This is a genomic window from Kaistia granuli DSM 23481, from assembly GCF_000380505.1.
Taxonomy (GTDB): Bacteria; Pseudomonadota; Alphaproteobacteria; order Rhizobiales; family Kaistiaceae; genus Kaistia; species Kaistia granuli.
In genome coordinates this window covers 625,975-674,902 of record NZ_AQYH01000010.1, presented here as the reverse complement: position 1 = coordinate 674,902, position 48,928 = coordinate 625,975, and the positions used below count along the sequence as shown (strand labels likewise).

Below are 48,928 nucleotides of genomic sequence, written 5' to 3'. Positions count from 1 at the left end.
GTTTCCTTGGCGACGTCGATGCCGAGGATGCGCGGCACCGTCTCGACGGCTGGGCTGGGTGATGGCATGGTTTGTCCTGGCTTCGGATTGTCTGCGGGCTCGCGGGAACGCGGCCCCATCAAGTCAACAAGCAAGCGAAGCCGGTCCACCGCCGGACCCAGATGACGACGGGCAGGCGCCCGATCCCGGGACGGTCTCGGCCATGGACGCGGGTTTCGGGATGGCCGTTTCGAAACCCGCAACCGGCCCAAACCATCTAGCAAATTCCAAACAGACAATCCCGGACGCAGCGAAGCGGAGATCCGGGATCCAAATTTCCGCCGCGCGAGGCGGTAGGCGCCTGACGCGGCGGATGCATGGATCCCTGCTTTCGACGATGGGGGTTGTGTCGTCGTCCTGCACTTCGACCCGCCCCCCGACGCCCCGTCCCTCTCCCGCTTGCGGGAGAAGGTTGGATGAGGGCCTGACCGCTCAGCCGTGCGCCGGCTTCGCGCCGGATTTCACCAGCTTGTAGACGATCGAATCGAGCAGCGCCTCGAACGACGCGTCGACGACGTTTTCCGAGACGCCGATCGTCAGCCAGCTGTCGCCGGTACCGTCGCGGGTCTCGATCAGGACGCGGGTGACGGCCTCGGTGCCGCCATTCAGGATGCGAACCTTGTAGTCGATCAGCTCGAGATCCGAGATCGCTTCCTGATAGACGCCGAGATCCTTGCGCAGCGCCCGGTCGAGCGCGTTGACCGGGCCGTTGCCCTCCTCGATCGTCAGGAGCCGTTCGCCACCGACGATCAGCTTCACAACGGCCTCGGAGACCGAGATCTGCTTGCCAACGGCATTGAAGCGCCGTTCGACGGTGACGTGAAAGCTCTCGACGGTGAAGAAGTCAGGCACATTGCCGAGCGTGCGGCGCGCCAGCAGTTCGAACGACGCGTCGGCGCCCTCATAGGAATAGCCGACTGCCTCGCGCTCCTTGACCTCGGAAAGCAGCACATCGAGCCGGCGATCGCCCTTGTCGACGGTGATGCCGAGGCGCGCGAGTTCGGCCAGCAGATTCGAGCGGCCGGCCTGGTCCGAGACCAGCACGCGGCGATGATTGCCGACCAGCTCGGGCTTCACATGCTCATAGGTGCTCGGGTCCTTGACGATGGCCGAGGCGTGGATGCCGGCCTTGGTCGCGAAAGCCGAGGCGCCGACATAGGGCGCCTGCCGGTTTGGCGCACGGTTGACGATTTCGTCGAAGCGGTGCGACAGCGCAGTCAGCCCCTTCAGCGCCTCCGGTGTGACGCCGATCTCGAAACGATCGGCGTAAGCGGGCTTCAGCATCAGGGTCGGAATGAGCGACGTCAGGTTGGCATTGCCGCAGCGCTCGCCGATGCCGTTCAGAGTGCCTTGGATCTGGCGGGCGCCGCCGCGGATGGCGGCGAGCGAATTGGCGACGGCCTGTTCGGTATCGTTATGCGCATGAACGCCGAGATGATCGCCGGGGATCACCTTGGCGACCTCGCGGACGATCGCCTCGACCTCCTCCGGCAGGGTGCCGCCATTGGTCTCGCACAGCACGATCCAGCGCGCACCGGCCTCATAGGCCGTGCGGGCGCAGGCGAGCGCATAGATCGGATTCGCCTTGTAGCCGTCGAAGAAGTGCTCGCAATCGACGAGCGCCTCCTTGCCGGCACCGACGGCCGCCTCGACCGATTGGCGGATGCCCTCGAGGTTCTCTTCCTCGGTGGCGCCGAGCGCGACCTTGACCTGGTAGTCCCAGCTCTTGGCGACAAAGCAGATCGCGTCCGAGGCGGAGGCCAGCAGCGTGTTGACGCCGGGATCGTTGGAGAGGCTGACCCCTGCCCGCTTGGTCATGCCGAAGGCGGTGAACTTCGCCCGGCTCGTGCGCTTCTCGGTGAAGAAGCGGGTATCGGTCGGGTTGGCGCCGGGATAGCCGCCCTCGACATAGTCGACGCCGAGCGCGTCGAGCATGCCGGCGATCAGGACCTTGTCCTCGACCGAGAAGTCGACGCCGTTCGTTTGCGCGCCGTCACGCAGGGTCGTGTCGAAGAGATAAAGGCGCTCTTTCGTCATTCTGAGCCTTCTTCCGGTACGGCCTTGCGATCCCAGGTCGTCCAGAATTCGCCGGTGACCTCGTCCTTGCCATCGATGATGACCAGGCCCATGGCGTCGAGCTGCTTGCGGATGGTGTCGGCCTTGGCGAAGTCCTTGGCCTCGCGCGCGGCGATACGGTCGGCGATGAGCTGTTCGATCAGGGCTTCGTCGAGCGGAATGTTGGTCATGGTGGTGTCTTTCCGTTGGACGGCGCGGCGGTTATCGCGCGCCGGATTGCAGGTCGAGGCGGGACGTCATCGCCGTGAATTCGGGAATGACGGCAGAGCGTGAGGCGACCACGGCGCGCGGGGCACGGCCACAAGCAGCGCCGGGAAGCAAGGATGCATCGACGATGACACCCTCGCTCGTCATCCCGGCGAAGGCCGGGATCCATTCAGCGGGAGCTTTGGACGTTGAAGCCCGAACCACGCCAGCCGAAACCCCGGCGAACTCAGCCGTATGGATCCCGGCCTTCGCCGGGATGACGGAGAGTGTGGTGGCGAAGGGAGCGCGCGATACGGTCACCGCTTCACCTCCCAGGTCGTGACGATCTCGCCGGTCGACGGGTCCTTGGCGTCCTTCAGCAGGATGCCCATGCCGTCGAGTTCGGCGCGGATGCGGTCGGCCTCGGCAAAATTCTTGGCGCGGCGCGCCTCGAGACGAGCGGCGATCTGCGGCTTGGCGATCGCGTCGAGTTCCCGCAAATGCAGCTCATAGGAACCCGGCCCATCCGAGACCGCATAGCCATAGGAATAGATCTCGACCGAGGCCTCGCCGTTCCAGAGGCCGAGGAAGCGCATCGACCGCGACAGCTTGGTCGCCGCCTCGGCGTCGCCCTTCTGCCGCGCCCAGGACGCCATCAGCGCCTTGGCCTCGGAAAAATTCAGATCGTCGGCGAGCTTCTCGACCAGTTCGGCCGGTGGCTCGTCGCTCTCGCTTTCATCGGCACCGCTGACGAAATCGATCCAATCGGCAAGCTGCTTGCGCGCCTCGACGAGACGCTCCGCGGTGAAGTCGATCGGCTGGCGATAATGCGTCGTCAGCATAGCGAAGCGCAGCACGGAACCGTGCCAGACATTCGCACCGAAATCGCCCGTCTCCAGCAGCTCGCGGATGGTGACGAAGTTGCCGAGGCTCTTCGACATCTTCTCGCCCTCGACCTGCAGGAAGCCGTTGTGCATCCAGATATTGGCCATGCGCGGCGCGTCGAAGGCGCAGCACGACTGCGCGATCTCATTCTCGTGGTGCGGGAAGACCAGATCGATGCCGCCGCCATGGATATCTAAGGTGTTCTTCAGCGGATCGTCGCAGTTGAGCCCACCGCCGAACGGCTCCAGCAGCTTCGCCATCGACATGGCCGAGCACTCGATGTGCCAGCCCGGACGACCGCGCCCGTCAATGCCGGCCGGCGACGGCCAGCCGGGCTCGTTCTCGGCCGAAGGCTTCCAGAGCACGAAGTCCATCGGCTCCTTCTTGTAAGGGGCAACGTCCACGCGGGCGCCAGCCAGCATCTCGTCGAGCGAGCGGCGGGCGAGCGCGCCATAGCGCGGCAGCTTGCCGTTCAGCCGGTCCATGGCGGAGGGCGAGAACAGGACATGGCCTTCCGCGACATAGGCGACGCCACGCTGGACGAGGCGCTCGATCATCGCCTTCATGCCGTCAATATGCTCGGTGGCGCGGGGCTGCTCGGTCGGCGGCAGGCAACCGAGTGCTGCCACATCCGCCTGGAACTGCGCGTCGGTCTTCTCCGTGACGAGGCGGATCGCCTCGTTCAGCGGCAGATCGGGATAGTCGACGGCGGCGCGCGCGTTGATCTTGTCGTCGACGTCCGTGATGTTGCGGACATAGGTGACGTGATCCGGGCCATAGACATGGCGCAGCAGCCGGAACAGCACGTCGAAGACGATAACCGGGCGCGCGTTGCCGATATGGGCGAAGTCATAGACGGTCGGTCCGCAGACATACATGCGGACATGCGGCTTGCCGGTCGCTGAATCCCGGGCGAGCGGGTTCAGTTCGTCCTTGTCCTTCGTCAGCGTATTGTAGAGGCGCAGCGTCATTGAACGATCCCGATGAACAAAAGCCCGCCGGCCGGGGCGTTCGTCTCTATCGGAATGGAACAGAGGAACGGCCTCAGCCAGCGTGCGCTAGCCGGTAATAATCCCGCAGCAGGTAATGCCGTTGAAACGCGGAAAAGCCGTCATGCCAGCGTGATGCAGGAATTCGGACGGAGCGTCAAGGCGGTACGCTGCGAACCCGGTCGGCACGCGCGGAATTGCGTTCGCGCCGTGGCAATCCACAATCCTGCCGCCAACGTCACCAAAGTCCTAAGATCGAGACGATTTTAATCAATTTGCAAGAATTCCGAACGATATCTGAACACAGGTTTCAGGTCGGGTTCAGCTGTGGGGGCGCAGGATCCAGCCATCGATTTGGGCCTTTTGGAGTACCGCGTCATGGCCACTCGTTCGTTCTTCGCCGTCACCCTCTTCGCCACGCTGGTCGGCATCGGCCTCGCCGAGCTGGTGCAGCGCCCGTCGCATTCCGAGATACGCGACGCGCGCAGCTCGGCGATCAGCATGTGCATGACCAAGGGCATCGCCTGCGGCGCCGCGCGTTCGGGCTTCGCGGCCTTCTGACCATTCACTGGCTCGCCTCGCCGGCCCGGATCGGCTACGTACGGATCGCGGCAGCGAGGACTGCCGTTCATCCGTATCGTTCGCAGGCAAGACAATGACCGAAAAAAGCCCGGTGGGCGCCGATCTCGACGAGAGCGCGCTCTTCTATCACCGCTTCCCGCAGCCGGGTAAGCTCGAGATCCGGGCGACGAAGCCGCTTGGCAATCAGCGCGATCTGGCCCTTGCCTATTCCCCTGGTGTCGCCGCCCCCTGCCTCGCCATCGAGGCGGATCCCGCCAAGGCGTTCGATTACACCTCGCGCGGCAACCTCGTCGCCGTGATCTCGAACGGCACCGCCGTGCTCGGGCTCGGCGCGATCGGTGCGCTGGCCTCGAAGCCGGTGATGGAAGGCAAGGCCGTCCTCTTCAAGAAATTCGCCGGCATCGACGTGTTCGACATCGAGGTCGAAGAGCGCGACATCGACCGGTTCGTCGATGTCGTCGCGGCCCTCGAGCCGACCTTCGGCGGTATCAACCTCGAAGACATCAAGGCGCCGGAATGCTTCGAAATCGAGCGCAAGCTGCGCGAGCGGATGCAGATCCCGGTTTTCCATGACGACCAGCACGGCACGGCGATCATCGTCGGCGCCGCCGTCATCAACGGGCTGAAGCTCAAGGACAAGCCGATCTCGGAAGCGAAGATCGTCTGTTCGGGAGCCGGCGCCGCGGCGCTCGCCTGCCTCAACCAGATGGTCGCGCTCGGCGCCAAGCTGGAGAACATCTGGGTCGCCGACATCGAGGGCGTCGTCTATGAGGGCCGCGAAGCCCTGATGGACCAGTGGAAGTCCGTCTTCGCGCAGAAGACCGACAAGCGGAAGCTCGCCGAGATCATCGACGGCGCCGACGTCTTCCTCGGCCTCTCGGCCGCCGGCGTCCTGAAGCCGGACATGGTCGCCCGCATGGCCGAGCGCCCGCTGATCCTGGCACTGGCCAATCCGAAGCCGGAGATCATGCCGGACGACGCGCGCGCTGTGCGCCCGGACGTCATGATCTGCACGGGCCGTTCGGATTTCCCCAATCAGGTCAATAACGTTCTTTGCTTTCCTCATATCTTCCGCGGCGCCCTCGATGTTGGCGCCACGACGATCAACGAGGAGATGAAGCAGGCGGCCGTGCATGCGATCGCGGCACTCGCCCAGGAAGAACCTTCCGATGTCGTCGCGCAGGCCTATGGCGGCGTGCAGCTCTCCTTCGGGCCGGACTACCTGATCCCGTCGCCCTTCGATCAGCGCCTGATCCTTCGGATCGCGCCGGCCGTGGCGAAGGCTGCGATGGAGACCGGCGTCGCCACCCGGCCGATCGCCGATTTCGACGCCTATATGGACCGGCTGACCCGCTTCGTCTTCAAGTCCGGCCTGCTGATGAAGCCGATGGTCGCGGCCGCGAAGACTGACGTGAAGCGCGTCATCTACGCCGACGGTGAAGACGAGCGCGTGCTGAGGGCAGCCCAGGTGGCGCTCGAGGACGGACTGGCGCAGCCGATCCTGATCGGCCGCCCGTCGGTCATCGAAACCCGCGTCAAGCGCTTCGGCCTGCGCTTCAAGCCGGGCATCGACTGCGAAATCATCAATCCCGAGGACGACAAGCGCTATCGCGACTATGTCGATCTCTATTTCGACAAGATGGGCCGCCACGGCATCACGCCGGAGGCGGCGCGCACGATCGTCCGCACAAACTCGACCGTCATCGGCGCGCTGGCACTGATCCGCAACGACGCCGATGCGCTGCTCTGTGGCCTGGAGGGCCAGTTCCGCACCAACTTCCGCGTCATCCGCGATGTGATCGGGCTGCGTCCCGAGAGCCACGCCTATTCGGCCATGAGCCTGCTGATCAGCTCGGGAGCGACGACGTTCCTGACCGACACTTATGTCAACGAGAACCCGACGGCGGAAGAGATCGCGGAAGTGACCCGGCTCGCCGCCGACCACATCCGCCGTTTCGGCATCACGCCGAAGGCGGCGCTGTTGTCGCATTCGAATTTCGGCTCGCGCGACAACGCCTCGAGCGCCAAGATGCGGCGAGCCACGGAGATCCTGTGGGAGACGGCGCCTGACCTGGAAGTCGACGGCGAAATGCATGGCGACTCGGCGCTGTCCGAGACACTGCGCGCCCGCGTCATGCCGAAGTCGAAGCTGACCGGCGAGGCCAATCTGCTGGTGTTCCCGAACCTCGACGCCGCCAACATCACGATGAACGTCGTCAAGGTGATGACCGACGCGCTGCATGTCGGGCCGATCCTGCTCGGCGCCGCCAAGCCGGCGCATATCCTGACGCCGTCGGTGACCTCGCGCGGCATCGTCAACATGACGGCGCTGGCGGCGGTCGAAGCCCAGAACGCCTGATCAAGCAGGCCGGACCACCTTGCGGTTGTCCGGCCGACGCAGCAACATGGGATTCCGGATGGCCGGGCCGCAAGGCGCCGGCCATTTCCTTCGAGCCCGAGACCCGTCGCCATGACCAGCCAAGCGGACGACACCGTCGACCTGTATCTGAGCGACATCCATAATTTCTTCCAGACGCCGGAAGTCGACCCGTTCCTCGGGGAGAACATTGAAGCGTCGGGCATCGAACAGCTGATCGACACGATGAACGCCCGCCCGAGCGGCCAACCCATCCGGAAGATCGCGATCCACCTGCCCAAGGCGCAGATCGTCGCCGATCAGACGCCGGTCGTCCGCACGGCGATCATCAACTACTGCAACGCCCAGATTCGCCTGGCCGCGCAGAAGAAGCGCGAGATCTGGCTGGAGGGGCGCAAGGCGCTGCGCATCGGCCTGGTGTTCTGGGCGATCTGCCTGGCGCTGTCGCTGCTGTTCGAAGAGGTGATCTTCACCCGCCACGCCGTCGGCCGCCTGTTTGGCGAGGGCTTCATCATTGCAGGCTGGGTCGGCCTGTGGCGCCCGGCCGAGCTGCTGCTCTACGACTGGCGCCCCTATTCGCGCGAGATGAAGCGCTATGAGGAAATCAAGGCGATGGACGTCGCCATCGTGCCGGGCACGCAGAACGGCACCCAGATCACGGTTCCGACCTGAGGCGACAGCAGGCGACACGGTCGCTCGTCGCTATTCCGGAGGCGAGGTCGATGTCCAGCTGGTCGAAAAGATCAGTGGCGACAGGCTGAGTTCACCAACCAGCCGCTCCAGCAACCGATCCTCCTGCCGTGTGCTGTAGAGGACGGCTTCGACCTCGACACTGCCGCTATCGGCGATCGTGCGGCTTTCAAGGCCGTGCAGGCGCAACTTCTGAACCGTCATCGCCTCCAACAGCTTGGCCCGGGTCCAGGCCTCGTCGCCGGAGGCGCATTTCAGTTTGACCACGTAGTAGCGCTCGTCCATTTCCTGTTCCGGCGCATAGCGTTCGACAAACCGGCCGATCCGCGGCAACGCCATGTTGATGAAGATAACGAACGCCGTTGTCTCGACCGCCTCGATCACGAAGCCATAACCGGCCAGTGTGCCGACGGCACCTGTCGCCCAGATCGTCGCGGCGCCGCGTAGACCACGCACGCTGAGACCGTCCCGCATGATCAGGCCGGCACCGAGGAAGCCGATGCCGCTGACGACCTGCGCGCCCATGCGGATATCCGTTGCACCGTCAAACAGGACGGCCAGCGAGGTAAAGGCGGCGGCGCCAAGCGCCACGAGGGCGTGCGTCGTCAGGCCGGTGTGGCGCTGCAACCAATGCCGCTCAAGTCCGATCAACATGCCGCAGAAGAGCGCGACAACCAGATGCAGGGAAATCGACAATAGTCTTGGTGGACCTCTCTTGTTGGCAGGACAGCGGCGATCGCGCGAGCTCCGGGACGAGAGCCCGCGCGACGCGCTGTCGGCCACGAACAAGCGCTAGAAGGCGCGCGCTCAGGGGCGCGGCGTCGTGGCCAGGACGGGGAAGATGACGTGTGACGGGTGCCGGGACAGGCCACGGCAGGGTCGGACGTTGGAGTGTCCGGGCGCCGGGATGGAAAATCCGGACGCAAAAAAGCCCGGCGCGAAGCCGGGCTCTTCGATTTCAAGCCTGCGCTGAAAGCTCAGACGGCCGCGAGATTCGAGGCCTTCGTCTTGCCGCGATCGCTGATGACGTCGAAGGAAACCTTCTGGCCTTCATTGAGCGAACGCATGCCGGCTGCTTCAAGAGCGGTCACATGCACGAAGACGTCCGGACCACCGGCGTCAGGCGCAATGAAGCCGAAGCCGCGCGTGGAATCGAAGAACTTAACGGTGCCAATATCGGCCATTTAGAAAACTACCTTAGTCATTCACGCCAGCACCATGCCAGCGCGCCTTCGAGGCGAACAAGATCGGGAACACAGCCGACAGCCCATCAAGGGCGCGGCGACATTCACCGATCCGGTTCGCAAACCCAACCGGAGCATCTGATCGTTTGTCACGGGATCAGGGAAAAAAGAAACGGAGTACATCCGTCCGCTTCGTTCATGAACGACGGCTGCATCGACAAATGCGCCTATCGAACTCCCGCTCGGTTCGGCTGGGATGAACGATATATAGACGACCCGGGCAGGAATTGCAAACTTTCAATTAAGTCTTTTTTGGACACTCGCGCGGCGCCCAATCGATATGGCAAAATCACGACTACAATGATCCGCTTCGCGCGCCCGGAATTATTATGACTCGTGACAGGGTTTTCTGATACGTTTCAGCAATGTCACATACATTTAAAGTCGGACAGCGCGTCACCATGGACCGGAGCAAGATCTTCAGCTCCGCCCCCGGAACCTATGTCATTGTCGCAGCCCTGCCGGAGTCGGGCGGACGGCTGCAATACCGGATCAAGAGCGAACTCGAAAAGCACGAGCGCGTCGCCGAACAGAGCCAGCTGCATCTGATGCTGGAGCAAGCCTGACGGTCCGCTGAAGCCATCTTCCGTCCCGCGCCGTCTTCAATCACCTGTTCCGTCCGGCAGCGCGGCGGCTTCGCTGAAACCTTGCCATTCGGCCCGGCGCGCCATTCGCCGCGCTGAGGATCGCGCGACAGCGGCAGGTGGCCACTGGCCGGCCCGTCGCGACCCGCACCCACGCCGACATCGCCATCTCGCACACAGCCGCCAGAACCTTTCAGGCGCTCCTGGGCCGACGGCGATCGTCTACGCGCACTGCTTGCAGGAAGACGGCAGCCGCGCCTTGGGCCGGAGACCCGCCCTGCCCGCTTGAGCTAGCGCCTGCCCCCCAACAAAAAGCCCCGCCGAAATGGCGGGGCTTTCGTGTCACGCAGAGCCTGCGAACAAATCAGAACTTGTAGTTCAGGCCGAGCTTCACCGAGTTGAACGAGGTGTCGAACTCGCGATTGTTAATCGGGTTCGTCGACGCGATGTTGGGATCCACAAGGGTCACATCATTTGTGCCGAGGTCGGTGTAGAGATACTCTGCCTTTACCGTCACATTGTTGGTAATGGCGTACTCAACGCCGGCGCCGACCGTCCAACCCCAGGCCGTATCGGACTTGGAAGTCTCGAATGCGCCGAAGCTGCTGCAACCGCGAGGCGGCAGCGGAGAACGGGCACCATCGCAGCCGAGCTTGTGATCAACATTCGCCCATGCGAGACCACCGGTCAGGTAAGGCAGGAAACGGTCGGCGGAATAGCCGACGCGGGCGCGAACCGTGCCGAACCAGTCGATCTTGTCTTCGCCGTAGTAGGGGTCGTACTGCGTGGCGCCACCCCACTCCTTGCCGATATTGCCGGCAGCAACATCCGCCTCGAGGCCGAGCACGACATTGTTCTGGAGCTGCCAGTTATAGCCGATCTGCGCACCGCCGAAGCCACCGGTCAGGGTCTGGCCAGAGGCGTTCGGGTTGTGCGTGTCCTGCGTATGGCCCCAGCCGTAGCCTCCATGAACACCAACATAGAAGCCGGTCCAGTTGAACACTTCGGCCGGTGCTGCAACCGGGGCAGGTTCATAGGTCAGGTCGGCGGCCAGCGCGGTCGAGCCGCTGAGGACGAGAGCGAGGGCTGCGAGGCGAAGTTTCATCGGGGGGGCTCCATAAATAGGCATCTGATTATATTTGTATCACAGCCAAACCATTTTGGGCCATGGCAGAACGGCAACACCACCCGGTAGAAGGCGACGAATTCATGCAACCAATTGTTAAGCACGCGATGAGGCGGAAGATCCGGAAAATTCTGGAAGAAAATACTTCAAGAATTCCAATCAGTTCCGTGGCGTTTGGGCAGAGCCTCCCCCGATTGACGTCCTGACGTTACCAAGGATTTTCACGCCACAACCATCCGCTCGCAAGAATTAGGAAAAGACGGGTCGCCAATGTTTGGGACACCAGGGACATTTCGCAACCTGGCACACCAGCACGACTTCCCCGCCCATGTCCGTCCGGACGATGGCAACACTAGAATCAATGCTGAGGATTTCCATGCGCTGCACTGCGCACCAGGCGGCGGCAGATCGTTCAGTCGGGAGCGGCGTGGGCTTGCCGCCATCTGACGGATGAGACCATCGAACCCGGCCCATGGCTGTCGCGGACGCCGCGACCGGGATCAGCGATTGACGGCAGAGTAGATAGGAGCGCGACGACAGCGGCGCGTTGTTAGACAGGCAAAGATGGAGCACGAATACCCCCTCGATGCCCCGCCTGCGACAATTGCCAGCTAAGTCTATGACATCAAAGGAAATGGTGGGCGGTACTGGGATTGAACCAGTGACCCTTCGCGTGTGAAGCGAATGCTCTCCCGCTGAGCTAACCGCCCTTTCAACCGAAGCAAGCTGCTCCGGGAAGGTGGCCGGATATAGATTGCCGCGGCCGTTGAAGTCAAGCCGGGCCGACGGGATATGACCACGGGATTGTGAATTGCCGCCATGTGCCCTATCCGTCAGATAGGACGCTCCCCTTACGAAATGCCCTTTCATGCCAAGTGACACCGTACTCGGCGCAAGCGCTTCCCCGGCCGCTCCGCCTGCCCCCGCCTATCGCATCACCGCCCTCATCGTCGCCAGCGCCTTGTTCATGGAGCAACTGGATTCGACCATACTGGCGACGGCGCTGCCGACGATGGCGCGGAGCTTCGGCGTCTCGCCGCTCGACATGAGCATCACGCTGACCGGCTATCTGCTCAGCCTGGCCGTATTCATCCCCGCCAGCGGCTGGCTCGCCGACCGCTTCGGCGCGCGCAACGTGTTCTGCGCCGCGATCGCCATCTTCATGGCCGGGTCGCTGATGTGCGCGCAGGCGCCTTCCCTGCCCTTCCTGGTGGTCGCGCGCATCCTCCAGGGGCTGGGCGGCGCCATGATGGTGCCGGTCGGCCGGCTGGTGATCCTGAAGACGGTGTCGCGCGCCGATTTCGTCTCGGCCATGGCCTGGGTGATGGTCCCCGCCCTGATCGGCCCGGTGATCGGCCCGCTGGTCGGCGGCCTGATCGTCACCTATCTGGACTGGCGCTGGATCTTCTATGTCAACCTGCCGCTCGGCCTTGTCGGCATCCTGCTCGCCAGCCGCTATATCGAGAATGTCCGCGAGGAGGCCCGGCGACCGTTCGACACGCTCGGCCTGCTCTATTCCAGCGTTTCGCTCGGTTCGCTGCTGTTCGCCTTCGAGACCGGCGGACGCGGCGAGGCGTCGCCGCTGACCGCCGGGGGGCTTCTGGTCGTCGGCCTCGTCTCCGGCGCCCTGTACATCCGCCATGCCCGCCGCCACGCGGCGCCGATCCTCGATCTGACGTTGATGCGGCTCGAAACCTTCCGCCTGTCGGTGCTCGCCGGCAGCCTGGCGCGAATTTCCGCCGGTGCAATGCCGTTCCTGCTGCCGATGATGATGCAGCTCGGCTTCGGCATGTCCGCCGTCCATAGCGGGCTCGTCACCTTCATCTCCGCCGCCGGCGCCATGGCGATGAAGGCATCCGCCGCGCCGATCCTGCGCCGGTTCGGCTTCCGCAACACGCTGATCTGGAACAGCGTCGCCACCAGCGGCTTCCTGGCGATCTACGCGGCCTTCCGGCCCGATTGGCCGATCCCGGTCATCTATGCGCTGCTTTTGATCGGCGGCTTCTCGCAGGCGCTGCAGTTCACCGCCTACAACACCATCGCCTATGCCGAGGTAGAGCGCGAACGCATGAGCGCCGCCACCAGCTTCTACACCACGCTGCAGCAGATGATGCTGTCGCTCGGCATCTGTGTCTCGGCCAGCGTGCTGCATCTGTCGGTCGCCTTTTCCGGCCGCGACACGCCGATCATGCCCGATTTCTCGGCAGCCTTCCTGACCGTCACCAGCATCGCTCTGCTCGCCGCCTTCGTCTGCGCCCGGCTGCCGCGAACCGCCGGCGACGACCTCGCCGGCCGCGAGACGGCGTCGAAGCCGGCCGGATAGGCCAGAGGACGCGACGGCCATCGCCTGCGACAGTCGCGTCAATCGGGGGATATTGCACGATCGGAGATGCACGATAGAGTGTGCCGGTCTACGATCCAAAGCGCTTTGGGCGAATGCCGGGTCACGGGCCGGTCGCATTCGGCCGACACAGAACACATCCACACCCGTGCCGCGCGGGACAAGCCTTCTGCGGCCAGGAAACGTCTAGGGAGACCATGGTCATGACGATCCGCGTTGTTGTCTGGGGCGAAAACGTCCACGAGCAGGAGAATGAAGTCGTCCGGAAGATCTATCCGGAAGGCATGCACACCACGATCGCCAAGGGCCTTTCCGAAGATCCGGTGCTGAAGGTTTCGACGGCAACGCTGCAGGAGCCCGAGCATGGGCTGACCGAAGAGCGCCTGGCCGAGACGGACGTCCTGTTCTGGTGGGGCCACAAGGCGCATGGCGAAGTTTCCGACGCCGTGGTCGAGCGGGTCGCCAAGCGCGTCTGGGAAGGCATGGGCCTGATCGTCCTGCATTCGGGCCACTTCTCGAAGATCTTCAAGCGCCTGATGGGCACCCCCTGCTCGCTCAAGTGGCGCGAGGCCGGCGAGCTTGAGCGCGTCTGGGTGATCAACCGCAACCACCAGATCGCCCAGGGCCTGTCCGACTATTTCGAGATCGAGCAGACCGAGATGTATGGCGAGCCCTTCACCGTTCCGGAGCCGGACGAGACCGTGTTCGTCACCTGGTATGAAGGCGGCGAAGTGTTCCGCTCGGGCCTGACCTGGCGTCGCGGCGGCGGCAAGGTGTTCTATTTCTCGCCCGGCCACGAGACCTATCCGATCTACTACAACACGGACGTCAAGCAGGTGCTGAAGAACGCCGCCAAGTGGGCCTACAACCCCGCTCCGGCCTGGGCCGGCATCGAGAAGGCGCCGAACACCCCCGCCGACAAGGCGCCGAACGGCCCGCTGACGATCAAGGGCGAAACCCTGCACAAGCGCGGCGAAGAAGGTTTCCGCTAGGCCCGACGGCTGACGCAACCGGCCCCGCCGGTTCATTTCGACAAGGCGGCCCGCGGATCATTCTGCGGGTCCGCGCCTCCCCCAAGAAGCCCTCCACTCCCCGGGACCTGCTCCCGTCATCCAAGAGCGATCATCATGGTCAAGCTTCTCATCCTCGGGACTGGCAACATGGCCAACAGCCATGCGACCGCCTTCAAGGCCGTTCCGGGTGCCACCCTCGTCGCCGCCGTCGAGATCGATCCGGAGCGCCGCGCCGCCTTCGGTAAGCAGCACGGCATCACCAACCTGTTCGCCAGCCTCGACGAAGCCGTCGCCTGGGGCCAGTTCGACGCCGCCGCCAATGTCACGCCCGACGCCGTCCACTATGCGACGACGATGCAGCTCCTCGCCGCCGGCAAGCATGTGTTCTGCGAGAAGCCGCTGGCGACCAGCTACCCGCTCGCCCTCGAAATGGCCGAGACGGCCGAGGCGAAGGGCGTCATCAACATGGTCAACCTGACCTATCGCAATTCGCCGGCCCTGCAGAAGGCGCGCGAACTGGTCAGCGCCGGCAAGATCGGCGCCATTCGTCATGTCGAGGCGTCCTATCTGCAGAGCTGGCTGGTCGGCAAGCAGTGGGGCGACTGGCGCACCGAATCGCGCTGGCTCTGGCGCCTGTCGGAAGAGCATGGCTCGAAGGGCGTGCTCGGCGATGTCGGCGTGCACATCGTCGATTTCGCCTCCTTCGGCGCCGACAGCTCGATCCAGTCGGTCGACAGCCGCCTGAAGACCTTCCACAAGGCGCCGAACGACCAGATCGACGAGTACAAGCTCGATGCCAACGACTCGGTCGTGATGATGACGGAATTCGCCAATGGCGCGCTTGGCGTCATCACGGCGACCCGCTTCGCCACCGGCCATGCCAACGACCTGTCGCTGACGCTCTACGGCACCGAAGGCGCACTCGAGGTCAAGACCGACGGCAAGGCCTCGTCGCTCAGGATCTGCGCCGGCGCCGACATCGACACGCAGGCCTGGAAGAAGGTCGAGTGCCCGCCGGTACCGACGACCTATGAGCGCTTCGTCAAGGCATGCCAGTCCGGCGTCAACGGCGACCCGAGCTTCCGCCGCGCCGCCGAGGTGCAGCGCATCCTCGACCTCTGCTTCGACCAGGACGTCGCCCGCGGCAAGAAGATCGGCTGATCCCGACACCACTTCCGACAAGAAACCTCGGCCCGGCACGTCCGGGCCGAGTGCGTTTTGGCGCCTCGCTATTCCTGCGGGCGGCGTGATCGCTCGGCCAGCAAGGCTTGGATGACGGGCTGTTTTACGCCCGTCATGGGATGGGCCTACCTTAAGTGGCGGGCCCGGTATCGGTTGGCATTTAGGTTGCGCTCACTCAAGCCGTGTGGAAAGGTCCCGCCGCATTACGCAGCGCAGACTCGTATGAAGAGGTATGTCTATGTTTCGCTCGGCTGGGATCGGTCTCGTATTGGCTTCGGTTGCATTGACGAGCGGAGCCTTCGCTCAGGCGCAAGACAGTAAGCAACCGGTTACCACGGACAACTTCGTCCGCGCGGAGACGGACAACTACCTTGCGATGAACGCGAAGGTAGTCGGCGCGCTGGGCAAGTTCCACCACTCCCGCGAGCCGGCTTCGATCGACAACCAGACCGTCATCCGTATGAATCGGGATACGCTCTATTCGTTCGCAGTGTTCGATCTCGCCGGCGGCCCCGTGACGCTGACCCTGCCGGATTCAGGCGAGCGCTACATGTCGATGATGATCGTCGACCAGGACCACTACGTGCCGATCGTCGCCCACGGGAAGGAAACCGTGACGCTCACCCAGGACACGTTCGGCACGCGGTATGCCTTTGCGGCTATCCGGACCCTTGTCGATCCCAACGACCCCAAGGATGTCGAGGCGGTCCACAGGCTTCAGGATGCGATCGAGATCACCCAGAAGGCCCCCGGAAAGCTCGAGCTGCCGGACTGGAACCAGGACAACCTCACCGACATCCGCAATGGGCTGCTCACGCTGGCCAAGTACCAGACGTCGTTTCGCGGCGCATTCGGAACCCGCGAACAGGTCGATCCCGTCCAGCACCTGATCGGCACGGCCGCCGGCTGGGGTGGCCTTCCTGACAGCGAGGCCAACTACCAGAGCTTCACGCCCGCGAAGAACGACGGCAAGACGATCTACACCATCAACGTCCCGAAGGATGTTCCGGTGCAGGCCTTCTGGTCCGTCAGCGTCTACAACGAGCAGGGCTTCTTCGAGAAGAACGACCACAACGCCTATTCGGTCAACGACATCACCGCGGAGAAGAACGCGGACGGTTCGGTGACGATCCAGTTTGGCGGCTGTGACGGCAAGATCGCGAACTGCCTGCCTGTGGTCGAGGGCTGGAACTATACGGCGCGGCTCTATCGCCCGGAGCAGCCCATACTGAGCGGCGAGTGGACTTTCCCCGCGGCGATTCCCCTGGACTAAGCCTCGGCGCCCAGACCGTCGGCGGGGAGGCCATTGCCCTCCCCGTCGCAATAGGCCGATGGGGAGCATAGGACGCTCCCCTTTGCCACCTCGATCGCCCGCCTTCCGACTTGCTGCAATGCCGGCCACGCGACCGGAGGCTACCGGCTTGCCGTCGGGCAAGATCCCGGCTCTGTCGTTTCATGATGACGATCAGAGACTTGGCGGGAATGCTTCAAAGTATTCCGCCCGCATGATTTCCCCGCTACCCCGGTTGATGACACACCAGACTCTGTTGCCCCGTCGCCACAATCGGCGGACGTGTGCGCCTTGCCGTCCCGTGCACTCTTGGCACTCGAAGGCAACGCGTCTATAAACGCTATCTCTTCAACTCCGAACGTGGGGGGATTTGCATGGCATCGCTGCATATGATCATCGCCCCGGCTGTACCAGCCTCGGGTTTTCCCCGAGCGTAGTTCGGACGTTCCGCGGGTTCTGTTCCGGTCCATAACCGGGGCCCACCGAAACCCGCCACCCCGCTACTCCGTGTATTAGCCGCGAACGTCCGTGCCTCGATTGCGCGTCGCTCGCCGTCATTCCTTTCTTTTTTCCGGGACCGGATCAGCGCCGTCGGCGCGTCCGGATTGGCACCATGACTCGATTCAGATTCCCCCGATTCCGTATCCGATGGCGCGCCGACGCCTTCACGACGGTGCTGGGTTTCACCTTCGCCCATTGGCGGCATCAGCCGCTGCTGATCGCCGGCATCGCCGTGACCGTGCTGGTCTCGACCATGGCCGACGTGCTGCTGCCGCTCTATGCCGGCCGCCTGGTCGACGCGCTGGCGGGCGGCATCACCGACCGCGAGGCTGCCCTTTCGGCGGCGCTTTCGGCGTTCGCGGCCCTGATGGCGCTCGGCGTCGGCATGATGGCGCTGCGCCATGTCGCCTTCCTCGCCATCATCCGGCTGACGCTGAACATGATGACCGACATTGCCGGCGACGCCTTCCATCGCGTGCAGCGCTTCTCGACCAACTGGCACGCCAACGCGTTCGCCGGCTCGACCGTGCGCAAGATCACGCGCGGCATGTGGGCGCTCGACCTGCTGAACGACACGCTGCTGCTCGCGCTGCTGCCGTCGCTCGTCATGCTGGTCGGCACGACGATCCTGCTCGGCTCGTACTGGCCGGTGATGGGCCTGATCGTCGCCGCCGGCTCGGTCCTCTACATCGCCATGACCGTGTCGCTGTCGCTGTTCTACGTCGCACCGGCGGCCAGCCTCGCCAACCAGTGGGACACCAAGCTCGGCGGCTCGCTCGCCGACGCAGTTTCCTGCAATGCCGTCGTCAAGGCGTTCGGCGCCGAGGATCGCGAGGACAGCCGGCTCGCGCGCGTCGTCGCCAAATGGCGCTCGCGCACCTCGCGCACCTGGGTCCGCGGCACCAATAACGGCACGGCGCAGGGCATCCTGCTGGTACTGCTGCGCGGCGCCATCATCGGCACCGTGCTGATGCTGTGGTGGCAGGGTCAGGCGACGCCCGGCGACGTCACCTTCGTGTTGACGGCCTTCTTCCTGCTGCAGGGCTATCTGCGCGATGTCGGCGTGCATATCCGCAACCTGCAGCGCTCGGTCAACGACATGGAGGAGCTGGTAGCCCTGCACGCCCAGCCGCTCGGCATCGAGGACCGGCCGGACGCAATTCCGATGCGCGTCGGCGCTGGCGAGATCCGCTTCGACGACGTCACCTTCCACTATGCCGGCCACGAAAAGCCGCTCTACAAGGATTTTGACGTCACCATCAAGGCGGGCGAGAAGATCGGCCTGGTCGGCCATTCGGGCTCCGGCAAGACGACCTTCGTCAAGCTGATCCAGCGTCTCTACGATGTCACGGACGGCCGCATCGTCATCGACGGGCAGGATATCGCCCATGTCACGCAGTCGTCGCTGCGGGGCGAGATCGCCATCGTGCAGCAGGAGCCGATCCTGTTCCACCGCTCGCTGGCGGACAACATTGCCTATGCGCGGCCCGGCGCGTCGATGTCCGAGATCATCGAGGCGGCGCGGCTCGCCAACGCGCATGATTTCATCGAGCGGCTGCCGCAAGGCTATGCCACGCTGGTCGGTGAACGAGGCGTCAAGCTGTCGGGCGGCGAACGCCAGCGTGTGGCGCTTGCTCGCGCCTTCCTGGCCGACGCACCGATCCTGATCCTGGACGAGGCGACATCGAGCCTTGATTCCGAATCCGAGGCGCTGATCCAGGAGGCGATGGAGCGGCTGATGGAAGGCCGCACGGCGATCGTCATCGCCCACCGGCTGTCGACGGTGCGGGCGCTCGACCGTTTGCTCGTCTTCGACCGCGGCCGAATCGCGGAAGAAGGCACGCACGAGCAGTTGGTCCGCACCGAGGGCGGAATCTATCGCAAGCTGTTCGAACGGCAGGCGATGGATCTGACCCGGGGCCTCGCGGCCTAACACATAAAACCCGAACGGGCCGGCTCGACGCCGGCCCGTCCTTCTTGTCAGGTCTACTCCGGCGCGGCCAATCCGGCGGCGGCCGGTTCTGGCCGCGTCACGATCCAGACGGCGCTGGCGAGCATCGCGGCGGCGACGAGGATGGCGAGCCACAGAGGCGGATGGGCCGAGAGCCAGAACACCGCATAGCCGAGCGTGATACCGCCACAGGCCATCCATTTGGCCCGGCGCGGTATGGCGCCATGGGCACGCCAGTCGCGCAGCACGCCGCCGAATCTCGGATGGGCGAGCATCCACGCCTCAAGGCGTGGCGAGGACCGGCCGAAGCTCCATGCCGCCAGGATCAGGAAGATCGTCGTCGGCATGACCGGCAGGAAGGCGCCGATGATCCCCAGCGCCAGAAACACGAATCCGAGCACGACGAAGCCGGCCCGCCGACTGGCATGGAGGGCCGCGCGGCGGCGCGTGCCGGCCTGCGGGTTCGCCGTCATGAGGGGCCTCCGGCCGCCACTGGATTCAATCTCTCCCCGCCCGTCTTGATGCAGGATACCGGCCGTCCGACGGACCAGTCTGGCGGCCGTAAAGGCAGGATGGAGATAGAGCGCCATCGCGCCGCCGCCAAGGAAAACCTTGGCGCGAGACCGTGGGGCATCGTCGCGCCCGCCGGATGGCTGCATGGATACAACCGATAGGCCGCATTGCGATGCCTGTCGCCGGTCCAAAACGCTTGTCATGGCGCGACCACGGATGGATCATCGACCATCCAGCGACGGCGCCACCCTGCCCCTCCAGCCAACGAGGCCAAGATGACCCGACTGACCGCCAGGGACTTTCATCCCGAACTGCTCGAGCTCTACGATTTCTACGCCCATGGCCGGATCACCAAGCGCGAATTCCTCGACCGCGCGGCGAAATTCGCCGTCGGCGGCATCACGGCGGCAGCGCTGCTGGCCTCGATGAGCCCGAATTACGCGCTGGCCCAGCAGGTACCCTTCACCGATCCGGACATTGTTGCCGAATACGTCACCTATCCCTCGCCCAACGGCCATGGCGAAGTACGCGGCTATCTGGTCCGCCCGGCCAAGGTCGAGGGCAAGCTGCCGGCCGTCGTTGTCGTGCACGAGAACCGCGGCCTCAATCCCTATATCGAGGACGTCGCCCGCCGCCTCGCCAAGGCGGGATTCATTGCCCTCGCGCCGGACGGCCTGAGCTCCAAGGGTGGCTATCCCGGCAATGATGAAAAGGGCCGCGAGCTGCAACAGCAGGTCGATCCGACCAAGCTGATGAACGACTTCTTCGCGGCGGTCGAATACCTGATGAAGAACGATGCAACCACCGGGAAAGTCGGCATTGTCGGCTTCTGCTATGGCGGCGGCGTCGCCAGCGCGGCGGCGGTCGCCTATCCCGAACTCGGTGCCGCCGTTGGCTTCTATGGCCGCCAGCCCAAGGACGAGGACGTGCCGAAGATCAAGGCTCCAATCCTGCTGCATTATGGCGAACTGGACACCCGCATCAATGAAGGCTGGCCGGCTTATGAGGCGGCGCTGAAGGCGAATGGCAAGACCTACGAGGCCTATGTCTATCCCGGCGCCAACCACGGCTTTCACAACGACTCGACCCCGCGCTACGACAAGGCTGCCGCCGATCTTGCCTGGCAGCGAACGATCGACTGGTTCAAGAAATATCTCTCATAGGCGTCCCGCGACGTCGAGGCGCCGCCACGGAGCCAAGCGCCGGAGACCGCCACCTCCGGCGCCAGGTCGCTCGAACGGATACTCTCGCCCATCCAGCAACGCGGCGACGCTACTCTTGCGAAGCGAGAGGAAACGGCGAATAGTCATGATCGTCTACTGCGCCGCAAAGCCGGGATTCAATCGTGGCATTCATTGAACAGCCGGTTGTTGCGCTCTTCCTTTGCCTGGCCCTCGGCTATCTGATCGGCAAGCTCCGCATCGGGCCGATCCAGATCGGCGGGGTATGCGGAACGTTGTTCGTCGCGCTGGCCATCGGCCAGCTCGGGGTGACGATCGACGCCGATCTGAAGAACACCGCCTTCGCCCTGTTCATCTTCGCCCTCGGCTTCACGGCCGGCCCGCAGTTCTTCACCAACATCCGCGGTGGCTGGCGCTACGGCATCCTGTCCTTCGTCGAGGTCGGCGCCGTCCTGCTGCTCCTGGTCGGCGCCATCCTCCTGTTCGGGCTCGATCACGGCACCGCTTCCGGCCTGTTCGCGGGCTCGGCGACCGAATCCGCCGTCCTCGGCACCGCCTCCGACGCCATCGCCCGCCTCGCCATGCCAGCCGCCGAGGTGGCGCGGCTACAGGCCAACATGGCGACCGCCTATAGCGTCACCTACCTCTTCGGCCTCGTCGCGATCGTCGTCTTCACCACGCAGATCGGCCCGCTGCTGCTCGGCGTCGACGTGCGCGAGGCCTCGGCCGAGCTGGCGCGGCAACTGGGTGCCGAGGACGATTCCGACAAGGAGAACGGCGTTCCCGAGATCGTTTCCCGCGCCTTCCTGGCCGGATCGAACGCCGGCAGCAGCGTCGGCGCCTTGGAGAACAGCGTCAACGGCGTCGTCACCATCGGGCGGGTCGGCCGGGACGGCGTGTTCAGCGAACCGACCGCCGAGACCGTGCTGGAGGCCGACGATATCGTCCTGGTGATCGGCCGGCGCCGGGCCGTCATCGCCGTCAGCGAACGCTTCGACCAGGAAGTGCCGATGCCGGCGGGCGAGACGGTCCCGCTGGTCGAGCGCGAGGTCGTCCTGACGCGCCGCGAAGTAAACGGGCGCCGGATCCGCGATCTCCGCCGCATGGCCAGCGCCGAACAGAGACGAGGCGTCTTCATCTCGCATATCCGCCGCCTGGGCCAGTCCGTCCCCTCCCTTCCCGGAACGACGCTCCAGGAGGGCGACGTGCTGACCCTCTATGGCACCGAGGCAGCGATCGCGCGGGCCGCCCCTGCCCTCGGGCACCCGCTGCCCGCGACATCGGCGACCGACTTCATCATGCTGGGACTCGGCATCGTCGTCGGCCTGGGGCTCGGCGAGCTCAGCCTGCGGATCGGGGCACTGAACCTGACGCTTGGAACGGGCGGCGGCGCGCTGGTGTCGGGCCTCGTCTTCGGCTGGCTTCACATGCACCGCCCGCAATATGGCGGGATCCCGCCGCAGGCGGCCCAGTTCATGAAGGATTTCGGTCTCGCGACCTTCATCGCGGCGGTCGGCCTGTCGGTCGGACCGGACGCGTTCGCCCTCTTGAAGCAATACGGCCTGGTGCTGCCGGTGCTGGCGATCCTGGTCTCCGCCGTGCCGGCGCTGATCTCGCTCTATATCGGCCACTATCTCCTGAAGATCGAAGCGCCGATCCTGCTCGGCGCCATCGCCGGCCAGCATTGCAGCACGCCGTCGATCAGCGCCCTGGTCTCGATCGCCGGCAATTCGACGCCGGTGATTGGCTATACCGTCACCTACGCCATCTCGAACGTCCTGCTGCCGCTGATGGGCCCGGTCGTCGTCGGCCTGGTCGGCATGCTGGACTGAAGGCGGCGCACCTCTCCCGGAACGCGCCGCCCTGCCCGTCTTCCAAGGGCGACCGCGAACCGACCTAGTCGCTCGCCCGTGCCAGCTTGGTCCGCGCCGCTGCCTGCTCGGCAGCGCCGAGCTGGGTCGGGCCGAGCTTGAAGGTGATCCCATCCAGCTTGCCGGTGAAGGCGAAGGGCAGCTGGTAGTCGCTGTCCTCGACCCCGCTGCGCGTATCGACGCCGACGTCGAAGGTCTCGTCGATCGTCATCAGGAACGGTGTGGTGTGCGGAACCGTCTGGCGGGCAACCTCCTGCTCGTCGACCTTGAGCACGCCCGTGCCGCCCTTGCCCGCGCCCGGCCCGTCATAGGTGAAGTCGAACACGATGGTGTGCTTGCCCGGCGTCAACGCATCGTTGCCGGCCCAGCGGAAGCGCTGGAGCGCCAGCAGGTTATAGAGGAAGACCGGCTTGCCCTGGACCAGATAGAGCCCATAGCCGCCGAACCGGCCGCCCATCGTCGCCAGCATGCCCTCCGCCCCGCCCTGCGGGATCTCGACCTCGGCCGTGATGGTATAGGACTTGGTCAGGAGATCCGGCGCGGCGCTGGGCGGAATGCCGGAAACGCGCCCGGCATAGGAGAAGCTGTTCCGCCCGGCCGTGGCGCTCGGACGTGGCGCCAGAAGACGCTGCACGATCGAATTGTCGAGCGGAAACACGTTGTATTTCGATGCCTCGACCAGGAACAGGTCCTTCAGCTCCTGCAGCTTCTCGGGGTTTTGCGCGGCGACGTCGTTGTTCTGCGAATAGTCCTCCATGATATTGTAGAGCTCCCAGTCATAGCCATCGATCACGTCCGGCATCTTGGCGAGCCCGAGCAGCCAGGGCGGCTGCGGCGGTTTCGTCGAGGCGATCCAGCCGTCGTGATAGATCGCGCGGTCGCCGAACATCTCGAAATACTGGGTGGTGCGGGCCGACGGCACGCCCTGGCTCGACTTGTCCCAGCTGTAGCTCATGCTTACGCCCTCGATCGGGCGCTGCGCGATGCCGTTGACGGTGACAGGCGCCTGGACTCCCGTCGCCTCCAGGATCGTCGGCACGATGTCGATCATGTGGTGGAACTGGGTCCGGATGCCGCCGGCGTCGCGGATGCGCGCCGGCCATGCCATCGCCATGCCCTGCCGCGTGCCGCCGAAATGCGAGGCGATCTGCTTGGTCCATTTGAACGGCGTGTCGAAGGCCCAGGACCAGGCGACCGACATATGCGGCGTCGTCTGGTCGGAGCCCCAGACATCGTAGAACTTCAGCTGGTCCTGGACCGGAACGTCGATGCCCTGGATCGCGGCGAGATCGAACGGCGTGCCGAGCGTCGAGCCCTCCGCGCTCGTGCCATTGTCACCCTCGATATAGATGATCAGGGTATTGTCCAGCTTGCCCTGGTCCTCGATTTCCTGGATCACCCGGCCGATCTCATGATCGGTATAGGCGACATAGGCGGCGTAGACCTCGGCCTGGCGAGCGAACATCTTCTTGTCGTCGGCGGAAAGCGTATCCCATTTCGGCAGGCTGTCCGGCCAGGGCGTCAGGGCGGTGTTCTCCGGAATGACGCCAAGCCGCTTCTGGTTGGCAAAGATCTCGTCGCGCATGGCGTTCCAGCCCATGTCGAACTTGCCCTTGAACTTGGCGATCCATTCGGGCGTCGGCTGGTGCGGCGCATGCGTGCCGCCGGGAACGAAATAGAGGAAGAACGGTTGGTCCGGCGCCGAGGCGCTGGTCTGCCTCAAATAGTCGATCGCGTTGTCGGCGAGATCGGTCGTCAGATTGTAGCCGGGACGGCCGATCCAAGGGAACACCTGGGTCGTGTTCTGGAACAGATAGGGCGTCCACTGGTTGGTCTCGCCGCCCATGAAGCCATAGAAATAGTCAAAGCCCATGCCGACCGGCCATTGGTCGAACGGACCGGAGAGGCTGTACTGGAAGCTCGGCGTGTTGTGCTCCTTGCCGAACCACGAGGTCTTGTAGCCGTTCTCCTTCAGGATCTCGCCGATCGTCGCGTTCTCCGGGCCGATGACGGAATCATAGCCCGGGAAGCCAGTCGACTGCTCGGTGATGACGCCGAAGCCGACCGAGTGGTGGTTGCGGCCGGTGATCAGCGCCGCCCGCGTCGGCGAGCAGAGCGCGGTCGAATGAAACTGCGTGTAGCGCAGCCCCGCCTGGGCTACCCTATCGAGCGCCGGCGTCGGAATGACGCCGCCGAACGTGCCGGAAACGCCATAGCCGGCATCATCCGTCATGATCAGCAGAATGTTGGGCGCGCCGGCCGGCGGCACCACCCGCGGCGGCCAGAACGGCTTCGAGTTGGCGGCGTCGAGATTGATCACCCCGCCGAAGGGCAGTGGCGGCGGCGGGATCGTGTGGCCGTCGATCGTCTGCGTCGCGCTCGGCGATCCCGGCGTGCCGGTGATCGTCTGCGCCTGCGCGCTCAGGATGCAGAAGCCGGAAGAAAGCATCAGGAAAGACAGAAATCGCCTTGAAATCATGGCGCATCTCCACAAAAATCCGCAGATCTTGCTTGGCATGAACTGCCGGATGAAAAGCAATATGGAATACAGACGAATTGTTATTGGCTATTCGGAGAGAGGCTCGACACGGCGACGCCAAAATACAGAAGACCGGTACAAGCCTCAATTCTTTCGCTGTCACGCCAGCGCACGATTTGGTTACAGTCGGCCTCGCCGCCACGACCCGTGCGCAAGTTCAGACGCCGCCGTCGGAACCACGCATCGGGCCCATGCATTCCAAGATTTCACGAGGCCCCTGCCCGCAGGACGGGAAAGCATTTCGCAATTCGGCCCCGGCCGCGAAAGGACACGCGATGGCGATTGCCAAGAACACGATCTGCGTCTGGTACGAGAAGGACGCCGAGGCGGCGGCCCGCTTCTACGCCGAGACATTTCCAGACAGTTCGGTGGGCGCCATCCATCGCGCCCCCAGCGACTTCCCATCCGGCAAAGCCGGCGACGTCCTGGTGGTTGATTTCACCGTCGCCGGCATCCCCTGCATCGGCCTCAATGGCGGACCGGCGTTCCGGCAGAGCGAAGCCTTCTCGTTCCAGATCGCCACCAACGACCAGGAAGAGACCGATCGCTACTGGAACGCCATTGTCGGCAATGGTGGCCAGGAGAGTGCGTGCGGCTGGTGCAAGGACAAATGGGGCGTGTCCTGGCAGATCACGCCACGCGTGCTGACCGAGGCGATGGCGGCCGGCGGCGAGGAAGCCAGGCGCGCCTTCGAGGCGATGATGGACATGAAGAAGATCGACGTCGCCGCAATCGAGGCGGCAAGAAGGGGGTGAAGTAGCGCTGGAGAGATCTGAAGTAGCACCCAATTGTCTCGGCTACAGTGCCCCGCGACTTTTGATGGTTGCTTGAGGCACGGGTCTGAACGGCTACTCGCCGCTAAAATGAGCGGCCAATGAGCCGTCAGCCCGCCCTGGAGCAACGCGCTTCACTTCACAAATGTCGTTATTCCGATGTGAGCATGAGGTGTGCCGAAAATCTATATTTCTTCTACTCCCGTAGCATTTCGACACCCATCATTCTACCTTGGCGTGCACCAACAATCTAGCTAGACATTCGTGACCAACCGGGGTGATCACGAATGTCCTTTATCTTCAGCGTTCCAGATTTGTCGCTTAAGCCCGTTGAGATCGAGCTGGTGCCTGGCTCTTCCACTTTCTTCGTCGGAGCGAATGGTAGCGGCAAAACGCGCCTAGCAGCACGCGCTGAAAAAGAATTGGGCATGAATGCCCACCGCATTTCCGCTCATCGTTCTTTGCGCCTCAATCCGACCGTTGCGAAAATCAGCCAGGTGAAGGCACAGAATGGATTGCGTTTTGGCTACGCAGACGTGGAACGTGAAGAAGGAATGGGCTATAGAAACAGCAGAAGATGGGGAAACAGCGCTGAGACTAATCTTCTAAATGACTATGATTTTCTTGTGCAATCGCTATTTGCTGAACAATCTAACGTAGCATTACAGACTCACAACTCCATACATGCAGGCACGCTCGAAAAGCCGAAACTGACGCGCTTTCAGAAGCTGACAGCCATCTGGGAAAGAATTCTCCCTCATCGCAGCCTTGAGATCACGGGAGACGACATCAAGATAGCGGCAGCTGGGCAGTCGTCCTACAGCGCGGCCGAAATGAGCGATGGAGAGCGAGCGGTCTTTTACATGCTCGGCCAAGTTCTGGTCGCTGAACCAGATTCAACCTTGATTTTCGACGAACCGGAACTCCATGTCCACCGCGCAATTCTGGGCAAACTTTGGGACGAGGCGGAAGCGGCACGTCCTGATTGCGCCTTTCTTGTGATTACCCACGACCTCGAATTTGCCGCCTCGCGGCCCAGCCAGAAGTTCGTCATCCGTAGTTATCGGGCGCCTGGCTTGTGGGAGATCGAACAGGTTCCCGAAGACAGCGGCTTCAGCGAAGAAGTCGCAACGCTAATCCTCGGCAGCCGCAAACCAATTTTGTTCGTTGAAGGCACCGGTGCCAGCCTCGATCTCGCAATCTACCGAGCCTGTTATCCCGACTGGACGGTGCTACCGCGAGGCCCCTGCGAAAATGTCATTCACGCAGTTGCTACCATGCGGAGGAACGCGAGCCTCACTCGCGTAACATGTGCAGGTCTTGTTGACGCCGATGACTACAGTGATGAGGACAAGAGACTTCTTGCCGAATTCGGGGTCGGCACACTCCCCGTCTCGGAGATAGAGAACCTACTCCTGCATCCGGAAGTCGCTACCGCCATCCTGGAAGAAGAGAAGTTTCAAAACACTGAAATTGAAGCTAAACTCGGAGCGCTTTTGGATGAAGTCCTCATGGAGGTCTCCAGACCCGGCTCAATTGATGAGGTTGTGCTGCGCTACTGCCGCAGACGGATCGATCGCACGTTGAAGAAGATCGACTTCAAGGATGTGAAATCACCCGCAGATCTTGCGGCAATTTATGCTGAACGTACCGAAGCGCTGGACGTCGCAGCAGTTGCCAAGGAGGCGCGCGACCGGATTGATGATGCCATCGGAAGGCGAGACCTGCCGACCTTGCTGGCCAATTTCGACAACAAGGCCCTTCTCGCGCTGGCGGCGAAGCACCTTAAGGGTAACTCTAAAGTGGCGTTCGAAAGCTGGGTGACCCGCACAATGCGCGACCCCAAGCTAGACAAGTTGAAGTCCGCGCTGAGCAGGATTCTGCCCACTATAACGGCCCATTAAGGCGGAGAGGCCCGTCACCGGCGCTTGTTGCCCTTTGGCCCCTTCAGCACCGGTGTCTTGGCGCGGTTCTCGTGCTCCGCCTTGCGCCAGCCAGCGGTCTTGGTGATCGGGTCCGAGGATTAACTCAGCGCCCAGACCGCATCGAAGAATCCCTCGGCGGTTGTCGAATTCCGGGCCGCTCGTTCGGCAGGGGAACGAGAGACCAATTAGCCGAGGCGCGCGAACTCGCTCAGGAGGAACCATGACGCAGTATCTGGTCGCCATTCACCATCCCGACGACTACGACCCTTTCGTCGCCGAAGACGCGGCCATGGACCGCGATATCGATGCGCTCAACGCCGAGATGCAGGCGGCGGGCGCCACGATCTTCGTGGGCGGCCTGAAGCCGGTGGCGAGTGCGAAGTCGCTGCGGGCCAAGGCCAATGGCGAGATCGTCGTCACCGACGGACCCTACACGGAAGCCAAGGAGCACATAGGCGGCTTCTGGGTCTTGGAAGCCGCGAACCTGGACGAGGCGCTGGCCTGGGGCCGCAAGGCCGCGATCGCCTGCCGGGCCCCCGTCGAAGTGCGCCCGTTCCACTGACGCGCTCGGTTCGCCCCTTCAGCGGCGCTTGTTGCCCTTCGGGCCCTTCAGCACCGGCGTCTTGGCGCGGTTCTCGTCCTGCAGCTTGCGCCAGCGATCGAGGCGGTCGGGATCGAGCGTGCCGGCCTTGACCGCCGCCTGCACGGCGCAGCCCGGCTCGTGCTCATGCGTGCAATCGCGAAAACGGCAGTTCGGCGCCAGTTCGGTGATCTCGGCGAACAGCTGGTCGATGCCTTCGGCCGCGTCGCTGACATGCAGCGTCCGCATGCCGGGCGTATCGATCACCCAGCCGCCGCCGGCGATCCGGTGCAGCGAGCGCGAGGTCGTGGTGTGGCGGCCCTTGGCGTCGCTCTCGCGGATGCCGCCGGTCTGTTGCGGTGCGTCCTGATCGGGACCGGCCAGCGTGTTCAAGAGCGTCGACTTGCCGACGCCGGAGGAGCCGATCAGCGCCACCGTCCGCCCTGCCCCGCACCAGGGCGCGAGCTCTGACGCGGCCTCGCCACTGCGCCCGTCCAGCGTGACGCAATCGAGCCCGCGCTGCAGCGTCGCCACCTGCGTCGCATAGCTTTCGGCATCCGCGACCGTATCGGCCTTGGTGAGCAGGATCACCGGATGCGTGCCGGCCTGGTTGGCGAGCGCCAGATAGCGCTCGAGTCGGGCGACGTTGAAATCGGCATTGCAGGAGGTGACGATGAACAGCGTGTCGACATTGGCGGCGGTCAGCTGCGGCTGCGTGCCGCCTTCGACGCGGCGAGACAGCAGCGTCCGCCGCTCCAGCCGGCGGCGCAGCAGATGCGTCTCCGGCTCGACGAGCACCCAGTCGCCGACGGCGTAGTCGCCGGTGTTGGTGTGGACCGGCAGCGTCAGCCGGACGGGTCCATCAACCGAGACGGCGCTCATCCGCGCCCGGTGCACCGTGGCGATCCGCATACGCTCGAGAGCCGCTTCGTCGGGCTCGACCTGCTCGGCGAAGAAATCCGACCAGCCCATGCCGGCAAGCGCCGAGGCGTCGTCGGCGGCGGGATCGATCCCGATCTCGCTCAAGATCGGGCCGGGCGGTAGGGCGTCGCGGTCATCGGCAGCATCCTGGGTAACAGAGGGGTGACGCCAGGCTAACGGAAACCCGGCCGATCTGGCGCTCCGGACACGGGCCACGCACCGCCGCCCGCCTCGGCCTCGCGTTCTATAGGGCCGCGCCGACGGCTCGCGCAAGCGTCGCCGCTCAGGCTTTGCCGCCGTCGCGCGAGGCAAAATAGGCGCTCATCGCCTCGCGGGCGCGGTTGTGATGGCGCGAAAGCGTCGCCACGGCGCGTTCCACGTCGCGGTCCCGGCAGGCCGACAGCAGCTCCCGATGCTCGTCCTGGCCCATGTCGCCGACGGCCGCGAGATGGAAGCGCAGATGTCGGTCGGCCGTCGCAAGATGTTGTTCTGTCAGCGCAATCAGGCGCGGCAAGCCGGCCTGTGCGTAGAGCGTCATATGGAAGCGCCGGTTCAGTTCACCCATGCGGCCGGGGTCGGTCTCCTGGTCGATCTCGGCCAGCAACTCCTCGGCAAGGTCGAAATCCGTCTCGCTCAGATGCGGGATCGAATGGCGGAGTGCCTGCGGCTCCAGCGCCGCGCGGATGGCGTAGTTGTCCATGGCATCCAGCAGCGTGATCTGGACGACGACAGCGCCGCGGTGCGGCTCGAAATCGACGAGGGCCTGCGCCTCAAGTTGGCGCAAAGCCTCACGAATCGGCATCCGGCTCACCTTGAAGGTCGCCGCCAGCTCCTCCTGCCGCAACGGCGTTCCCGGTGCGATCGCCCCGGAAAGGATGGCCTCGCGGAGCGTTGCCTCGACGAATTCGGTCGCCGTGCGAAACCGCGGCGCCGCGGATTGCACCAGCTCCGACAACGCAGCCGTCATGTCCGATTCCTCCAGAGCTGTGCGAGACAAGCACGATCCGCCCTTGCCTGTCGATTGGATCCAATCTAACAATTTGCTCGGTGAATGCAATCGAGGCCCTTGCAATGGATATCCGAGCCGAGGCGCCAGCCGCCCGTTTCGACGCGGCGGACCGGCCGTCGACCCATCCTGTCCGCGCGACCCGCCCCGTCGGGCTGATGCAACCGATCCTGGCCGGCATCATCGCCGCCTTCGTTGGCTTTGCCGGCGTCTTTACGGTTGTACTGCAAGGGTTTACGGCCGTTGGCGCCACCCCTGCGCAAGCTGCCTCCGGCCTGATGGCGATCTGTTTCGCGCAAGGCCTGCTCTCGATCTTCCTCAGCTGGCGCTACCGGATCCCGATCAGCATCGCCTGGTCGACTCCGGGCTCCGTCCTGTTCGCCGCGACCGGCCTGATCCAGGGCGGCTTCCCGGCCGCCGTCGGCGCCTTCGTCCTCGCTGGCGTGTTGATCATCGCGGCCGGGCTGATCAAGCCATTCGGCCGGCTCGTTTCATCCATCCCGCCGGTGCTGGCGAGCGCGATGCTGGCCGGCATCCTGCTCAGCCTCTGCCTCGCCCCCGCCAAGGCCGTCGGCGTGGAGCCGGCGCTCGCGATTCCCGTCGTGCTGGCCTGGGCGATCGTCGGACGGATCAAGCGGATCTGGGCGGTACCGGCGGCGGTCGCCACGGCGGTCGCGCTGATCATCTGGACCGCGCCGGCGGATGGCTGGTCGATCGATCACATCACGCCCGACATCGTTTTCGTTTGGCCGGTATTCACACTGCAGGGCCTGATCTCGCTGGCCATCCCGCTCTTCATCGTCACCATGGCGTCGCAGAACCTCCCCGGTATCGCGGTCATGAAGGCCAATGGCTATGAGCCGCCGGTCGGGCCGGTCTTTGTCGGCACCGGCATCGTCAGCATCCTCGCCGCGCCGTTCGGCGGCCACACGCTCAACTTCGCAGCCCTTACCGCCGCGATGTGCGCCGGTCCCGACGCCCATCCCGATCCCGCACGGCGCTGGGTCGCTTCGGTGTCGGCGGGCGTGTTCTATCTCTTCCTCGGCCTCGCGGCGACGCTCGCGGCAGCACTCATCACCGTGGCGCCGCCGGTGCTGATCCAGGCCGCCACCGGCCTGGCCCTGTTCGGCGCTTTCGCCGGCGCGCTCGCCGGTGCGATCTCGGCGCCCGCGCATCGGGATGCGGCGATGGTGACCTTCGTGACGGCGGCTTCGGGGCTTTCCTTCTTTGGGGTCGGTGCGGCATTCTGGGGGCTCATCGCCGGCGGAGCCTTCATGCTCCTCAACAGAAACAGGAGCCGATGACCGTCGCAGGTGTCATCCTCGCAGGAGGCAATTCCGTCCGGATGGGGCGCGAAAAGGCGTTCGTCGAATTCGGCAGCGTGCCGCTGATCGACCGCGTCGTCGCCCGTTTCCGTGACCAGGTCACATCGCTGGCCATCAACGCCAACGGTGATCCGGCCCGCTTCGCATCGACGGGGCTGCCAGTTCTCGCCGACGACCGGCCGGATACGGGGCCGCTGGCCGGCATATTGGCGGGAATGCGCTGGGCCGCGGCGCTGCCCGCGCGACCGAGCTTCATCGCCACGGTGCCGATCGATACCCCCTTCTTCCCGGTGGATCTCGTGGCCCAGCTCGATGCGGCCCGCGATGGCGAAACCCGGATCGTCATCGCGGCGTCAGGCGATCGGGACCACCCGGTCGTCGGCCTGTGGCCGGTCGACCTCGCCGACACGCTCGATTCTTGGCGCCAGACAGCCAAGAGCCAGGGCGTGCGCGCTTTCCTTGCCAGTTGCGGTTTCGTCGTCGTGAACTTCGAATCCCCAACCGGCGGGCCGGATCCGTTCCTGAACGCCAACACCCGGGCCGAGCTTGACGAAGCGGCGAACTGGCTTTCCGCCACCATCAAGGGCTGAGCGGAGCGCCCGCCCACAGGCAGTTGCAGCCTCCCCGCAAAAGGTGGGAATATATGGCAAGGACGGAACGTCTGCCGATGGCAGGCGCAACCGGACGCACTAGAAAAAGCGTATGTCAGAGGGAATGCAAATGCGTATCGTGAAGCAGGCCGCCATCGCGGCTCTGGCCTTGATGGCTGTCACCGGCGTCGTCCAGGCGAAGGAATGGAAGAACATCCGGGTCGCCGTCGAAGGCGCCTTCCCGCCCTTCAACTTCGTCAGCGCCGACAATCAGATCGGTGGCTTCGACGTCGATATCGCCAAGGCGATCTGCGAGAAGATGAAGGCGGAATGCACCTTCGCCGTCCAGGATTGGGATGGACTGATCCCCGCGCTGCAGGCTGGCAAGTTCGACGCCATCATCTCGTCGATGTCGATCACGCCCGAGCGCAAGAAGGTCATCGACTTCTCTCGTCCCTACTATCAGTCGCCCTCCTCCTTCATCGCGCCGAAGACCGCCGGCATCAAGGACACCTCGCCGGAGAGCCTGAAGGGCAAGACGATCGGCGCGCAGTCCTCGACCGTCCAGGCGGCCGAGCTCGAGGAGAAGTACAAGGATTCCGAGATCAAGCTCTATCCGACCCAGGACGAGGTCAATCTCGACCTGGTTTCGGGGCGCATCGACATGCTCTTCGTCGACAAGCTGCCCGGCCTTGACTGGCTGAAGACGGCGGACGGCGCTTGCTGCGAGTTCGTTGGCACCGATATGCCGACCGATGGCGTCGGAGCCGGCGTGCGCCAGTCCGATACCGACCTGCGCGACCAGATCTCGGAAGCGATCGTCGCCATCAAGGCCGACGGCACCTACGACAAGATCAACGCCAAGTACTTCCCCTTCTCGATCTGGAAGGACTGAGCCGCTGGCATAGTCGGGCGTGGACAAGCGTCCGACTATGCCCTGCCTTTCGCCGCACCCCGGGGGGCCGCGTGGACCTGCTAAGATTGTTGAGTTTCGGTCCCGACGGTTGGGGCATGCAGTTGCTACAAGGCACCTGGCTGACCATCCGGCTCGCTCTCGCGACCCTGCCGTTCGGACTGGCGCTAGGCCTCGCCATGGCGCTCGCCAAACGCAGCCCCAACCGCTGGATCCGCGCGTTCGGCAATGCCTACACGACCGTCTTTCGCGGCCTGCCCGAACTGTTGACGATCTTCATCGTCTATTTCGGCGGCCAGATCGCCCTGCAGAAATTCGTCAGCCTGTTCAGCGACGCGCCGGTCGAGGTGAACGGCTTCGTCGCCGGTATGGTGGCGCTCGGCGTGGTGTTCTCCGCCTATGCGTCGGAGGTATTCCTCGGCGCCTTCAACAATATCGGCCGCGGCCAGTATGAAGCCGCCTATGCGCTGGGGCTGCGTCCCTCGGCAACATTGCGCCTCGTCATCGTGCCGCAACTCGTCCGTCTCGCTCTGCCGGGTCTCGCCAATCTCTGGCTGATCCTGCTCAAGGACACGTCGCTCGTCTCGGTGATCGCGCTTGAGGATCTGCTGCGCAAGACCAGTATCGCAGTTCGCGTCACCAAGGAGCCGTTCCTGTTCTTCGGCGTCGCCTGCCTGATCTATCTCGCCCTCTCGATGATCTCGTCGATCGGCATCGTGGCGATCGAACGCTGGGCCAATCGCGGCCTGAGGAGAGCGTGATGAACTGGGACGCGCTCGCCACCTACGGCCCCCGCATGCTGCAAGGCCTCGTCGTCACCCTGCAGCTGGTCGCGATCTCGATCACATTAGGCGCCCTGCTCGCCTGGCCCGTCGCCTTGGCGCGCATGAGCCGCAGCCGCCTGCTGCGAGGTGTCGCCTTCGGCTACATGTACTTCTTCCGGGGCACGCCGCTGCTCGCCCAGACCTTTCTGGTCTATTACGGCGCCGGCCAGTTCCGGGTCCAACTCGAGGCGGTCGGCCTCTGGTGGCTGTTCCGGGATGCCTTCTTCTGCTGCGTACTGACTTTCACGCTGAACACAGCGGCCTACCAGGCGGAGATCTTGCGTGGCGCCATCAAGGCCGTGCCGATCGGCCAGCGCGAGGCGGCGATGTCACTCGGGCTGAAGCCCCGGCAGATCTTTCGCAAGATCATCATGCCGCAGGCCCTGCTGATCGCGTTGCGCCCGCTGGGCAACGAGGTGATCCTGATGATCAAGGGGTCGTCGGTCGCCGCCATTGTCACGGTCTTCGACCTGATGGGCGTGACCCGCCTCGCCTATTCCCGCACCTTCGACTTCCAGGTGTATCTGTGGGCCGCTGTGCTCTACCTGATCGTGGTGGAGAGCATTCGCCGGATCTGGGACAAGATCGAGCACTACCTGACCCGACACCTGCGCACCGCCTGAGACCAGAACGGTCCGGCAGCTGACGCCGCCGGACCGTTCCGCTTGAAGCGGCGCGGCCGGGCTAGGCCATGCCCTTGTCCTTCTCGAGCGGGATGTAATTCAACGGCAGAGCGGTCGCGTATTTGATCTGCTCCATCGCGAAGGCCGACGAGACGTCGGCGATGTCGATGCGCGAGATCAGGCGCTTGTAGAAGGAATCGTAGGCCTCGATGTCCGGGACCACGACGCGCAAGAGATAGTCGACCTGGCCGCTCATCCGGTAGAACTCGACCACTTCCGGCACATCGCGAATGACTTCGGCGAAGCGCTTCAGCCATTCCTCATTGTGCTGGCTGGTGGTGATGGAGACAAAGACGGTAACCTTGGCGTTTACCTTCTTCGGGTCAAGCACGGCGACGCGCTTGGTAATAACGCCGTCTTCCTCGAGTTTCTGGATGCGACGCCAGCAAGGTGTCGTCGACAGACCGACTCGCCGACCGATCTCGGCGACGGGGATGGTTGCGTCTTCCTGCAGGATTTGCAGGATTTTTCGGTCGAGTCGGTCGATCATTCCGGAACCCTCTGCCCTGGACCCGCACGGCAGTAGTATCATTTTCCAATGACTATTGCCAACGACTTTGAATTGAGAAAAATATTCTGCCGATGAATGCTCAACTCGGGCAGAGAAGTCAATCCGGACGGCGCAAATGGTCGGCGACGAGCCCCTGTAGTGCCGGGATCAGTTCGTCCTCAAACCAGGGATTGCGCTTGATCCAGCCGCTGTTGCGCCAGGACGGATGCGGCAGGGGCAGGACTTGGGGAGCCGAGGTTGCTTCCAGAATAGAACGCCAATCGGCGACCGTCTCCGTCAGCCCGGCTCCTGCCCGTTTGCCGAGATGCCATTGCTGGGCATAGAGACCAACGGCCAGCACCAGCTCGACTTCCGGCATGGAGGCCATCACGGCGTCGCGCCAGGCGGGCACGCATTCCCGTCGTGGCGGGAGGTCGCCCCCCTTGGCGTCGAGCCCTGGAAAACAGAAGCCCATGGGGACGATCGCGATCCGACTCTCGTCGTAGAAGGTCGCCTCGTCGATACCCATCCAAGCCCGCAGGCGATCGCCGGACGGGTCGGTGAAGGGCGTGCCGGAGGCATGGACACGCGTGCCGGGCGCCTGGCCGGCAATCAGGATGCGCGCCGTCGCGGAGCCACGGATGACAGGGCGCGGCGCATGCGGCAGCGGCGCGCGGATCGGATGATCGACGCAGATCCGGCAGGCACGGATATCGGCGAACAACTCGTCCAGTTCGGTCGGCAACGGCTTTAGTGACGGCTTAACCATGTTGCTCAAGTCAGCATTAAGCATTCGAAACGCAAGCTCGACGCGAACCTGGGTACTTCCTTACGGAAGTGGCGAAATGCAGATCCTAACCGCAGCGGCTGGCGACAGCCAGACGAAAGCTTCCTCCTGCGCCGGCGCTGAAGAGCGCGGCGCGGCTGCAGATCGTTTTCTTCATCTGCGCGCGCTGGCCGCGGCTTCGGCGGATGGCGAAAATGCCCTCGGCCGGGCGCTGCTTGCCGACTATGCCCGCTTCCGCTTTCTCAGTCTTGCGACCATGCCGCTGCTGGTCCCCTTTGCCGCCCTGGCCGCGACGATCTGGGTTCCGCTGCAAGCGATCCTTCTCTGGGTCGCACCCGTCGCCCTCCTCCACGGCCTGTTGGCGGCAGCCTGCCAGCGCTCGAAGAACCCGACGCACCTGCCCGCCGATCTCGGTCGTCGCAAGGCCGTGCTCATCGGAATCGAAACCGCTTGCGGCCTCGGCTGGGCCAGCCTCCTGGCTCTGACCGCGACGATCGCGCAAGGGGACGCTGGCGTTTTCCTCGTCGCGACGACCTTGGTGGCGATCGCCTTCACGACAGCGGCGACGTCCAGCCTACCGGCGGCCGGTCTCGCCGGCAGCGCGCCGATCGTGCTGATGGCGGTGGCGTTGTTTGCCATGCGTCACGACGCTATCTCACTCGGGCTTGCGGCGCTCACTCTGGTGGCGGCCATCGGGTGCTTGGCTCACTCGAAGCGCCTTCACGACACGACCCGCGACTTTCTGGCCGGCGACATCGACAATCACCGGCTGATCTCCGAACTCGAGGCCGCGCGTGCTAGAGCGGACGCGGCGCTCGTGGCCGCCGACGAGGCGAACCTAGCCAAGTCGCGCTTTCTCGCGACGATGAATCACGAACTGCGCACGCCGCTCAACGCGATCCTCGGTTTCTCGGAAGTGATGAAGGATGAGCTGTTCGGCCCGCTGCAGAACCGCACCTATCGCGACTACGCTCGCGACATCCATCAGAGCGGCAGTCACCTGCTTTCGCTGATCAGCGAAATCCTGGAACTGTCCGGCTTCGAGGCCGGGCGCTACGAGCTGAAGGAAGAGCCGGTGCGATTGGTTCGGCTGGTCGAGGAATGCCAGGCCTTCGTCCAGTCAAGGGCCCATAGCCGCGACCTCACCCTGAGATTCGCGGCGGAACCGGACATGCCGCCCCTCCTCGCCGACGCGCGCGGCACGTGGCAGGTGGTGATCAACCTGTTGTCCAATGCCATCAAGTTCACTCCGGCCGGTGGAGCCGTCGAGATACGGGTCGGCTGGACCGCCGGTGGCGGGCAATATGTGTCGGTTCTCGACAACGGACCGGGTATTGCCGCCGAAGACATGCCGAACCTGCAGACTGGCTTCGGGCGGGGCGAGGCCGGCATCCGCAGAGCCGAACAGGGCAGCGGAATGGGGCTCGCCATCGTCGAGGCCATCACGCGACTGCATGGCGGCTCGTTCGAGCTGCTCTCCACGCCGGGAAGAGGCACCGAGGCCACCGTCTGCTTCCCGCGCGCCCGCGTCATGGAGCCGAACATGGTGAGCCCGGTCGTCGCCGAGCCCGCCGATGTCGACATGGCGGCGGCCGAGAGCAAGGTTGTCCTGCTGCGCTCGGCCGGCTGAGCTCAGTCCGCCTTCACCGATACGCCGGCCTGCGCGAAGGTCGCCATGCCGGTATGGATCTCCGCCGCCGCCTTGATCAGGCCGGCCGCCATCGCGGCGCCCGTGCCCTCGCCAAGACGCATGCCGAGATCGAGCAGTGGTGTCTTGCCCATCGCGGCCAGCAGCCTGGCATGCGGCGGCTCGGCCGAGACATGGCCGAACTGACAATGATCGAGCGACGAAGGATCGATCTTGTAGAGCACGGCGGCGGCCGCCGTTGCGACATAGCCGTCGACGATCACCGGGATGCGGCTCATGCGAGCGGCCAGGATCGCGCCGGCCATGGCGGCGAGCTCGCGGCCTCCCAGCCGACGCAGCACTTCCAGCGGGTCGCCCAGATGGGCCTCGTGCAGGGCAAGCGCGACATCGATCACCTCGGCCTTGCGCGCCAATCCGTCCGCGTTGACGCCGGTACCGGGTCCGACCCAGTCGCTGCCGGTGCCGCCGAACAGGCCCGCCGCCACAGCGCCGGCGATCGTCGTGTTGCCGATGCCCATCTCGCCGATCGCCAGCAGGTCGATGCCGCCGGCCGTCGCCTCCATACCGAACGCCATCGTCGCCGCGCAGCCGGCCTCGTCGAGCGCCGGCTCGACGGTGATGTCGCCGGTGGGGATATCGAGCGCGAGGTCGAACACCTTCAGCCCGAGATCATAGGTGATGCAGATCTGGTTGATCGCCGCACCGCCGGCGGCGAAGTTCTCGACCATCTGCTGGGTGACGCTGGACGGGTAGGCCGAAACGCCGCGCGCGGCGACGCCGTGATTGCCGGCGAAGATCGCGACCAGCGGACGGGTGACGGCGGGGCGCGCCCTGCCCTGCCAGCCACCCAGCCATTCGGCCAATTCCTCGAGTCGTCCGAGCGAGCCAGCCGGCTTTGTCAGCTGCGCATCGCGCGCCCGAATCGCCAGCACCGCATCCTCGTCGCGCGCCGGCAACTGATCGAACAGGGCACGGATGTCGTCGAAGGGAAGTCCGGTAGCGGAGCGGGCCATGGGGATCTCGGCTTGGTGCGGGGTGGGCGGGAGCGGCGCGCTTTGCGGCCGGCAGCGGGGCGATCTATAACCTTCCTCCGGCGCACCGCAAAGCACGGATGAGTCGGTGCGGCGTTCCGCCAATCGGGGGCGACACACATGACCGACGAGCCATACCGCACCATGTTCCGCACATCGGCATCCGAATTCGCAGCCGCGACGGCCTTCCTGACGCGGCTCCCGGCCTCCTGGCTCGGCGTCGATCCCCAGAGTCGGCCGGATTTCAGCGTGGCCGCGCGGACCTTCCCGCTGGTTGGCCTGCTGGTCGGCTTGGTCGGGGCGATCGCCGCGCTTTTCGGAGCGTCGCTCGGCCTGCCGCCGCTCGCCGCCGCCGTGCTGTCGCTGGCGGCGACCGTGGCCCTGACCGGTGCCCTGCATGAGGATGGCCTTGCCGATACAGCGGACGGATTCGGTGGCGGCACGACGGCGTCGCGTAAGCTTGAGATCATGCGCGACAGCCGCATCGGCACCTATGGCGGCGTCACGCTGGTGCTGTCGCTCCTGCTTCGCGCCAGCCTGATCGCCACGCTGCTGCCCTATGGCGCCCTGCCCGTCGCGACGGCGCTTGTCGCAGCGGAGATGGTCGGCCGCGCCGCCATGGTCCAGCTCTGGGCAGCGCTGCCACCGGCGCGCTTCGAGGGACTGGCGAGTTCGACCGGGCGACCGAGCAGCGAAACGCGCTGGAGCGCCATCGCGATCGCGGTCATCGCCGCCTTGATCGCCGGCAGTCTCGGCACAGGCTTCTTCGACGCCGTGATCGCCCTGGTAGTAGCCGGTCTTGCTAGCTACGCCTTCCAGCTGCTCTGCGCCTCCCAGATTGCCGGACAGACGGGCGACACACTGGGCGCCATCCAGCAGGTCGCGCTCATCAGCTACCTGATCGCGATCGTAGCCACGGCATGATCACGCCCTGCATCAACATCTGCGTCATCGACCCGCAGTCCGAGCTCTGTGAAGGCTGCGGCCGCAATCTCGACGAGATCAGCAACTGGTCGCGAATGTCGCCGGAGGAGCGCCGCGCCGTGATGGACGGACTGCGCAAGCGCCTGGAAAGCTTGGCCACCACTGACGCCTGATGTCGGGTTGACCTATCGTTCGCAGGAACGGCGACCCAAGGACTAAGCCGTCCGCTCAAGCGGATCCGGACCGGGATTCCGATCCGGACACATTCGCGTTGCCTACGTCGTCGCCGTAGCCGCCGCGGCGATGGCGCGACGGCCCTCGCGGTTGGCGATCACGCTGACGATGACCAGCTGGAAGAAATGATAGAGCATGATCGGCGCGATGATCAGGCCAAGCGCCGGCGAGGCGCCGAACATCAGCTTGGCCAAGGGCACGCCGGTCGCCAGCGACTTCTTCGACGCGCAGAACAGGCAGGCGATGGTATCGGCCCGGTTGAAGCCCATCAGGCGACAGGGGATCATCATCAGCCAGTAGATGATGAAGAACAGCGCGATCGTGCCGACGACGATGGTGGCGATGATGCTGACGTCGTGCCCGGCCCAGACGCCCTCGACGATCGAATCCGCGAAGGAATTGTAGACGATCGCCAGGATGATCGCCCGGTCTGCCAGGCGGATGCCCTTGATATGCCGCGTCGCCCAACCGGCCAGCCAATGGCGCGCCACCTGGCCGACGACGATGGGCAGCAGCACCAGCAACACGATCTTGCCGATCACCGGCAGCAGCGGCATGCCGACGCCCGATGACGACAGAAACCACGCCATCAGCAGCGGTGTCGCGAACACGCCGATCAGGCTCGACAGCGTCGCGTTGAAGATCGCGACCGGCACGTTGCCATGAGCGAGCGACGTCATCGCAACCGAGGACGACACTGTCGAGGGCAAGGCGGCGAGATAGAAGAAGCCGATCCAGACCTCGCTCGGAATGTAGCTCTTGAACGGCGTTCCGAGCGTCAGGACGACGATCGGGAAGAGCACGAAGGTACAGAGCTGCACGGCGACATGGACCCGCCAGTGCCGGATGCCGGCGCGCATGCGTTCCGGCGCCAAAGTGAGCCCGTACAGGAAGAAGATCACGGCCACGCCATAGGTGGCGATGGCATCCATGTGCAGCACGCCGCCCGTGGCGCCGGGTCCCGGAAGCGCGATCGCGGCGATGACCACGAGAACCAGCGCAATCAGGAAGCCGTCAATCGTAAAGCCGCGGATCGTCATGTCGGGGATGCTTTCATTACTGCCGGAAAACCGCCGGATGCAAATGGACTTCCATCCTTAGCGAGCCCTGTCCCGACGATAAAGGGACATGCCGACAAAGCACCTTCGCCTCAGGCAGCGGCGACGGTGGCGGCGATTTCCTCGACCGTGTCCATGGCGCGGTGGAACACCTCGACGCCGGCGGAGCGGCTGGCGCCCTCGACTGTCAGGATCTGGCGGAAGCGCCGGGCGCCCGGACGGCCGTGATAGAGTCCGAGCATATGGCGCGCCATATAGCTGACCGGCGTGCCGGCGGCGAGCTGCGCTTCGATATAGGGCAGCATCGCCTCGATGATCGCGCGCGGCTCGGCGTCGGGACGATCGTCGCCGTGGAACCGTCGGTCGACGCTGGCCAGGATTTCCGGCTCCTGATAGGCGGTGCGACCGATCATGACGCCGTCGACATGCGCGAGATGAGCCTCGGCCTCGTCGAGGCTCTTTATGCCACCATTGATGCCGACATAGAGGTTTGGCAGGCGCGCCTTCAGGCGATAGACGCGGTCATAGTCGAGCGGCGGGATATCGCGGTTCTCCTTCGGGGACAGCCCCTGCAGCCACGCCTTGCGCGCATGTACCCAGAGCGCATCGACACCGGCCGCCACCACCGCATCCGCCAGCGTGTCCAGCGCCTCCTCGGGATCCTGGTCGTCGACCCCGATGCGGCACTTGACCGTGACAGGGATTGCGACGGCATCCTTCATCGCGGCGACGCAATCGGCGACACGCTGCGGCTCCCGCATCAGGCACGCACCGAACGTGCCCGACTGCACTCGGTCCGAAGGACAGCCGACATTGAGATTGACCTCGCCATAGCCAAATTCTTCGCCCGCGCGCGCGGCGATCGCGACCTTGGCGGGATCAGACCCGCCGATCTGCAGCGCGACCGGCTGTTCGGCCGGATCGAAGCCGAGCAGCCGCGACCGGTCGCCATGGATCACAGCCTCGGCGACGACCATCTCCGAATAGAGCAGCGCGTGCCGGCTCAGCAGGCGATGGAAATAGCGGCAATGCCGATCCGTCCAATCCAGCATTGGCGCAACGGATAGCTTATGCCTCTGATAGTCTTTCATAATTTCCGTGTTCATCGTCGCTTTGGGAGCCTGTCGGCACACTCTATATGCGATCTGCGACCGGTTTGGCCATGCGCAGCTCATCAGCGTGACCGTCACCGCACCGGATGCTAAGCCTTGAAACCTCTCGTCCTTGGGGGCGCCATGAGCTTGCGGCTGATCTCTCTGAATGTCTGGGGCGGGCGTATTCACGCCCCGCTGTTGCGGTATCTGGCCGGCGCCGAAGCCGATGTCCTGTGCCTGCAGGAAGTCGTGCGCACGGCGGGCTTCGCGGCGGACTGGCTCGACTATCGCGACGGCGATCTCGTGCTGCCGCAGCGCACCCATCTGTTCGAAGAGATCCGCGTCGCCCTGCCCGCGCATGACGGCCTATTCAGCCCGACGGCCCGCGGCATCCTGTTCGATGGCGAAAATCCGGTTTCGTCCGAGTTCGGGCTGGCGACGTTCGTGCGAAATTCCCTGCCCATCATCGGCCAGGCGCAGGACTTCGTGCATGGCGGATTTCGCGCCGATGGCTGGGGCGCTCATCCGCGCGCCCGCAACGCGCATGGCATTCGGCTCTTCCACTATGCCGGCGGCTTCCCGGTGACGATCGTCCAGATACACGGGCTGCGCGACGTCGCCGGCAAGGGGGATACACCGGCGCGCCTGGCCCAGGCCGAGGCGCTGGTTGATATCGTCGAGCGGCTGTGGCGTTGTGGCGAACGCTTGATCGTCTGCGGCGATTTCAACGTTCTGCCGGACAGCGTGACCTTCGACGCGCTGGCACGGCTGGGCTTGACGGATCTCGTCACGACACGCGGATTCACCGACACCCGGACTTCCCTCTACGAGAAGCCCGGGCGCTATGCCGACTACATGCTGGTCACGCCCAATGTCGAGGTCGTCGAATTCGATGTAGTGGCGGAGCCCGAAGTCTCCGACCATCGGGCCCTGATGCTACGGTTCAAGTGACCGTGGCAAGAACCGGCTCCGCCGCCCTGGCGGTGGCAGCGGACGCGCGCTGTCGCAGCCGTTCTTCCCAAAGCAGGGCGTCGGCGACAATCAGATCAAGCTCGTCGCGCAGCGGCTGGAAGCCGAGACTGCGGATCAGGTCGGTGGCGGCGACCAGAGACGGCGGGTCGCCGGCGCGGCGCGGCGCCAGACGGACTTCGAAATCGACGCCCGAGACACGCTTCACGGCCTCGATCACCTCGAGAACCGAGAAGCCGCGCCCGTAGCCGCAGTTCACCGTCAGGCTCTCGCCACCCTTCTCCAGGTGACCGAGCGCCAGCACATGGGCGCGGGCGAGATCGCTGACGTGGATATAGTCGCGCACGCAGGTACCATCGGCCGTCGGATAGTCCTGGCCGAACACGTCGAGATGCGAACGCTGGCCGAGAGCGGCCTGGCAGGCGAGCTTGATCAGATGGGTCGCACGCGGGAAGGACTGGCCGGAGCGGCCCTGCGGATCGGCACCGGCGACGTTGAAGTAGCGCAGCACCGCCGCGCGAAGGTCATGCGCCGCGAGCGTGTCGCGCAGCATCCACTCGGTCATCAGCTTTGACGATCCGTACGGCGAAATCGGCTGCATCGCCGCGCCTTCGGGGATCGGGCTGATATCCGGCTCGCCATAGACGGCGGCGGTCGAGGAAAAGATGAAATGGCGCACGCCATTCTCGACGGCCGCCGCAATCAGGGCGCGGGATTTGACCGTGTTGTTGAAGTAGTAGCCGAGGGGATCGGTCACCGAATCCGGCACGACGATCGAGCCGGCGAAATGCACGATGGCGGTGACGCCGAACTCGCGGATCAGCCGCCCGACCAGCGCCTCGTCGCCGCAATCGCCGCGAATGAGCGGCACGCCTTGCGGAACCTGGCTCGGAAACCCGGTCGAGAGATCGTCGAGAACGATGGTTTCGCGCCCGGCATCGGCGAGCGCCAGGACCATGTGGCTGCCGATATAGCCTGCGCCGCCGGTGACGAGAACGGTCATTCCGTGTTCCTGCTGTTTGGAGTTTGAGACATATCTGGAATCACAAATAGAAACTCATCTGGTCGGGACCGAGCTCAGCGAGCGTGACGCTCTCGATCAGGAAGCCGCTGCCAAAGCCAAAGTCGACATGGACGCCTTGCGCGGTGTCGACGGCGTGCGCCAGGAACCCCTCATAGTTGGCGAAGGCACGGCCGGAGATCGGCTGGAAATAAAGATGGTCGCCTTCGGCCACATTGAAGTCGGTGATCCGGTCGAAGCCCTCGTCGTGCTGGCCATCGAAGATGAAGGTGTCAGCGCCGGCGCCGCCGGTCAGCGTGTCGTCGCCGCGCGAGCCGCGCAAACGGTCGTCGCCGTCCTCGCCCGCGAGCGTGTCATTAGCCTTGCCGCCGAAGATCGTGTCATTGCCCATGCCGCCGCGCGCGTTCGCCACGCCGCCTGTGTTGAGCAATTGGATGTAGTCGTCCCCGCTCGCGCCGACGACGTCGATGTCGACCGACTGGTACACGCCGCCCGTCCCGATCAGCGGGCCGAACAGCGTCAACTTCTCGATGTTCTGGAACATGCCGCCGGTGGACGAGGTGCCGGTCTCCATGTCGATCCAGTAGGAACCGTTGGACGGCGTCTGGATCTGCAGCATGTCGATGCCGTCGCCGCCGTCGATCCAGTCCGGGTCGAAATTGCTCCTGAAGATAGTGTCGTTGCCCGACCCGGCATTGATGCGATCGAAGCCACCGCCGCCATTGATGCGGTCGTCGCCGGCGCCGCCATGGATGATGTTGCCGAGCGCATCGCCGAGCAGGACGTCGTTGTGGTTGGAGCCCCAGATGTCCTCGATCGAGGTCAGCGTGTCGCCCTGGGCGAAGCCGCCGACCTGCGTGGCGCGTCCGAGGTTGACGTCGACGCCTGCGCTGGAGCCGCCGTAGTCAACCCGGTCGCGGCCCCCGCCGCCGTCGATGCGATCGGCTCCGGCGCCGCCATCAAGCACGTCGTCGCCGTCGAGCCCCATCAGCCAGTCATTGCCCTTGCCGCCATGGATGACGTCGTTGCCACCATAGCCGCGGAAGGTGTCATCGCCATTGCCGCCGAGCAGCAGGTCATTGCCGGACGCGCCACCGACATGGAAGCTTTCGACACTGATGATCTTGCTGCCGATCGCGCCCCAGGGACGGATGTCGATGGTGACGTCGCCGTCCGAGTCCACGGCGTCGATCGACACGGTATCGAAGCCGTCGCCGCCGTCGATCAGGCCGAAGTCGATCCGCGCCGAGAAGGTGTCGTCACCGGCCCCGCCCAGCATCACCACATTCGGATTGGCGGCAGGCGAATGATTATAGGCCAACTCCTGCCAGAGGTGATCGTTGCCGTCGCCGCCATCCATCCAGTCCGCCCCGCCGAAGCCGCCGAGATCGTCATTGCCGGAGCCGCCATGGAGGATGTCGTCGCCGCTGGTGCCGAAGCCGATGTCGTTGTGCTCGGAGCCGTAGAACTCGAGCCGCTCGAAGCCGGTCGCGGGCTTGCCGTGCGGAGACAGATAATCCCCGTCGTCGATCAGCGACAGATCGCCATTCGGCTGATGCCAGACGATGAAACCCGGCCCGCCCGTCTCGCCGGCCCGGAAATCGCTGACGTCGACGACGAGCGTGTCGTTGCCTGTGCCGCCTTCGAGAATCGAGACGCTCGACACCTCGATCCGGTCGTCGCCCGCGCCGCCATTGATGCGGTCGAGGCCACCGCGACCGATGATTAGGTCATCGCCGGCGTCGCCCTTAATGATCTCGTCGCCGGCCGTCCCGGCGATCCGGTCGTCGAAGCGCGAACCCCAGAGGCTCTCAATCGAGAAAAGCCGGTCGCCCTCCGCGTCACCGCCGAACTGGGTGGTCCGTGTCAGTTCGATGTCGATCGGCGCGGCGCTGTCGATGTAGTTGACCATGTCGAGGCCATCGCCGCCGTCGACGAGGTCCGCGCCGAGATAGGGACGAAAGCTGTCGTCTCCGCCCTCGCCAAACAAGTTGTCGGCGCCGACAGTGCCGAAGATCCTATCGTTGCCGGATGTTCCATGAACATCGACCATGATGGCGCGTCTCCCCGTTCGTCAGGTTCAAGCGACTTTCAGCATGCTGTCTCCGGGGGCGCGCGTGGCGCGATCCACCAGCTTGGTATCGGCGTTGTTCTCGATCAGGAAAGTCCGGGTTTCGTCGTAGACGTTGCGCCAGGCGGCGTTGAACCGGTCGAAGCGCGACTGCTCCCAATATTCCTCGAGCACGAAGGCGGTGTCGCTGAACACGTCGTAGCTCGGGATCTTGTATGTATCGGCAAATTCGGCCGTCCGGCTGTCATAGGTGAAGTAGATCGACGGCGTGCCGTTGGCGAGCGCCATCAGATTGCCATGCAGGCGGTAGCCGAGGACGAGATCCTGCCGGCACACCAGCGCTTCGTAGTCGGCCACGACATCGGAATAGAACAGACGCTCGCGATAGAGCTTTTCCATCGCGTCGTCGAAGTACCAGTTGGCCGCCCAGCCATTGGCCCGGAGCGCGGCAATCGCCTCTTCCTTCTGGTCGTCCGTGCCGAGGACGATCTTCTTTTCCTCGATTTCACCCTGAGCCATCAGGGTGGTGTCGAAACGGGCGGCGAGCGATTTCACCAGGTCACGGTGGAAGCTCAGGTAGCGCTGGATGTTCTGCGCATAGGTAGGCGATACCTCCCGCCGGATGGTGACGCCGACATTCTGCACATCGGCCAGCGGCGGCAGTCGGATGTCGAGATCCGGGTCGAGGCGGCGGAATGCCGTCGGGCAGCCGACGATGCGGATATTGTCGATGCCGAGATCGGACAACACCTGCGCCGAATAGGCGCCGCGCACGCCGATCGACGTGCTCAGGTCCGCGATGACGCGCAGCACTTCCTTCGTCTGCGCCGAAAGCTCCAGCCTCCCCTGGACCGGCGCCTGGGCACCGATCCCGAAGGCGATGACCGGCAGTCCGAGTTTCCTCAGGACAGCGGCCGTGTCGTGCCACTCCATCTCGCCATGGATGTAGTTCGAGCCACGCAGCAGCACGTAGTCGTACTCTTCCCGCAACCGGTCGAGGCTGGACCAATCCGGATTGTTGATCTCCAGCACGCCGAGCTTGTCGAAATTCAGGAGCTTCAGAGAAGAATCGTAGACGAAGGCGTCGCCGATATTGTGGTAGCGGTCGATCGAGCGCTGCACGTCGTGGCACTGATACCAGCGAACGCAATCGTGATCGTAGATCTCACCTGATGGAATCATCACCAGCAAACGTGCCATACCGGCCTCCTTATCCCCCCAGGGACGCCGCTCCTTTGCCGGAGCAGCTTTCGCGCGATTGCTCACGCGCGTTCTTGTTGGCCAACCTCGCCGACAGGCGACGCTGGCTGGTACTGCTTCAGGACGGCGCGATACAGCGCTAGATGCTGCTCGGCGGAATCGACGTGGCTCATCGGCCGGCGCATGGAGGAACGCAGTCCCTCCCACATGGGGCCATCCGACAGCACGTCGACAAGGCGATCGGCGAGATCCTCGGGACTGCCGACACGGAAATGCAGGCCGTCCTTGCCGTTGCGCACTTTCTCGGCCATGCCGCCGATATTGCTGCACAGAAGCGGCCGACCGTGGAACAGCGCCTCCTCGATAACGACGGGCGAATTCTCCCACCAGATCGAGGGCACGACGACCCAGTCCACCGTCTGCATCAGCTCCGGCATCTCGCCATTCTGGTAGGAGCCATAGAAGCGGACGCGGCTGCCGGCGTCCTCGATCAGCTTCTTCATCCGCGCCTGGAACTCAGGCGGCTGGAATTCGAGATTGGCGCCGAAGATCATCAGGCGGGAATCCTCGCCCCAGATGCGTTCCGGCACGCGCGCTACCGCGTCGATCAGTACGTCGACGCCCTTGAAGGGCGTCATCTGGCCGAAATAGGCGAAGCGGCTGCGGCGCTGCTCCGAGCCCGGCAGGGCGCGCGGCGGTGCGGCGTCCGACAGCGCCAGGCCATTCTCGATGACGAAGATCCGGTCGGGCGACAGCCCCCAGGCCGCATAGCGCTCCGCCAGGAACGTGCTCGGCGACACATAGACGTCCGCGAGCTCGAGCATCGAGCGGATGAAGGTCTCGCGCTTCAGGAAGCGCGCCGGCGCGATATCCGGAAAGCAGCTGTGGCAATCCGTCGGCGAGGCGCGCCGGCAAAGCTGCGCGCCGTTCGGTTTCACCATCTGCCCGTGGTGGTGGCAGATGGAGAGAAACTCGTGGAAGGTCACGACGATCGCGGCGTCGGGCAGCGCCTCACGGATAGCATAGAGCGCCTCCAGGCCGAGGCCTAGAATGTGGTGGAAGTGCACCACATGCGGCTGCAAATCGCGGACGAAGCGCACCAGATCACGGCGGATGTCGTCCGTGTTGCGGTTCGACAGGAAGAAATGATCGTAGTCGTCGCTGTGAAACAGGATATCCGACGCGCTCTGCCGCAGGCTCATCAACGCCGTGCCCGCATGGCGCGGCGTCGGCGAACCGACACGGGCGAGATAGACAGAACGAATACCGGCGTGGGCATTCAGGCCCTTGTGCAGGTTGTGGGACGCGATTTCAGCGCCACCGAGCGAGAGACTGGGGTGACCGTGGCTGATGACGAGGACGCGGAGATCTTCGTTCATGCGGCGGCCGCCCGCGCCATGGAGGAGATCGTCTCCGACCAGCGGGCGCTGAACACGGCGTGATCCACGCTGCGGGCGTGGGCCTCCCAGGCGTTGAGCCGATCCCCCGGGTTCTCCGAGCCGAGCAGACGGACGCCGGGTAACCAATAGGCCCTGTGCCCGGTCGTCGACAGGCGCAACGCCAGATCGAGCCCCTTGGCGCGATTGCCCAGATAGCCGTGGCAGCCCTGGCCGAGCGAGGCGATCACCGGTTTGGCGACGATGCAGCACTCAAGATTGGCAACGGGCGTCACCGCCGGCGCGACCGTATCCAGCGTCGCG

General features: G+C 64.6%; 44 protein-coding genes and 1 tRNA gene (1 of these 45 cut by a window edge). 23 read left to right on the top strand and 22 right to left on the bottom strand.

Annotated elements, in window-relative coordinates:
- Window positions 1-471 precede the first annotated feature (471 nt).
- From cimA to cysS, 4 genes are read right to left on the bottom strand one after another with little or no spacing between them, the layout of a single operon-like run.
- The gene (gene cimA / locus G342_RS0118285; RefSeq protein WP_018184622.1) at window positions 472-2,076 is read right to left on the bottom strand and encodes a citramalate synthase; all 1,605 of its coding nucleotides are present in this window, start codon (window positions 2,074-2,076) and stop codon (window positions 472-474) included.
- The gene (locus G342_RS0118280; protein WP_018184621.1) at window positions 2,073-2,285 is read right to left on the bottom strand and encodes a CysS/YqeB C-terminal domain-containing protein; all 213 of its coding nucleotides are present in this window, start codon (window positions 2,283-2,285) and stop codon (window positions 2,073-2,075) included. Before G342_RS0118280 ends, cimA begins: the two co-directional genes overlap by 4 nt.
- Window positions 2,286-2,316: 31 nt before the next feature.
- On the bottom strand, window positions 2,317-2,622 hold the full coding sequence (locus G342_RS0118275; protein ID WP_018184620.1) for a hypothetical protein: 306 nt from the start codon (window positions 2,620-2,622) through the stop codon (window positions 2,317-2,319).
- Window positions 2,619-4,157 carry a cysteine--tRNA ligase gene (gene cysS, locus G342_RS0118270; protein ID WP_018184619.1) on the bottom strand — a complete coding sequence of 513 codons (1,539 nt, stop codon included), beginning with the start codon at window positions 4,155-4,157 and terminating at the stop codon, window positions 2,619-2,621. Before cysS ends, G342_RS0118275 begins: the two co-directional genes overlap by 4 nt.
- A 396-nt stretch (window positions 4,158-4,553) precedes the next feature.
- Between cysS and G342_RS0118265 the strand changes: the two genes are divergently transcribed.
- The 3 genes from G342_RS0118265 to G342_RS0118255 all read left to right on the top strand — a co-directional run bounded on the left by G342_RS0118265 (window position 4,554) and on the right by G342_RS0118255 (window position 7,806).
- Complete coding sequence (locus G342_RS0118265; RefSeq protein WP_018184618.1) at window positions 4,554-4,736, top strand: hypothetical protein; 183 nt, start codon at window positions 4,554-4,556, stop codon at window positions 4,734-4,736.
- Window positions 4,737-4,830: 94 nt separating this feature from the next.
- Entirely contained in the window at window positions 4,831-7,116 is a 2,286-nt protein-coding gene (locus G342_RS0118260; protein ID WP_018184617.1) for an NADP-dependent malic enzyme, read from the top strand.
- Between the two features lie 111 nt (window positions 7,117-7,227).
- On the top strand, window positions 7,228-7,806 hold the full coding sequence (locus G342_RS0118255; RefSeq protein ID WP_018184616.1) for a hypothetical protein: 579 nt from the start codon (window positions 7,228-7,230) through the stop codon (window positions 7,804-7,806).
- A gap of 30 nt (window positions 7,807-7,836) precedes the next feature.
- On the opposite strand, the gene G342_RS0118250 is transcribed toward G342_RS0118255, so the two are convergent.
- Window positions 7,837-8,607 (bottom strand): MgtC/SapB family protein, encoded by a 771-nt coding sequence (locus G342_RS0118250; protein ID WP_245557293.1) that lies wholly within the window; start codon window positions 8,605-8,607, stop codon window positions 7,837-7,839.
- Window positions 8,608-8,801: 194 nt separating this feature from the next.
- Window positions 8,802-9,008: a cold-shock protein gene (locus G342_RS0118245; protein WP_018184614.1), complete on the bottom strand. Its 207-nt coding sequence runs from the start codon at window positions 9,006-9,008 to the stop codon at window positions 8,802-8,804.
- A 425-nt stretch (window positions 9,009-9,433) separates the two neighbouring features.
- Here G342_RS0118245 and G342_RS0118240 point away from each other — a divergent pair, with 425 nt between their 5' ends.
- On the top strand, window positions 9,434-9,634 hold the full coding sequence (locus G342_RS0118240) for a hypothetical protein (RefSeq protein WP_026304590.1): 201 nt from the start codon (window positions 9,434-9,436) through the stop codon (window positions 9,632-9,634).
- 382 nt (window positions 9,635-10,016) lie between these two features.
- On the opposite strand, the gene G342_RS0118235 is transcribed toward G342_RS0118240, so the two are convergent.
- Both G342_RS0118235 and G342_RS0118230 read right to left on the bottom strand, forming a co-directional pair.
- Window positions 10,017-10,757, bottom strand: coding sequence for an outer membrane protein (locus tag G342_RS0118235; RefSeq protein WP_018184612.1), 741 nt, complete (start codon window positions 10,755-10,757; stop codon window positions 10,017-10,019).
- 656 nt (window positions 10,758-11,413) lie between these two features.
- Window positions 11,414-11,488: transfer RNA gene (locus G342_RS0118230), tRNA-Val, on the bottom strand.
- 158 nt (window positions 11,489-11,646) lie between these two features.
- Here G342_RS0118230 and G342_RS0118225 point away from each other — a divergent pair.
- The 5 genes from G342_RS0118225 (at window position 11,647) to G342_RS0118205 (ending at window position 19,039) form a co-directional block, all read left to right on the top strand.
- Window positions 11,647-13,101, top strand: coding sequence for an MFS transporter (locus tag G342_RS0118225; RefSeq protein ID WP_018184611.1), 1,455 nt, complete (start codon window positions 11,647-11,649; stop codon window positions 13,099-13,101).
- Between the two features lie 221 nt (window positions 13,102-13,322).
- Complete coding sequence (locus G342_RS0118220) at window positions 13,323-14,111, top strand: ThuA domain-containing protein (protein WP_026304589.1); 789 nt, start codon at window positions 13,323-13,325, stop codon at window positions 14,109-14,111.
- Between the two features lie 135 nt (window positions 14,112-14,246).
- Window positions 14,247-15,293: a Gfo/Idh/MocA family protein gene (locus G342_RS24605; RefSeq protein WP_018184609.1), complete on the top strand. Its 1,047-nt coding sequence runs from the start codon at window positions 14,247-14,249 to the stop codon at window positions 15,291-15,293.
- Between the two features lie 259 nt (window positions 15,294-15,552).
- Entirely contained in the window at window positions 15,553-16,587 is a 1,035-nt protein-coding gene (locus G342_RS0118210; protein ID WP_026304588.1) for a DUF1214 domain-containing protein, read from the top strand.
- A 631-nt stretch (window positions 16,588-17,218) separates the two neighbouring features.
- Entirely contained in the window at window positions 17,219-19,039 is a 1,821-nt protein-coding gene (locus G342_RS0118205) for an ABC transporter ATP-binding protein (RefSeq protein ID WP_018184607.1), read from the top strand.
- A 53-nt stretch (window positions 19,040-19,092) separates the two neighbouring features.
- On the opposite strand, the gene G342_RS24600 is transcribed toward G342_RS0118205, so the two are convergent.
- Window positions 19,093-19,530 carry a YbaN family protein gene (locus tag G342_RS24600; RefSeq protein ID WP_018184606.1) on the bottom strand — a complete coding sequence of 146 codons (438 nt, stop codon included), beginning with the start codon at window positions 19,528-19,530 and terminating at the stop codon, window positions 19,093-19,095.
- Between the two features lie 315 nt (window positions 19,531-19,845).
- On the opposite strand from G342_RS24600, the gene yghX reads away from it, so the two are divergent.
- On the top strand, window positions 19,846-20,733 hold the full coding sequence (gene yghX / locus G342_RS0118195) for a YghX family hydrolase (RefSeq protein ID WP_018184605.1): 888 nt from the start codon (window positions 19,846-19,848) through the stop codon (window positions 20,731-20,733).
- 182 nt (window positions 20,734-20,915) lie between these two features.
- Entirely contained in the window at window positions 20,916-22,583 is a 1,668-nt protein-coding gene (gene aspT, locus G342_RS0118190; RefSeq protein ID WP_018184604.1) for an aspartate-alanine antiporter, read from the top strand.
- Between the two features lie 64 nt (window positions 22,584-22,647).
- Here aspT and G342_RS0118185 read toward each other — a convergent pair whose 3' ends face one another.
- Window positions 22,648-25,101 carry an arylsulfatase gene (locus G342_RS0118185; protein ID WP_026304587.1) on the bottom strand — a complete coding sequence of 818 codons (2,454 nt, stop codon included), beginning with the start codon at window positions 25,099-25,101 and terminating at the stop codon, window positions 22,648-22,650.
- A 335-nt stretch (window positions 25,102-25,436) separates the two neighbouring features.
- Between G342_RS0118185 and G342_RS0118180 the strand changes: the two genes are divergently transcribed.
- The 3 genes from G342_RS0118180 (at window position 25,437) to G342_RS0118170 (ending at window position 28,421) form a co-directional block, all read left to right on the top strand.
- Window positions 25,437-25,916, top strand: coding sequence for a VOC family protein (locus G342_RS0118180; RefSeq protein ID WP_018184602.1), 480 nt, complete (start codon window positions 25,437-25,439; stop codon window positions 25,914-25,916).
- Between the two features lie 305 nt (window positions 25,917-26,221).
- Window positions 26,222-27,838 (top strand): AAA family ATPase, encoded by a 1,617-nt coding sequence (locus G342_RS0118175; RefSeq protein WP_026304585.1) that lies wholly within the window; start codon window positions 26,222-26,224, stop codon window positions 27,836-27,838.
- 241 nt (window positions 27,839-28,079) lie between these two features.
- Entirely contained in the window at window positions 28,080-28,421 is a 342-nt protein-coding gene (locus G342_RS0118170) for a YciI family protein (RefSeq protein WP_018184600.1), read from the top strand.
- Between the two features lie 18 nt (window positions 28,422-28,439).
- Here G342_RS0118170 and rsgA read toward each other — a convergent pair whose 3' ends face one another.
- Together rsgA and G342_RS0118160 are read right to left on the bottom strand one after the other, a co-directional pair.
- Entirely contained in the window at window positions 28,440-29,411 is a 972-nt protein-coding gene (gene rsgA / locus G342_RS0118165) for a ribosome small subunit-dependent GTPase A (RefSeq protein WP_051094331.1), read from the bottom strand.
- A 232-nt stretch (window positions 29,412-29,643) separates the two neighbouring features.
- The gene (locus G342_RS0118160) at window positions 29,644-30,432 is read right to left on the bottom strand and encodes a GntR family transcriptional regulator (RefSeq protein ID WP_245557292.1); all 789 of its coding nucleotides are present in this window, start codon (window positions 30,430-30,432) and stop codon (window positions 29,644-29,646) included.
- Between G342_RS0118160 and G342_RS0118155 the strand changes: the two genes are divergently transcribed.
- From G342_RS0118155 to G342_RS0118135, 5 genes are all read left to right on the top strand, one after another.
- Complete coding sequence (locus G342_RS0118155) at window positions 30,432-31,670, top strand: benzoate/H(+) symporter BenE family transporter (RefSeq protein WP_018184597.1); 1,239 nt, start codon at window positions 30,432-30,434, stop codon at window positions 31,668-31,670. The genes G342_RS0118160 and G342_RS0118155 overlap by 1 nt on opposite strands.
- The gene (gene mobA / locus G342_RS0118150) at window positions 31,667-32,281 is read left to right on the top strand and encodes a molybdenum cofactor guanylyltransferase MobA (RefSeq protein ID WP_018184596.1); all 615 of its coding nucleotides are present in this window, start codon (window positions 31,667-31,669) and stop codon (window positions 32,279-32,281) included. The genes G342_RS0118155 and mobA overlap by 4 nt, the downstream gene beginning before the upstream one ends.
- Window positions 32,282-32,411: 130 nt before the next feature.
- A complete protein-coding gene (locus G342_RS0118145) occupies window positions 32,412-33,176 on the top strand; it encodes an ABC transporter substrate-binding protein (protein WP_018184595.1) in 765 nt (254 codons plus the stop codon).
- A gap of 116 nt (window positions 33,177-33,292) precedes the next feature.
- Complete coding sequence (locus G342_RS0118140) at window positions 33,293-33,955, top strand: ABC transporter permease (RefSeq protein WP_018184594.1); 663 nt, start codon at window positions 33,293-33,295, stop codon at window positions 33,953-33,955.
- A complete protein-coding gene (locus tag G342_RS0118135) occupies window positions 33,955-34,641 on the top strand; it encodes an ABC transporter permease (RefSeq protein WP_018184593.1) in 687 nt (228 codons plus the stop codon). The genes G342_RS0118140 and G342_RS0118135 overlap by 1 nt, the downstream gene beginning before the upstream one ends.
- Window positions 34,642-34,702: 61 nt before the next feature.
- Here G342_RS0118135 and G342_RS0118130 read toward each other — a convergent pair whose 3' ends face one another.
- Together G342_RS0118130 and G342_RS0118125 are read right to left on the bottom strand one after the other, a co-directional pair.
- Window positions 34,703-35,188: an Lrp/AsnC family transcriptional regulator gene (locus G342_RS0118130; protein ID WP_198010828.1), complete on the bottom strand. Its 486-nt coding sequence runs from the start codon at window positions 35,186-35,188 to the stop codon at window positions 34,703-34,705.
- A gap of 121 nt (window positions 35,189-35,309) precedes the next feature.
- Entirely contained in the window at window positions 35,310-35,960 is a 651-nt protein-coding gene (locus G342_RS0118125; RefSeq protein ID WP_051094305.1) for a uracil-DNA glycosylase family protein, read from the bottom strand.
- Window positions 35,961-36,036: 76 nt separating this feature from the next.
- Here G342_RS0118125 and G342_RS24595 point away from each other — a divergent pair, with 76 nt between their 5' ends.
- The gene (locus G342_RS24595) at window positions 36,037-37,608 is read left to right on the top strand and encodes a sensor histidine kinase (RefSeq protein WP_018184590.1); all 1,572 of its coding nucleotides are present in this window, start codon (window positions 36,037-36,039) and stop codon (window positions 37,606-37,608) included.
- Window positions 37,609-37,610: 2 nt separating this feature from the next.
- Here the strand turns inward: G342_RS24595 and cobT are convergent, their stop codons facing one another.
- Window positions 37,611-38,639: a nicotinate-nucleotide--dimethylbenzimidazole phosphoribosyltransferase gene (gene cobT / locus G342_RS0118115; protein ID WP_018184589.1), complete on the bottom strand. Its 1,029-nt coding sequence runs from the start codon at window positions 38,637-38,639 to the stop codon at window positions 37,611-37,613.
- 138 nt (window positions 38,640-38,777) lie between these two features.
- On the opposite strand from cobT, the gene cobS reads away from it, so the two are divergent.
- Window positions 38,778-39,581: an adenosylcobinamide-GDP ribazoletransferase gene (gene cobS / locus G342_RS0118110; RefSeq protein ID WP_026304582.1), complete on the top strand. Its 804-nt coding sequence runs from the start codon at window positions 38,778-38,780 to the stop codon at window positions 39,579-39,581.
- Entirely contained in the window at window positions 39,578-39,754 is a 177-nt protein-coding gene (locus G342_RS0118105) for a DUF1289 domain-containing protein (protein ID WP_018184587.1), read from the top strand. Before cobS ends, G342_RS0118105 begins: the two co-directional genes overlap by 4 nt.
- Before the next feature lie 102 nt (window positions 39,755-39,856).
- On the opposite strand, the gene G342_RS0118100 is transcribed toward G342_RS0118105, so the two are convergent.
- Window positions 39,857-40,855 (bottom strand): bile acid:sodium symporter family protein, encoded by a 999-nt coding sequence (locus G342_RS0118100; RefSeq protein WP_018184586.1) that lies wholly within the window; start codon window positions 40,853-40,855, stop codon window positions 39,857-39,859.
- Window positions 40,856-40,965: 110 nt separating this feature from the next.
- Window positions 40,966-41,964: a tRNA dihydrouridine(20/20a) synthase DusA gene (gene dusA / locus G342_RS0118095; protein WP_040879039.1), complete on the bottom strand. Its 999-nt coding sequence runs from the start codon at window positions 41,962-41,964 to the stop codon at window positions 40,966-40,968.
- 144 nt (window positions 41,965-42,108) lie between these two features.
- On the opposite strand from dusA, the gene G342_RS0118090 reads away from it, so the two are divergent.
- Entirely contained in the window at window positions 42,109-42,918 is an 810-nt protein-coding gene (locus tag G342_RS0118090) for an endonuclease/exonuclease/phosphatase family protein (RefSeq protein ID WP_018184584.1), read from the top strand.
- On the opposite strand, the gene galE is transcribed toward G342_RS0118090, so the two are convergent.
- The 5 genes from galE to G342_RS0118065 all read right to left on the bottom strand — a co-directional run.
- On the bottom strand, window positions 42,911-43,939 hold the full coding sequence (gene galE, locus G342_RS0118085) for a UDP-glucose 4-epimerase GalE (RefSeq protein WP_018184583.1): 1,029 nt from the start codon (window positions 43,937-43,939) through the stop codon (window positions 42,911-42,913). The two genes, G342_RS0118090 and galE, sit on opposite strands and share 8 nt — an antisense overlap.
- 40 nt (window positions 43,940-43,979) lie before the next feature.
- Window positions 43,980-46,010: a calcium-binding protein gene (locus G342_RS0118080; protein ID WP_018184582.1), complete on the bottom strand. Its 2,031-nt coding sequence runs from the start codon at window positions 46,008-46,010 to the stop codon at window positions 43,980-43,982.
- 27 nt (window positions 46,011-46,037) lie between these two features.
- On the bottom strand, window positions 46,038-47,228 hold the full coding sequence (locus G342_RS0118075) for a polysaccharide pyruvyl transferase family protein (protein ID WP_018184581.1): 1,191 nt from the start codon (window positions 47,226-47,228) through the stop codon (window positions 46,038-46,040).
- Between the two features lie 62 nt (window positions 47,229-47,290).
- A complete protein-coding gene (locus G342_RS0118070; protein ID WP_018184580.1) occupies window positions 47,291-48,607 on the bottom strand; it encodes a glycosyltransferase family 4 protein in 1,317 nt (438 codons plus the stop codon).
- On the bottom strand, window positions 48,604-48,928 hold the 3' end of the coding sequence (locus tag G342_RS0118065; protein WP_018184579.1) for a hypothetical protein. It continues 1,910 nt past the right edge of the window; 325 of the gene's 2,235 nt are visible here — the last part of the coding sequence; its start codon lies off the right edge, out of view; its stop codon occupies window positions 48,604-48,606. The genes G342_RS0118070 and G342_RS0118065 overlap by 4 nt, the downstream gene beginning before the upstream one ends.

Bases quoted from the DNA above. Each gene is read 5' to 3' on its own strand.
- rsgA (WP_051094331.1), bottom strand. From the start codon at position 29,411: ATGGGCTGGTCGGATTTCTTCGCCGAGCAGGTCGAGCCCGACGAAGCG.
- mobA (WP_018184596.1), top strand. From the start codon at position 31,667: ATGACCGTCGCAGGTGTCATCCTCGCAGGAGGCAATTCCGTCCGGATG.
- G342_RS0118075 (WP_018184581.1), bottom strand. From the start codon at position 47,228: ATGGCACGTTTGCTGGTGATGATTCCATCAGGTGAGATCTACGATCAC.
- dusA (WP_040879039.1), bottom strand. From the start codon at position 41,964: ATGAAAGACTATCAGAGGCATAAGCTATCCGTTGCGCCAATGCTGGAT.
- cimA (WP_018184622.1), bottom strand. From the start codon at position 2,076: ATGACGAAAGAGCGCCTTTATCTCTTCGACACGACCCTGCGTGACGGC.
- G342_RS0118140 (WP_018184594.1), top strand. From the start codon at position 33,293: ATGCAGTTGCTACAAGGCACCTGGCTGACCATCCGGCTCGCTCTCGCG.
- galE (WP_018184583.1), bottom strand. From the start codon at position 43,939: ATGACCGTTCTCGTCACCGGCGGCGCAGGCTATATCGGCAGCCACATG.
- G342_RS24605 (WP_018184609.1), top strand. From the start codon at position 14,247: ATGGTCAAGCTTCTCATCCTCGGGACTGGCAACATGGCCAACAGCCAT.
- G342_RS0118255 (WP_018184616.1), top strand. From the start codon at position 7,228: ATGACCAGCCAAGCGGACGACACCGTCGACCTGTATCTGAGCGACATC.
- G342_RS0118105 (WP_018184587.1), top strand. From the start codon at position 39,578: ATGATCACGCCCTGCATCAACATCTGCGTCATCGACCCGCAGTCCGAG.
- G342_RS0118205 (WP_018184607.1), top strand. From the start codon at position 17,219: ATGACTCGATTCAGATTCCCCCGATTCCGTATCCGATGGCGCGCCGAC.
- G342_RS24595 (WP_018184590.1), top strand. From the start codon at position 36,037: ATGCAGATCCTAACCGCAGCGGCTGGCGACAGCCAGACGAAAGCTTCC.
- G342_RS0118090 (WP_018184584.1), top strand. From the start codon at position 42,109: ATGAGCTTGCGGCTGATCTCTCTGAATGTCTGGGGCGGGCGTATTCAC.
- G342_RS0118265 (WP_018184618.1), top strand. From the start codon at position 4,554: ATGGCCACTCGTTCGTTCTTCGCCGTCACCCTCTTCGCCACGCTGGTC.
- G342_RS0118245 (WP_018184614.1), bottom strand. From the start codon at position 9,008: ATGGCCGATATTGGCACCGTTAAGTTCTTCGATTCCACGCGCGGCTTC.
- G342_RS0118125 (WP_051094305.1), bottom strand. From the start codon at position 35,960: ATGGTTAAGCCGTCACTAAAGCCGTTGCCGACCGAACTGGACGAGTTG.
- G342_RS0118080 (WP_018184582.1), bottom strand. From the start codon at position 46,010: ATGGTCGATGTTCATGGAACATCCGGCAACGATAGGATCTTCGGCACT.
- G342_RS0118235 (WP_018184612.1), bottom strand. From the start codon at position 10,757: ATGAAACTTCGCCTCGCAGCCCTCGCTCTCGTCCTCAGCGGCTCGACC.
- G342_RS0118070 (WP_018184580.1), bottom strand. From the start codon at position 48,607: ATGAACGAAGATCTCCGCGTCCTCGTCATCAGCCACGGTCACCCCAGT.
- G342_RS0118240 (WP_026304590.1), top strand. From the start codon at position 9,434: ATGTCACATACATTTAAAGTCGGACAGCGCGTCACCATGGACCGGAGC.
- cysS (WP_018184619.1), bottom strand. From the start codon at position 4,157: ATGACGCTGCGCCTCTACAATACGCTGACGAAGGACAAGGACGAACTG.
- G342_RS24600 (WP_018184606.1), bottom strand. From the start codon at position 19,530: ATGACGGCGAACCCGCAGGCCGGCACGCGCCGCCGCGCGGCCCTCCAT.
- G342_RS0118210 (WP_026304588.1), top strand. From the start codon at position 15,553: ATGTTTCGCTCGGCTGGGATCGGTCTCGTATTGGCTTCGGTTGCATTG.
- G342_RS0118175 (WP_026304585.1), top strand. From the start codon at position 26,222: ATGTCCTTTATCTTCAGCGTTCCAGATTTGTCGCTTAAGCCCGTTGAG.
- G342_RS0118225 (WP_018184611.1), top strand. From the start codon at position 11,647: ATGCCAAGTGACACCGTACTCGGCGCAAGCGCTTCCCCGGCCGCTCCG.
- G342_RS0118135 (WP_018184593.1), top strand. From the start codon at position 33,955: ATGAACTGGGACGCGCTCGCCACCTACGGCCCCCGCATGCTGCAAGGC.
- G342_RS0118145 (WP_018184595.1), top strand. From the start codon at position 32,412: ATGCGTATCGTGAAGCAGGCCGCCATCGCGGCTCTGGCCTTGATGGCT.
- yghX (WP_018184605.1), top strand. From the start codon at position 19,846: ATGACCCGACTGACCGCCAGGGACTTTCATCCCGAACTGCTCGAGCTC.
- G342_RS0118170 (WP_018184600.1), top strand. From the start codon at position 28,080: ATGACGCAGTATCTGGTCGCCATTCACCATCCCGACGACTACGACCCT.
- G342_RS0118280 (WP_018184621.1), bottom strand. From the start codon at position 2,285: ATGACCAACATTCCGCTCGACGAAGCCCTGATCGAACAGCTCATCGCC.
- G342_RS0118155 (WP_018184597.1), top strand. From the start codon at position 30,432: ATGGATATCCGAGCCGAGGCGCCAGCCGCCCGTTTCGACGCGGCGGAC.
- G342_RS0118260 (WP_018184617.1), top strand. From the start codon at position 4,831: ATGACCGAAAAAAGCCCGGTGGGCGCCGATCTCGACGAGAGCGCGCTC.
- cobT (WP_018184589.1), bottom strand. From the start codon at position 38,639: ATGGCCCGCTCCGCTACCGGACTTCCCTTCGACGACATCCGTGCCCTG.
- cobS (WP_026304582.1), top strand. From the start codon at position 38,778: ATGACCGACGAGCCATACCGCACCATGTTCCGCACATCGGCATCCGAA.
- G342_RS0118180 (WP_018184602.1), top strand. From the start codon at position 25,437: ATGGCGATTGCCAAGAACACGATCTGCGTCTGGTACGAGAAGGACGCC.
- G342_RS0118185 (WP_026304587.1), bottom strand. From the start codon at position 25,101: ATGATTTCAAGGCGATTTCTGTCTTTCCTGATGCTTTCTTCCGGCTTC.
- G342_RS0118220 (WP_026304589.1), top strand. From the start codon at position 13,323: ATGACGATCCGCGTTGTTGTCTGGGGCGAAAACGTCCACGAGCAGGAG.
- G342_RS0118100 (WP_018184586.1), bottom strand. From the start codon at position 40,855: ATGACGATCCGCGGCTTTACGATTGACGGCTTCCTGATTGCGCTGGTT.